Here is a 56,922-nt window from a genome sequence, read left to right as displayed (position 1 = left end):
TGGGCGAACCGTCATAGCGTCCACCGAAGGTCACGCCGGGAATGTTGAATTCGGCACGGGCGTGCTGCTCGAGGTAGGCGCCGGCAATCCGCCGCGCCTCGCCGCCTTCGTCAGTATCGTGCTCGATCTCCGGCGCGGGCGCGAACAGGCCGAGGGAGTCGGCAAAGCGCCGCGCATAGTCGGTGTTGCGGAGCGCCACCGGACGACGCTCGACCTCGTAGCTGTCGAGCAGCGTCGCCGGGCTCACGCCCTTGATGACGCTTGCGAGCTTCCAGCCGAGATTGACCGCGTCCTCGATCGCGGTGTTGTAGCCGAGCCCACCGGTCGGCGTGAACAGATGCGCCGCGTCGCCGCCAAGGAAGATCCTGCCGCGCTGCATTCCGTTGGCGACCAGCGCGTGACCCGCGGTCCAGGTCAGGAAGGACAACACCTCGCATTCGATCGGTGCGCCACAGGCGCGCTGGAACGCAGCCTTGGCCTCGTTGACAGTGATCGCACTCTCGTCTTCACCCGGCCGAAGTTGCGTGTGAAATGCAAATTCGTCGCGCCCGTTCACCGAGGCCATGAAGGCGCGGCGGTCGCCGTTGAAGCAATTGTACATCCACGCCTTGGCGTGGGGGATGCTCGCATAGAATTCCGGCGAACGGAGATACACGGCCAGCATGCGGCCGCCCATGAAATCACGCTGCGTTCCGGTTTCGCCGCCGTAGACGATCCCGAGCGATTGCCGAACTGTTGAGCGCGGCCCATCGGCCCCGACCAGGAAGCTGGCCTGCACCTGAAAGCGGCTGCCATCATCGAGACATTCGATCTCGCCGACGATGCCGTCGTCGCTCTCGACATAACCGACCAGCCGATGCCCATAGTTGAGATGAATGCCGGGGAGGGCCTCGGCATGACGGCGCAGCACCGCCTCGACATATTTCTGCGAGACCCGATGGGGCAGTTCCGCTGCGCTCCAGGAGCCCGACATGGCCTTGATCAGCTCTCCCGCGCGTGACGATGACGGCAACTGAAACCGCGCGAGCTCGTAACCGGTGTAGCGGGTGAAATACGCAACGTCGGTCGGGTAATCCGCGGGCAGGCCTTCGCGCCTGATCTCGTCGGCAAAGCCCAGCCGCCGATAGTGCTCCATCGAGCGTGCCTGCGTCGCATTGGCCTGCGGGTTGAACGCCGTGCCCGGCTTCTCATCGACCAGGATCGCGGATACGCCGCGCCGGCCCAGCTCGTTGGCCAGCATCAGCCCGCATGGTCCCCCGCCCACGATGAGCACCGAGGCCGTCAGACGTGTCTCCAAGACGCTTCTCCCTACCAGCATTATCTTGCATGGTAAGGAAGCCTGACGATTTAGTCAAGTAACCTGACTAATGCTCGTCGTCGAGCGTATCGAATTTCGCGCCGTAGACCGCAAGCCCCTTCAGGATCGTGTCCATTGCCGTCTTGCCGAGCTCGCGGCGCATTTCCTGTTCGGCGATGTCGACGGCTTCGCGGAACGCATCGAGCCATTCGAGCCCGGCGGGGGTGAACATCACGATGCGCGCGCGCTTGTCGGTGGGGTCGGCGATGCGGTCCACGAGCCCGAGCTCGGCGCATTGATCGACCAGCTCGCCCATCGCCTGCTTGCTCATCGAGGCGCGCCGAGCGAGCTCCGTCAGCCTGGTCCCCTCCACATCGAGATTGCGGGTCAGGCTGACATGCGCGATGCGCGTTTCATCATGTCCTCTGTCGCTCATCAGCTCGAGGACGCGCGCTTCGAAGCGTCGCACTGCGTTGTTGAGCAGGCGACCGATATTGGCATGCCGCCACGCCGTTCCGGCCTTCTTGCTACTCAAATGATGTGCCTTCGAATCGAGCTTTGACAGTCGCCGCAGTGTGCGTCGCCGACATCGTGGTGTCCATCCAAATGCCCGGCCGTGGCGGGACGGGCGCGGCCGTGCCAGACGGTTAAGCGGTCGACGGACCCAATATCGAGCGGGCCGCAAAAAAAAATCTCTTCTCCGCGAAACGTTGTTGCGAGAGAATACGTAATTGCGAATGCCGGCATGACGCCGGTTTCGTTTTACTTAAGGAGACTTCTCGATGAAGACCTTGCTCACTGCCGCAGCCTTTATCGCGTTCGCCTTTTCGCTGTCCCCCGCATCCGCCGCCATGATGGCGTGCTCCAAGGACAACATGATGAAGTCCGCCGCCATGATGGGCGGCACCCCGGACACGCCGGCCAAGATGGCGGCGAACAAGGAAATGGCCATGGCCAACACCGACATGAGCAATGGCAAGATGAAGGGGGCCTGCATGCACTACATGAAGTCGCAGAAGGCGATGATGATGAAATAGGCGCAACGCGCGCATCATCCGGCCGCGCTGTCAGCAGCTGGCGGCGCGGCCTTTTCTTTTGCTGTCCCGGCCTTTCTCTAACTGCGAATCCCGCTACATTGCCTTTCGCAATGTCCCACGCACCCAAACCCCTTCCGCTTCCGACGATACAGGCCCGGCATATCTGGCTGCGTGCTCAGCGGCTCGACACGCGCACGCCGTTCGGGGAGGGCGCGCAAGCCGTCGCCGAAGCAATCGCCCATCTCGGCTATGTGCAGATCGACACCATCAACGTGATCGAGCGCTGCCATCACCACATCCTCTTCAGCCGCATCCCGTCCTATCGCCGTGCCGATCTGCGTCATGCCCAAAGCGTCGACAAAAGCGTGTTCGAATACTGGACCCACGCGCTGTCCTACGTGCCCTCGGATGATTTTCGCTTCTTTCTGCCGGCGATGCGCGAGCACAAGCGCGAGGGGCATCGATGGTATGCCTCGGTGATGCCGGCCGACACACGTAAGGTGATGCGGCTGTTGCGTGCCGGCCCGCTGACGATCCGCGACATCGAGGACGATGTGCTCACCGAGAAGGAACATCTGTGGCAGAGCCGCAAGCCCTCGAAGCGGGCGCTTCAGCTTGCCTTCTATACGGGTGTCGCGACCATCAGCGCGCGCCAGGGCATGCTCAAGACCTATGACCTGATGGCGCGGCATTTCGGCTGGGACAAGCTGCCGAAGCCGGCGTCAGCCAAAGAGATTACGGCCTATCTGCTCGACCGCGCGCTGCGCTCGCAAGGCGTCGTCAGTCTCGATTCGATCTGCCATCTCGATGCGCCGAGCAAGAAGGCGGTGGCAAGTCTGATCGCTTCGCGCGTCCGCCGCGGCGAGCTCCTGCCTGTCGCAATCGATGGCGCCGGCAAGCAGGAGCACTGGGCCAGGCCTGGGGCGCTCGAGCCTGCCGAGGTGCTGCCGGATCTCGCCCACATCCTCTCGCCGTTCGATCCGCTGATCATCCAGCGCAAGCGCACCAATCTCATCTTCGGCTACAACCACCTGTTCGAGGCCTATGTGCCGAAGGCCAAGCGCAAGCTGGGTTATTTCGCGCTTCCCGTGCTCGTCGGCGACGAGATCGTCGCCGCGCTGGACCTCAAGACCGACCGGCAGGCGAAGAAGCTCTTGATGCAGAAATGGACCTGGCTCGGGCAGGGGAAGAAGACGGCAGGGCGCAAGGAGCTGAAGCAGAAGATCGAGGATGAGCTCGATCGGTTTGAGCGGTTTCAGCTGGCGGAGTGAAGGCTGTTTGCCACGGTGTCGGTCCCGTAGAGTGGGCAAAGGCGCGTAGCGCCGTGCCCACCATTTGCGTCACGGAACGTTGATGGTGGGCACGCTTCCGCCTTCGCTCTTCGAGCTAAGGCGGACAAGTCGCTTTTTTTGCCTACCCTGCGAGAGCACGCGTTGTGGCGAGCCGATCGATCCAAACGCCGAACCCAATGCCCGCCGCATACGCCACCAAATTCCACAGCGAAAAGATGCGCCCCAGCAACAATGCGCCGGCCGTGCTGAGCCGGAACGCATCGAGCCCCGGCGTGTGCACCAATCGGGAAAATTCGACCACCACCGCGATCGCCATCGCGATCATCACGAGCTGGCTCCGCGTCAGCCGCGGCAGCAAAACCCCGATCAGCAGAAACACCATCGTCGCCCACAGCAGCGAGCCGCCATACTTCACCACAAAGGCGGGGAGGCCGAGCGGAAAGCCGTACCAGCGCAAGGACAGTCCGCAGGCGATCACCACCAGCGCCAAGGCCGCGCGGATCAACATGCTCCATCGCGGCGCAATGGTGTTGACCGGTTGCGCTCCGTGCATGGCTTGCATTGACTCTTTGTCCACGATGCTGAAAACCGCTTCCCAGCCCACAAAAGCAACAACCCCGGGGGGAAGCCATGAGCCAGACCACGACCTATACCGGTTCCGCCGGCGCGAGAAGCGCCATCGAGACCTCTACCATCCGCGCCATTTCCTGGCGCCTGATCCCGTTCCTGGTGCTGGCCTACTTCTTCTCCTATCTCGACCGCGTCAATCTCGGCTTCGCCGCGCTCACCATGAACGCGGAGCTGCAATTCACGCCGCTGATCTTCTCCTGGGGCGCCGGCATCTTCTTCATCGGCTATTTCATCTTCGAGGTGCCGAGCAATCTGGCGCTGGAGAAATTCGGCGCCAGCCGCTGGATCGCCCGCATCATGGTGACCTGGGGCATCATCTCGGCGCTGATGGCGCTGGTGAATGGCGTCACCAGCTTCTACGTCCTGCGCTTCCTGCTCGGTGTCGCCGAAGCCGGCTTTTTTCCCGGCATCATCCTCTATCTCACCTATTGGTATCCGGCCGAGTACCGCGGCCGCTTCCTCGCAGCCTTCGCCATCGCCGTGCCGGTCTCGACCGTGATCGGTGCGCCGATCTCGGGCCTGTTGCTCGGGCTCGACGGTGCGATGGGCCTGAAGGGCTGGCAGTGGCTGTTCATTCTCGAGGGCATTCCGTCGGTGCTGCTCGGCATCGTCACCTGGTTCTATCTCACCGACAAGCCGGAGAAGGCGGACTGGCTCTCGGCCGAGCAGAAAGCCTGGCTCAAGTCCAGGCTCGACGCGGAAATCGCGGCCAAGCGGGCGGTGAAGCATCTGTCGCTCGGTGAAGCCCTGTCCTCGCCGAAGGTGATCGCACTCAGCCTGATCTATTTCGGCTTTGTCGGTGCCCTCTATGGCATGCAGTTCTGGCTGCCGCAGATCGTCAAGGCGTTCGGGCTCACCAATGCCCAGACCGGCTTCGTCACCGCGATCCCCTATGTGTTCGGCACGATTGCCATGATCCTCTGGGCACGGCATTCGGACGCCACGCGCGAGCGCGTGATGCATGTCGGTGCGCCCATGATCCTGATCGCGGTCGCGCTCGCCGTCTCCAGCTACCTCACCAATCCCACCATGACGATGGTGGCGCTGACCTTCGCCGCGATCGGCGTGTTCTGCGTCTTCGGCGTGTTCTGGACCTTGCCGACCTCCTGGTTGTCAGGCACGGCGGCCGCCGGCGGCATCGCGCTGATCAATTCGATCGGCAATCTCGCCGGCTTCGGCGGCCCGTATCTGATCGGCTGGGTCAAGGAAGCAACGGGACAGACCTCGACCGGCCTGCTGGTTCTCGCCGTGCTGCCGCTGCTCGCCGGCATTTTGGTCTTCATCGGTGGCCACGAGACCAAGCACGAGTTCGTGGATCAGGGGCGATAGAGCCGAGCAAACGGTCCCGTACCGGTGGGCAAGGGCGTTCTGCGCCGTGCCCACCGTTTCCCGTTATCGGCCAAAGTGGTGGGCACACTTCCGCCTTCGCTCTTCGGGCTACGGCGGATAAGTCGCTCTGCTTGCCCTACGTTAGTACCTTTTTGGTAATCGACCGCTGACCCCTAGCATCTCTTAACGATCACGCTTTCCTGATGACTGACGATTATTGACTTTTATCAGTGATTATTCGACATTCCTCTCATTGCAGACGCAGGAGTGTCCTCCGATGTTCGTTCGGACCGTTTTGTCCAGCTATTCCAGGCTCTTGGCGGGTGTGTCGCTGGCTCTGATGGCGGCCGCGCTGGCTGGGTGCAACGATACCGTGGCGCAAAAGGCCGAGCCGCCGCGGCCCGTTCTGGTCGCGACTGCGCACTATGATGCCGAAACCCCGGAGCGCAGCTTCGTTGGCATCATCAAGCCCCGGATCGAGAGCGATCTCGGCTTTCGCGTCGCCGGCAAGGTCGCCAAGCGCCTCGTGGAAGTCGGCCAGACCGTGGAAGTCGGCCAGCCGCTCGCCACCCTCGATGAGGTCGATCTGAAGCTCCAGGCCGAGCAGGCCGTCGCCGAGCAGACCGCTGCCACCGGCGTGCTGGCCCAGGCCGCCGCCGCCGAGCAGCGCGCCAAGGATTTGAAGGCCAAGGGCTGGACCACCGATGCGGCGATGGATTCGAGCCGGGCCGCTGCCGACGAGGCCCGTGCGCGCCTCGACCGCGCCGTCCGCTCGGTCGAGCTGACCAAGAATTCCCTTTCCTACGCGACGCTCAACGCCGACGCCCGTGGCGTCGTCACCGCAACGCTGATCGAGCCCGGCCAGGTGGTTGCCGCAGGCCAGGCTTCGATCCGTGTCGCCCGCTTTGCCGAAAAGGAAGCGGTCGTCGCGATCCCTGAGACGCTGGTCGGACGTGCCAAGTCGGGCGCCGCCAGCGTCACTCTTTGGTCCGAGCCGGACAAGAAATATACGGCGAAGCTGCGCGAGATCGCGCCAACCGCGGATTCCGCGACGCGCACCTATCTCGCAAAGTTCTCGCTGCCCGAGGCCGACGACAAGGTCTCGCTCGGCATGACCGCGACGCTGACGCTGTCGGACGCCGCCACCGAGCGCGTCGCGCGGCTGCCGCTGTCGGCGCTGTTCAACGAAGGCGGCAAGCCGTCCTTCTACGTCGTCGACGATAATGGTGCGGTCACGCTGAAGCCGGTGGCGGTGAAGTCCTACGACAGCAACGACGTCGTCATCACCAGCGGTGTCGACGAGGGCGCCAAGATCGTCACGCTTGGCGTGCAGAAGCTCGATCCCGGCCAGAAGGTGCGGGTCGTGTCGTCACTGTCTTTCTAGGTTTCGGTCATTCCGGGTTCGCGCTTTGCGCGCCCCGGAGTGACAAAAGAAGTTGAGTTACGTCGTGTGAGGTGAGTTTCGGCCTTTGCCCCTACGCAAAGGCTGAAGCGGCGAAGCGATCCAGAACCTGCCCAGCCCCCTGGATTGCTTCGCTGCCTCGCGACGACGGTTTGAACAGAGCGGCTGTCGTTTTTGGCAATTGGATCGATTTTTTCGGAGAGTGCGATGAAGCGCTTCAACCTCTCGGCCTGGGCCGTCAGCCATCCGACGCTGGTCCTGTTCCTGATGCTCGTGCTCGGCGTCGCCGGCTTCTTCTCGTATCAGAAGCTCGGCCGCGCCGAAGACCCGTTCTTCACGGTGAAGGTGGTCAACGTCTCCGTGCTGTGGCCGGGCGCGACCGCGCAGGAGATGCAGGCGCAGGTCGCCGATCCCATCGAGAAGAAGATCCAGGAGCTGCCGTATTTCGAGAAGGTGCAGACCTATTCGAAGCCTGGCTTCACCGCGCTTCAGGTCACCTTCCGCGACTCCACGCCGCCGAAGGACGTGCCCTATCTCTTCTATCTGCTCCGCAAGAAGCTGGTCGATGTGCAGGGCCAGCTGCCCTCGGGCATTCTGGGACCGGTCGTCAACGACGAGTTCTCCGACGTCGATTCCATCCTCTACATGATGACCGGCGACGGCGCCGATTACGCCCAGCTCAAGAAGGTCTCCGAAGGATTCCGTCAGCGCCTCCTGAAGGTGCCGGGCGTGACCAAGGTCGACGTCTACGGCAACCAGGATGAGCGCATCTTCGTCGAGTTCTCGCATGCCAAGCTCGCCACCCTCGGCATCACGCCGCAGGCGTTGTTCGATTCGCTTGCCAAGCAGAACAACGTGACGCCCGCAGGCACGGTCGAGACCTCGTCGCAGCGCGTGCCGCTGCGTGTGACCGGCGCGCTCGACGGCGCCAAGGCGGTGGCCGAGACCCCGGTCGAGAGCAACGGCCGCGTGTTCCGCCTCGGCGACATCGCCACCGTCACCCACGGCTATGTCGATCCGCCCAGCTTCGTCGTCCGCCAGGAAGGCAAGGCCGCGATCGGCATCGGCGTCGTCACCGCCAAGGGCGCCAATATTCTCGAGCTCGGCAAGGAGGTCGAGAAGGCGACCGCGGAATTCATGAAGGCCGTGCCGCAGGGCATCGACGTCAGTCTGATCGCGGACCAACCCAAGGTGGTCGAGCACGCCGTCGGCGAGTTCGTGCACTCCTTCATGGAAGCGCTCGTCATCGTGCTGTTCGTCTCGTTCCTGGCACTCGGCTGGCGTACCGGCATCGTGGTCGCGCTGTCGGTGCCGCTGGTGCTGGGCATCGTCTTCGTTGTCATGAACACGATGTCGCTCGACCTGCATCGCATCACACTCGGTGCGCTGATCATCGCGCTCGGCCTACTGGTGGATGATGCCATCATCGCGGTCGAGATGATGGTGGTGAAGATGGAGCAGGGCTGGGACCGCATGCGTGCGGCATCCTTTGCCTGGGAATCAACTGCGTTTCCGATGCTCACGGGAACGCTGGTCACGGCCGCTGGCTTCCTCCCCATCGGCTTTGCCAATTCCGCGGTCGGCGAATATGCCGGCAGCATCTTCTGGATCGTGGCGATCGCGCTGGTTGCCTCGTGGTTCGTGGCGGTGATCTTCACGCCCTATATCGGCGTCAAGCTGCTGCCCGAGATGAAGGCGCATCACAACCACGATCCGCACGCGGTCTACGAGACCCGCATGTATCGTGGCCTGCGCGCCATCGTGCAATGGTGCGTCAATCACCGTATCACCGTCGTGGTCGCGACCGTCGGCGTCTTTATCGCATCCATCGTCGGCTTCGGCCATGTCCAGCAGCAGTTCTTCCCGCTGTCGGAACGGCCCGAGCTGTTCCTCCAGCTGCGCCTGCCCGAAGGTACCGCCTTCAACGTCACCGAGAAGGCGGTGAAGAAGGCCGAGACGCTGCTCAAGGACGACAAGGACATCGAGACCTATACTTCCTATGTCGGTCAGGGCTCGCCGCGCTTCTGGCTCGGTCTCAACCCGCAGCTTCCGAACGAGGCCTTTGCCGAGATCGTCATCGTCGCCAAGGGCGTCGAGGCGCGCGAGCGGGTCAAGGCCAAGATCGAGGGCGCGGTTGCCGACGGCATGCTGACCGAGGCGCGCGTGCGCGTCGACCGCTTCAATTTCGGTCCGCCGGTCGGCTTCCCCGTGCAGTTTCGCGTGATCGGCCCCGACGCCAACAAGGTGCGCGAGATCGCCTACCAGGTTCGCGACGTCATGCGGCAGAACAAGAGCGTCAAGGACGTCCAGCTCGACTGGAACGAGCAGTCGCCCTACCTCAAGCTCGTCGTCGACCAGGATCGTGCCCGCGCCATGGGTCTCACCCCGCAGGACGTCTCCCAGGCGCTGTCCATGCTGATCTCCGGCGCGCAGGTCACGACCGTGCGTGACGGCATCGAGAAGGTCGCTGTGGTCGCCCGCGCGATCCCCTCCGAGCGCCTCGATCTCGGCGGCGTCGGTGATCTCACCATCACCTCGAAGAACGGCGTCGCCGTGCCGCTGCAGCAGATCGCCAAGATCGAATATGCCCACGAGGAGCCGATCATGTGGCGGCGCAACCGCGACATGGCGATCACCGTGCGGTCCGACGTCGTCGACGGCGTGCAGGCGCCCGACGTCACCAACCAGATCACGCCGAAGCTGCAGGCTATCAAGGATTACCTCGAGCCGGCCTACCGCATCGAGCCGGGCGGCGCGTTCGAAGAGTCTGCCAAGGGCAACGCCTCGATCTTCATCCTCTTCCCGGTGATGGTCATGGTGATGCTGACGCTGCTGATGATCCAGCTGCAGAGCTTCTCGCGCCTGATCCTGGTGTTCCTGACCGCGCCGCTCGGCATCGTCGGCGCCTCCTTCGGCCTCAACGTCGCCAATGCCCCGTTCGGCTTCGTGGCGCTGCTTGGCCTGATTGCGCTCGCCGGCATGATCATGCGCAACACGGTCATCCTGGTCGACCAGATCGAGACCGACGTCTCCCATGGCCTGACCCGGCGCGAGGCGATCGTGGAGGCGACTGTCCGCCGCGCCCGGCCGGTGGTGCTGACGGCGCTTGCTGCCATCCTCGCCATGATACCGCTGTCGCGTTCGGCCTTCTGGGGCCCGATGGCGATCACCATCATGGGCGGACTGTTCGTCGCGACCTTCCTGACGCTGCTGTACCTGCCCGGCCTCTATGCCCTGTGGTTCAGGAAGAGCCTGGACGAGGCGGGTACGCCGGAACAGCCTGCCGCGCCGCAGCATGGGAGCGATGACGAGCACGCAATTCCGCTTGCTGAAGCGGCTGAATAAATGAGAAGACTACCGACGAACGAGTCCTGACACATGACACTGGTTGCGGAACATATCGAAGGCGACACCCGGGATCGTATTCTCGAGGTGGCCGAGCGGCTGTTCCGCCAGATCGGCTATCAGAAGACCACGGTCGGGGATATCGCCAAAGAGCTGCGGATGAGTCCCGCCAACGTCTATCGCTTCTTCGAATCGAAGAAGGCGATCCATCAGGCGGTGGCGCGTTCGCTGATGGGCGAGGTTGAGCTCGAGGCGCAACGAATCGTGGCGCGGCCCGGTCCGGTGGTCCCGCGCTTCCGCGAGTTGCTCACCACGATCAACCGCATGAACACCGAGCGCTATGTCGGCGACAACAAGCTGCACGAGATGGTCGAGATCGCGATGCAGGAGGACTGGGACGTCTGCTTGAATCATATGGAGTGCATTGCCGGCTTTGTCGGGCAGATGATCGCGCAGGGTATCGCGACCGGTGAGTTCGAGGCGCCGGACCTGCAAATGGCTTCGCTCTGCTCCTGCACCGCCATGATGCGCTTCTTCCACCCCCAGATGATCGCTCAGTGCGCCACCAAGCCGGGCCCGACCATCGACCAGATGATCGATTTCGTCATCGCGGCTCTGTCCCCGCGCCACTGACGGTCCGGCGGGTTTCCCCATATAACAGACCGACCGCCCGGGCTGACCGGCTCGCGGCGGCCCAGGACGGATCAACAAATTCCGTCATTGCGAGCGTAGCGAAGCAATCCAGACTGTCTCCGCCCGGGGACTCTGGATTGCTTCGCTGCGCTCGCAACGACGAAAAGGAAGCAGCGCGTGACCGACAAAGACCTGCATTTCTACGAGCCCTCCAAGGGCCACGGCCTCAAGCATGATCCCTTCAACGCCATCATCGCGCCGCGGCCGATCGGTTGGATCTCCTCGCGTGACACCAAGGGCCACGTCAATCTGGCGCCCTACAGCTTCTTCAATGCGTTCGCCTATGTGCCGCCGATCATCGGCTTCTCCTCCACCAACTGGAAAGACACGGTCGCGAACATCCAGCAGACCGGCGAATTCGTCTGGAATCTCGCCACGATGGACCTGGCCAAGCACATGAACGCGACCGCCGCACACGTTGCGCCCGAGGTCGACGAGTTCGAGATCGCAGGCCTGACCGCCGTGCCGGGCAGGCTCGTCAACGTGCCGCGCGTCGGCGAGAGCCCGGTCGCCTTCGAGTGCAAGGTCTCCGATATCGTTCGCCTCAAGGGCGCCGATGGCAAGGCGGCCGATGCCTGGCTGACGCTCGGCGAGGTCGTTGCCGTCCACATCGACAAGGCCATGATCAAGGACGGCGTCTACCAGACCGCCGCCGCCCGCCCGATCGTGCGCGCCGGCCGCCGCGGCGACTACTTCGAGATCAAGCCGGAAAACATGTTCGAGATGGCCCGGCCGGATTAGGTCCGGCCGCACTCCCTCCACACCGTCATTCCGGGGCGCGCCGTCAGGCGCGAGCCCGGAATTCATCCATCGATCTACGTTGCCGCACGATGGATTCCGGGTTCACGCTTCGCGTGCCCCGGGGGAGACATTGCGCCCCATCACCTCCCGGAACTGCCCGCACGCCCCGGCCGTTATGCCCCGGGGCGGCCGCCCGGCCGCGTCAATTCGCATCATTTTGCCGCCGAGATGTTCACTCAGCCCGGCCACTTTCCGCTAAAATGCCAGATAACCGCGCCGTTGCATGAGGTCCGCCATGAGCTTCCGCCGCGACAAAATCACAAAGCCGATCTTCTCCTGGGCGCGTGGTGTGCTGCCGGCGATGTCCGACACCGAGCGGGAGGCGCTGGAGGCCGGTGATGTCTGGTGGGACGCCGATCTCTTCACCGGCAATCCCGATTGGTCGAAGCTGCTGAAGATCCCGCAGGCAACGTTGACGGCCGAGGAGCAGGCCTTCCTCAGCGGTCCCGTTGACGCGCTCTGCGCGATGCTCGACGAGTGGAAGATCTTTTGGGAATGGCGCGACCTGCCGCAGGAGGTCTGGGCCTTCATCAAGCGCGAAAAATTCCTCGGCATGATCATTCCCAAGGAGTTCGGCGGCCTCGGCTTCTCGCCCTATGCGCATTCCGAAGTGGTTCGAAAAATCTCGACCCGATCGATCGCGGCCGCCGTCACCGTGATGGTGCCGAACTCGCTCGGGCCCGGTGAGCTCCTGATGCGCTTCGGCACCAGGGAGCAGCAGGAGCGCTGGCTGCCACGCCTCGCCGATGGCCGCGACATTCCCTGCTTTGGTCTCACCAGTCCGGAGGCCGGCTCCGATGCCGCCTCGATGGTCGACAGCGGCATCATCTGCAAGGGCAATTTCGAGGGCAGCGAGGTCACCGGTCTCCGGCTCAACTGGCACAAGCGCTATATCACGCTCGGCCCCGTTGCGACGCTGCTGGGCCTCGCTTTCAAGGCTTACGATCCCGATCATCTGGTTGGCGATCAGGAAGAGCTCGGCATCACCGTGGCACTGATCCCGACAAATCTGCCCGGCGTCGAGATCGGCCATCGCCATCTGCCGTCAATGCAAGTGTTTCAGAACGGTCCGAACTGGGGCCGCGACGTCTTCATCCCGCTCGACTATGTCATTGGCGGCAAGGCACGGCTCGGGCAGGGCTGGAAGATGCTGATGACGGCGCTCGCCGCCGGCCGCGGCATTTCGCTGCCCTCGCTCTCCGCGGCCGGTGCCGCCTATGCGGCCCGCACCACCGGCGCCTATGCCCGGATCCGCGAGCAGTTCGGCATCTCCATCTCCAAATTCGAGGGCGTCGAGGAGCCGCTGGCGCGTATCGTCGCGACGGCCTACCAGCTCGACGCGGCGCGCCGTCTGACGTGCGCGGCGCTGAATGCCGGCGTTCATCCCGCCGTGATCTCCGGCATCATGAAGCTGCACGCGACCGAGCGGATGCGCATCGCGATCGACGACGCCATGGACATCCATGGCGGTAAGGCCGTGATCGACGGCCCGCAGAACTATATCGGCAATCTGCATCGCGCAGTGCCCGTGGGCATCACGGTCGAGGGTGCCAACATCCTGACACGTAATCTCATCGTGTTCGGGCAGGGCGCGATCCGCGCGCATCCCTATCTGCTCGACGAGATGAATGCGCTCGCCGACGCTGATCGCGAGCGTGGCCTGACCGCGTTCGACAAGGCCTTCTGGAAGCATGTCGGCCATAGTTTCCGGACGCTGGTCCGCGCCTTCGGCCGGAGCTGGACCTTTGGCGTGTTCGCGCTCGCGCCCGATGCAGGCGACGCCACGCCATTCTATCGCCAGCTCTCGCGTTACTCGGCGGCGTTTGCGCTTTGCGCCGACTTGGCGCTGCTGACGCTCGGCGGCGCGCTGAAACGCAAGGAGATGCTGTCGGCGCGCTTTGGCGACATCCTTTCCGAACTGTATCTGCTCTCGGCCGCACTAAAGCGCTGGCAGGACGAGGGGCGGCAGCAGGAGGATTTTGCCGCGCTGGAATGGTGCATGGCGACCGGCTTCAAGACGATCGAGAACCGGCTGGCCGAAATCCTCGCCAACCTGCCGAACCGCTTCGTCGCTGTGATCCTCAAGCTCGTGGTCCAGCCCTTCGGCGCGCGTGTGCTCGGCCCGTCCGACCGTATCGTGCATCAATGTGCAAGCCTGGTGCTGGAGCCGTCGGCCGCGCGCGAGCGCCTGACGCCCGATCTCGCGCATGTCGATGACGACAGCGGCTTCGCCCGGTTGGAGCGCGCGTTCAAGCTGGTCACGGCGACCGACGCCATTGTCAAGCGCGTGCGCGCCGCGCATATCCGCGACTGGAAGGACGCCGTCACCAAGGGCGTGATCACGCAGGCCGAGGGCGAACAGATTGCGACCGCTCATGAGGCAGTCGCAAAAGTCATCGAGGTCGATGATTTTGCGCCGGAGGCGCTGTCGCCGATTTACAAGAAAACCCGCGACGTGCATCAGTTCTTTCAGGAACTCGGTGAACAGAGGGCGGCGAGCTGATGGCACGACCGGTATTCATCGTCGACGGCAGCCGGACGCCGTTTCTGAAGGCGCGTTCGGGGCCGGGGCCGTTCACGCCGGTTGATCTCGCCGTGCAGTGCGGACGGCCGCTGCTGGCGCGCCAGCCGTTCTCTCCGGCTGATTTCGACCAGGTCATCCTCGGCTGCGTCAACGTCATCGCCGGCGAGATGAACCCGGCCCGCGTCGCCGCGCTCCGGCTTGGCATGGGCGAGGACATGGTCGCCTTCACCGTGCAGATCAATTGCGGCTCGGGCATGCAGTCGATCGACACCGCCTATCGCTACATCCGCGAAGGCCATGCCGACATGATTTTGGCCGGCGGCACCGAGGCGCTCAGCCACGCGCCGCTGGTCTGGCCGAATTCAGGCGTGCGCTGGTTCGCCGGCCTTGCCGCGGCCAAAGGCCTGGCCGCGAAGCTCGCCGCCGCGTTCAAGCTGCGGCCGCGCTATCTCAAGCCGATCATCGGGCTGGAGCGCGGACTGACCGATCCCATCACCGAACTCAACATGGGACAGACCGCCGAGGTCGTCGGCCATCTCTTCGGCATCACCCGCGCCCAGTCCGATGCTTATGCTGCCGAGAGCCATCGGCGACTCGCGCATGCGCAAGCGGAAGGTTTCTTGAAAGGCGAGGTCGAGACCGCGTTCTCCCGCGACGGAAAATTCTTCGATCATGACGATGGCGTGCGGCCGGACTCCACCGCCGAGACACTGGCAAAGCTCCGGCCGGTGTTCGAGCGTCCCTGGGGGCAGGTCACCGCCGGCAATTCCTCGCAGATCACCGACGGCGCGTCCTGGGTGATTTTGGCTTCCGACGCGGCGGTGGCCAAGCACAAGCTCACGCCGAAGGCCGCAATCGTCGACAGCAACTGGGCTGCGCTCGATCCCAGCGTCATGGGCCTTGGTCCGGTGATGTCGGCGACGCCGCTCCTGACCCGCAACAATCTCACGCTCCAGGACGTCGAGACCTGGGAGCTGAACGAGGCCTTCGCAACGCAAGTGCTTGGTTGCCTCGCTGCCTGGAACGACGAAAGGTTCTGCCGCGAGATACTTGGACTCGATGGCGCTGCCGGCGAGATCGATCGCGACAAGCTCAATGTCGATGGCGGCGCCATCTCGCTCGGCCATCCCGTCGGCACATCAGGCAACCGCATCGTGCTGCATCTCGTCAATGCGATGAAGCGGCTCGGCACACGACGTGGAATCGCCACCGAATGCATCGGCGGCGGACTCGGCGGTGCCATGCTGATCGAGGCGGTGTGACCATGGACTCGAAGATCATGACCGCGCTCGGCGACCGCGTCCTCACGCTGGGGCCGCAGCCCGCAACCGACAGCCCTTACAAGCACTTCAAGTTGACGCGTGATGCCGACGGCGTTGCCTGGCTGCTGTTCGACCGCGCGGACGTGAGCGCCAACACGCTGTCCTCCGACGTGATGGAGGAGTTCGACGCCGTGCTCGCGGCGATCGAGACCGAGCGCCCGGCCGGCCTCGTGATCCGCTCGGCAAAATTGTCCGGCTTCATTGCCGGCGCCGACGTCAACGAATTCCGCGGCGCCAGCGATCCCGAGATGGTGGAAACCCGCATCCGAGCCGCGCATGCGGTGGTCGATCATCTGGAAGCGCTGAAGCTGCCGACGGTCGCGGTCATCCACGGCTTCTGCCTCGGCGGCGGGCTCGAGGTTGCGCTCGCCTGCCAGTCGCGCATCGCCATCGACGGCACGCGCTTCGGCTTTCCGGAGGTGATGCTGGGTCTGCATCCCGGCCTCGGCGGCACTGCGCGCTTCACCGCGCTGGTCAATCCGACCCAGTCGATGGCGCTGATGCTGACCGGGCGCACCATCGATGCGCGCCGCGCCAAAGCGCTCGGCCTCGTCGATAGCGTGACGCAGGAGCGCCACGTCCAGGGCGCCGTCAAGGACGCGCTATTCGGCCGGCTGAAGCGAGCACGTCCAGGCTTCCTGACGCGCGCGGCCAATCTCGGCCCGGTACGCGGGTTGCTTGCCAAGCGCATGCGCTCAGAGGCGGCGAAGGCTGCGCCCCGCGAGCATTATCCCGCCCCCTACGCGCTGATCGATCTCTGGGAGGCGCATGGCGGCAGCAAGGCGGCGATGCTCAAGGCGGAGCAGGCCTCGTTCGCAAGATTGATGGTGACGCCAACCGCGCAGAATCTGATCCGCGTGTTCTTCCTGCGCGAGCAGATGAAGAAGGCGGCAGGCGCCGGCAACAACGTCAAGCAGGTGCACGTCATCGGCGCCGGCGCCATGGGCGGCGACATCGCGGCTTGGGTAGCCGGGCAGGGGCTGCGCGTCTCGCTTGCCGACATGAAGGCGGAGCCGATCGCAGGCGCGGTGAAGCGCGCGGCCGAGCTCTATGGAAAATTCATCCGCAAGCCGACCGAGGTGCGCGACGCGCTCGATCGCCTGATCCCGGACCTGGACGGCGAGGGGGTCCGCAACGCCGATCTCATCATCGAGGCGGTGCCGGAAAAGCTCGAGCTCAAGCAGAAGGTCTATGCTGGCCTCGAGCCCAGGATGAAGCCGGGCGCGATCCTTGCGACCAACACGTCGAGCATTCCGCTGCAGGATCTGCGCACCACGCTGGCGCGGCCGGAGCGGCTGGTCGGCCTGCATTTCTTCAATCCGGTATCGCGGCTTCAGCTGGTCGAGGTCGTCAGCCATGACGGCAATGATGCGCAGGTACTGAAAGAGGCCCTCGCCTTTGTCGGCGCAATCGACCGTTTGCCATTGTCCGTGAAAAGCTCGCCCGGCTTCCTCGTCAACCGCGTGCTGACGCCCTACATGCTGGAAGCGATGGTGATGCTGGACGAGAAGACCGACCAGCGTCTGATCGACGCCGCGGCCGAACAATTCGGCATGCCGATGGGGCCGATCGAGCTGGCCGACCAGGTCGGGCTCGACATCTGTCTCGATGTCGGCGACATGCTGCGCACCAAATTCGGCGATCTGCTGCCGCCGACGCCGGCCTGGCTGCGCGAGAAGGTCGCCAAGGGCGAGCTTGGCCGCAAGACCGGCAAGGGTTTCTATGGCTGGAAGGACGGCAAGGCGGAGAAGGCACAGCTTCCCGAGACCGGGCCGCGCGTCACCGACCAGATGATCGATCGCCTGGTGCTGCCGATGTCCAATGTCTGCGTCGCGTGCCTGCGCGAAGGCATCGTTGAGGATCCCGATGCGGTCGACGGCGCCATGATCTTCGGCACGGGCTATGCACCGTTCCGCGGGGGTCCGCTGAACTATGCGCGCACACGCGGCGTGGAGAATGTCGTATCCACCTTGCGGGCGCTGGCCGAGCGATTCGGCGAACGCTTCGCGCCCGACCCGGGCTGGGACAATTTCAAGTGAGAGCCACATGACCGAGAAGTCCGACTCCGCGCCGCGCGGCGATCTCTGCATCCGCACGCTGGCGATGCCCGCCGACACCAACGCAAATGGCGACATCTTTGGCGGTTGGCTGCTCAGCCAGATGGACGTCGGCGGCGGCGTGTTCGCCTCGAAGGTCGCGAAATCACGCACGGTCACGGTTGCGATCGAGGCGATGAATTTTCGCAAGGCGGTCTATGTCGGCGATCTCGTCTCCGTGTATGCCAATCTCGTTCGCGTCGGCCGCACCTCGATGACGGTGCATCTGGAAGCCTGGGCGCTGCGGCGCGGAGAGGAGCATCCGTTCCTTGTCACCGATGGCAATTTTACCTACGTCTCGATCGACGAGCACGGCCGCCCGCAGGAAGTGCGCTCGACCGAAACACCCATCGCGACGTAGTCGCGCGCGGCGCACTGTCCCATCTCACGAACAGTTGCAGCGCGCCAAACGCGGCGCGACTGAGTCAACGCGTCGCGCCTTCGCCAACAACCAGTCATAAAACGGATGAGGTCTCATCGTACTGAATACCCCGTCGATTCGGGGTGGAAACCGGTTGATTTGCCCTTGGAACCTTTGGGCAGACATGCCGTTATTTGCCCGCACTGAGGAATCCACGGGTCATGCCGGACAGCTACATTATCGAAGTGAACTCGGAGACCGCGGGCATCGTCGTTCGCGGTCATGGCGGCTACTGCTTCTTCGCCTCGTCTCACCAATTCAATCGCCTCGAAGGCCAACTCTTCCGCAACGCCCGCGAAGCCGAGCGCGCTGCGCGCAAGCTGGTGAATGGCGACGTGAGGGAGGCGGCGTAAGCGCCGCTCGCGTCATTCCGGGGTGCGCAACGCGCGGTCGGAAAATTTTGCAGCCCTTGATCCCGCTGCACTTTCTCTTCTCCCCTTGTGGGAGAAGGTGGCGCGAAGCGCCGGGTGAGGGGTATCTCTCCAACTGCAGATCGTTCGCGAGGATAGATATCCCTCACCCGTCTCGCCGCTGCGCGGCGCAGCCACCCTCTCCCACAAGGAGAGAGGGTAAGCGTCGTCATCACAACTTCGTTGCGGCCCGCGACAACAGCTTCCACTCGTCGCCCTGCTTCTGCCAGTTCATCAGGATGTGAAGGTTGGTCGGCACTTTTTTCCCATCGGCCGCCATCTCCTGTTCCGCGATCCAGTGGAAGCGTACGATCGCGGCCGGGCCGACGACCTTGATGGTCGGATCCTTGTATTCGATCGACAGGAATTTTGATTTGCCGTCGGTGGCGTTGGTGACGAAGGTCGCCTTGTCCTCGACCTTGCCGCTGGAATGACTGTAGCTCAGGTCGTCCCAGCACAGCGCGCCGAGCGCCTTGGGATCGGCCGCGATCTGGGCGAGGCGGAAGGCTTCGACCTTCTTCGCCACGGCGTCTTCCTCCGCCGAAACGGCAAGCGCCGGTGTTGCGAGCGCAAGCGCGGAAATAGCGAAGGTTGAGAGAGCCAGATCGCGTCGATTGATCGTCATCGTTTCCTCCTTTTTGATCTTGTACGGAGTGTTGCAGCCGCGCGCGGCTTTGTCGAGTGGCGCGTAGCCGTCATGTGCGTGCGTCATTGCGCGCGCGGGGCTGTATTGATACGTCTTCCGCATCGATGCATCGCGCATTTGGGAAAGTACGGACATGATCGAGACTCTCGGCAGGGCATTGCTGTTCGATATCGACGGCACGCTTGCCAATACCGACCCGTTGCATCTGAAAGCGTTCAACCAGGTGCTCGGTCCCCGCGGCCATGTCTTCGACCACGCGCGCTTCTCAAGGGAGCTGCAGGGTTTTGCCAATGTGTCGATCGGAGAGCGCTTTCTGCCCGACGAAACGCTGGAGCGGCGCGCTGCGATTCTTGGCGAGAAAGAAGAAGTGTTCCGGACGCTGGTCTCGGGGCAGATCGAGCCGCTGCCTGGCCTGATGGCACTGCTCGACCGGGCGGATGGCGCCGGCATTCCCATGGTCGCTGTCACCAACGCGCCGCGTCTCAACGCCGAGCTGCTGTTGTCCGGCCTCGGCATCACGCATCGCTTCAAGGCCCTTGTCATCGGCGACGAACTGCCGCATGGCAAGCCGCATCCGCTGCCATACCAGGAGGGCTTGCGCTTCGTCGGCGCCGGCGCGGCCGCCTCGATCGCGTTCGAGGATTCACGCTCCGGGGTGCAGTCGGCCACCGCTGCCGGTATTCCGACCATCGGCATCCGGACCAGCCTCAGCGACGCTGACCTTATTGGATCAGGCGCGGTCGCCTCCGCGAGCGCTTTCGACGATCCCGCGCTGCTCGCGCGGCTCGCGTGCGCGATGGCGTGGTGAAGGTTTGATCCATTAACCGTGATCGGCGCGCGCATTGACCGCGCGCCCGAACCGCCGCACCATGCACCATTCTGATTTGAGGCCATTGCCGTGACCGGATTGACCCATCGCCAAGCCGAAATTCTCAACATCGCCCGCGCCTCCGGCCGCGTCATGGTCGAGGAGCTGGCGCGCCGCTTCGAAGTCTCGGCGCAGACCATCCGCAAGGACCTCAACGATCTCTGCGAGCGCCGCTCGCTGACCCGCGTCCATGGCGGCGCCATCATCGCTTCCGGCGTCGAAAATCTCGCCTACGAGGCGCGCCGCTTCGTCGCCGCCGACGAGAAGAAGGCGATTGGCGCGGCCGCAGCCTCGTTGATCCCGAACGGCTGCTCGCTTTTCATCAACATCGGCACGACGACGGAGGAGGTGGCGAGCGCGCTGACTTCGCATGAGGACCTGCTCGTCATCACCAACAATCTCAACGTCGCCATGCTGCTCTACCGTCATCCCCGGATCGAGGTGGTGGTCGCCGGCGGCACGGTGCGGCGCGCCGACGGCGCCGTGGTCGGCTCGACCGCAACGCAGCTGATTGGCCAGTTCAAGGTCGACTACGCCATCATCGGCGCCTCCGCGATCGACGAGGAGGGCGCGCTGCTCGACTTCGACTATCGCGAGGTGCAGGTGGCGCAGGCCATCATCGCCAATGCCCGCAGCGTCATGCTGGTGGCCGATTCCACGAAACTTCGCCGCAGCGCGCCGGTTCGCATCGCCCATATCAGCCAGATCCAGACCTTCGTCACCGATCAGGAGCTGCCCGAGCGCCTCGCCACCATCTGCCATAGCAAGGGCATTGAGGTGATGGCGGCGATGCCGAAGGGGGCGGGGGATATCGACGAAACCCAGGCCGATGCGCAGGATGCCGCGCCAGAAGCAGCGCCGGTGGTGCGGCTGCGCTAGCGTCTCAGGTGGCGTTCCATGGGTTGAGCAGGGGAACGCCAAAGGCCGCAAAATCCTTCATGTTGCGCGTCACGAGCGTGAGATTTTGGACGAGAGCGGTCGCCGCGAAGAAGCCGTCCATCACGGACAATGCAACGCCGCTGCGGCGGCTCTGCGCCATCAGATCGCCCCAGCGCTCGGCGACCGCATGGTCGATCGGCAGGATGCGCCCTGCAAACCGAGCCGGCAAATCATGGGCGAGCCAGGCGGTCAGCGCCGCGCGCCGGCGGCTATCATCTAGTAGTGCGATGCCGCGGCGAAGTTCGGCAATTGAGGCAACGCTAATGAACGCGCGATCCTCATCGACCGTGTCAAGCCAGGCCATAATTTTTGGAGAAGGCGCTGGCCGCCGAACCTCCGACAGCACATTGGTGTCAAGGAGCAGGTTCACGGCGTCTCGTCGCGCGGTTCGTCTTGCACGCGCTCAAGCTCGAGGTCCGCACCGCGCAGCGGTGAAGCCAGCAGGAATTCGGCGAGCGTCCCTTTGCGCGTGGTCTTTCGCGCCCATTCTTCGGCGGAAATGACCACGGCGTTGGGCCTGCCGTGACGGGTGATGATCTGTGGACCGGTTTGGGCGCGGTCGACCACCTCGGACAGGCGTGCCTTGGCCTTGGCGAGTGTCCAAGTGTCGGTCGGTGGCGAATCGGGAGCACTGCTACGGTCTGTCATGCCGAATAGAACCAATATGACTATTGTGACTATATATAGTGAAGGTGACTATTCAAGTGTGCCGCTGCGCCCCGGATCATCATTTCAGACGCCCATTTCGAGGGCGAACTGCCCAACAAAAAGTTCCATTTTCACTTCTCTTCCCCTCTCTTTCGTCTTGCTTTCGTTTTTCGGTGTGATCTAATCAAAAACGAAAGTAGCCGCTCGATTGAACGAGCGGTCGCACGGGGGATGCGTCTGTTGGAGCGTATTTTCGACCTCGCCATCATTGGAGGCGGTGTTAACGGTTGCGGCATCGCGCGTGACGCGGTGGGCCGCGGCAACACTGTTTTCCTGTGCGAAATGAACGATCTGGCGAGCGGGACGTCGTCTTGGTCGACCAAGCTGGTGCACGGCGGCTTGCGCTATCTCGAATATTACGAGTTCCGGCTGGTCCGCGAAGCGCTGATCGAGCGCGAGATTCTCTGGGGCATCGCGCCCCACATCATCCGTCCCCTGCGTTTCGTCTTGCCGCATCACGCGGGCCTGCGCCCGGCCTGGCTGCTGCGCCTCGGCCTGTTCCTTTACGATCACATCGGCGGCCGTCACTTGTTGCCGGCGACGCGTTCCCTTGATCTCCGGCGCGACGAGGTCGGCCGGCCGCTGATCCCGAATCGCTACGCCCGCGCATTCGAATATTCCGACTGCTTCGTCGATGACGCCCGCCTGGTCGTGCTCAATGCGCGCGATGCCGCGGACAAGGGCGCCGAGATCCGCACCCGCACCCGCGCGACGGATATCAAGCAGTCCGACGGCGTCTGGACCGTCGGCATGGTCGACACGCTGACCGGCGCGCGCTCGCAGATCCAGGCCCGCGCGCTGGTCAATGCCGGCGGTCCCTGGGTCGAGGACGTGCTCGGGCGCGGTGCCGGCGTCAACGCGAAAGCGAAAGTGCGCCTGGTGCAAGGCTCGCACATCGTGGTCAAGAAGCTCTACGACCACGATCGCGCCTACATGTTCCAGAACGCCGACGGCCGCATCATCTTCGTCATCCCCTATCAGGACGACTTCACCCTGATCGGCACCACCGACCGCGACTATGACGGCGATCCCGCCAAGGTGAAGGCGACGGCGGAGGAGATCCAATATCTCTGCGCAGCCGCAAGCGAATATCTCGCCAAGCCGGTGACGCCGGAGGACGTGGTCTGGACCTATTCCGGCGTGCGGCCGCTCTATGACGACGGCGCCAGCGAGGCCAAGGCTGCGACCCGCGATTATGTGTTCGAGCTCGACACGCCGGGCGGCGTGCCTCTGCTCTCGATCTATGGCGGCAAGATCACGACCTATCGCCGCCTCGCCGAAGAGGCGCTGGAGCGGCTCGCGCCCTACCTTCGCAGTGCGAAAGCGCGCGAAGGCTGGACCGGCAAATGGCCGCTGCCCGGTGGCGACATGGACGTGTCGGCCGTCGACGGCCTGATCGCCGAGATCCAGCGCGGCTATCCCTTCCTGAGCCATGAGCATGCGCGACGCCTCGCGCGCGCCTATGGCACCCGCGCCATCAAATTGCTCGGCGACGCCAAGTCGGCGGCCGATCTCGGCCAGGCCTTTGGCGCAACACTGACCGAACGCGAGGTTCGCTACCTGATGACCAATGAATGGGCGGTGACCGCCGAGGATATTGTCTGGCGCCGCTCCAAGCTCGGTCTGCGGCTATCCGCCGACGAAATTGCCGCCCTGGACGACTGGATCAGGACCCACGCCGTGTCGCAAAGTCCGCTGCTGGAAGCAGGAGGACGCTCATGAGCGTGACACTCGATCATGTGACCCGGACCGTCGATGGGGTCCAGCACATCCGCGACGTCTCGCTGACGCTCGAGAGCGGCACGCTGAACGTGCTGCTGGGGCCGACGCTGTCCGGCAAGACCTCGATCATGCGGCTGCTTGCCGGCCTCGACAAGCCGACCACGGGCAAGGTGCTCGTCAACGGCAAGGACGTCACCGGCGCCGACGTGCGCCAGCGTTCGGTCGCGATGGTCTATCAGCAGTTCATCAATTACCCCTCGCTCACGGTCTACGAGAACATCGCATCGCCCCTGCGCGTGCAAGGCAAGCCGCGCGAGGAGATCGAGACGCGGGTGGCGGAAGCCGCCAAGCTGCTGCGGCTCGAGCCGTTCCTGAAGCGCACGCCGCTCCAGCTTTCCGGCGGCCAGCAGCAGCGCGCCGCGATCGCGCGCGCACTGGTCAAGGACGCCGATCTCGTGCTGCTCGACGAGCCGCTCGCCAACCTCGACTACAAGCTGCGCGAGGAACTGCGCGCCGAGCTGCCGCGCATCTTCGAGGCCTCCGGCGCGATCTTCGTCTATGCAACCACCGAGCCGACCGAGGCGCTGCTGCTTGGCGGCAACACGGTTTGCATGTGGGAAGGCCAGGCGCTGCAGATCGGCGAGACCTCCAATGTCTATCGCCGGCCGCAGACGCTGCGCGTCGCCCAGGTGTTCTCCGATCCGCCGCTCAACCTCGTCGGCATCGAGAAGAAGAACGGGCAAGTTGCTTACGCCGGCGGCACGGCGTCGCCGGCCTCGGGCCTCTATTCGTCGCTGGCCGACGGCGCCTATCGCGTCGGTTTCCGCGCCCATCAACTTGGACTTGCCAATGGCGAGGCTGATCGCCACGCCTTCCATGCCACGGTGACGGTGACCGAGATCACCGGTTCGGAGAGTTTCGTGCATTTGACCCGCGACGGATCGAACTGGGTTGCGGTGCTGCACGGCGTGCACGAGTTCGAGCCCGGCCAGACCATCGATGCCGTGCTCGATCCCAACGATGTCTTTGTCTTCGACGCGGCCGACCGCCTGGTCGCTGCGCCTGGATCGTAGGAGGGATGCGACATGGCCCGCATTGACCTCGTCGATCTCGCCCATTCCTACGGCGGCAACGATGCGCCGCAGGAGACCTTTGCGCTGAAGCCGGTCACCATGACCTGGCGGCAGGGCGGCGCCTACGCGCTGCTCGGGCCGTCCGGCTGCGGCAAGACCACGCTGCTCAACGTCATCTCCGGCATCATCACGCCGTCGCGGGGGAAAATCCTGTTCGACGAACAGGACATCACACTGCTGTCAACCCAGAAGCGCAACATCGCCCAGGTGTTCCAGTTTCCGGTGATCTACGACACCATGACGGTGGGGCAGAACCTGGCGTTTCCGCTGAAGAACCGCGGCGTACCGAAGGCCGAGATCGACAAGCGCGTCGCCGAGATCGGCCGGCTGCTTGATCTCGAGCCTTATCTGAACCGCAAGGCGACGCGGCTGACCGCCGACGCCAAGCAGAAGATATCGCTCGGCCGCGGCCTCGTCCGTTCCGATGTCGCCGCCGTGTTGTTCGACGAGCCGCTGACGGTGATCGATCCTGAGCTGAAATGGCAGCTCCGCTCCAAGCTGAAGGCGCTGCATCGCGAGCTCGACCTCACGATGATCTACGTCACCCACGACCAGACCGAGGCGCTGACCTTCGCCGACACCGTCGTCGTCATGCATGACGGCCGCGTGGTGCAGAGCGGCACGCCGGCCGAGCTGTTCGACAAGCCCGCTCACACCTTTGTCGGCTACTTCATCGGCTCGCCCGGCATGAACATCCTGCCGGCCGAGGTGAAGGGGCGCGAAGCGCGGATCGGCGGCCACGTCATCGCGCTCAACCGCGCTTACGACAATCTGCCGGCTGGCGCCAAGATCGAAATCGGCGTGCGCCCGGAATTCGTCGAGGCCGTCGCGCCCACACCCGGCCTGCTCACCGCCAGGATCGAGCGCATCGACGATCTCGGCCGCATCCGCTTTGCGCGAGCGCGTCTCGGTGACGCCAAGCTCGCGGCGCGGGCACCTGCGGGCTTCACCAGCCCGGACGGTAACGCCGGGCTGAAATTCGATCCGGCGCACATCCACGTCTACGCCGACAGCCTTCTGGTGGAAGGAGCCGCCTGATGGACAAGACCATCAACCAAAAAGCCTGGTTCCTGGTGCTGCCGGTGTTCCTGGTCGTCGCCTTCTCGGCGGTGCTGCCGCTGATGACGGTGGTGAACTATTCGATGCAGGATACCTTCGGCAACAACCAGTTCTTCTGGAACGGCGTCGGCTGGTTCAAGGAATTGCTCGACCCCTCGACCGATCTCGGCGGCCGCTTCCTGGCCTCGCTCGGCCGCAATCTGTTCTTCTCGCTGGTGATCCTCGCGATCGAGGTGCCGCTCGGCATCGTCGTCGCGCTGTCGATGCCGCGGCAGGGCTGGACGGTCGCAGCCTGCCTCGTGATCCTCGCGCTGCCGCTGTTGATTCCGTGGAACGTGGTCGGCACGATCTGGCAGATCTTCGGCCGTCCCGACATCGGCCTGCTCGGCTACGTTCTGAATGCCGTCGGCATCGACTATAACTACGTCTCCAGCGACGTCGACGCCTGGGTCACGGTCATCGTGATGGACGTCTGGCACTGGACCAGCCTGGTTGCGCTGCTTTGCTACGCCGGGCTGAAGTCGATCCCCGAGGCCTATTATCAGGCTGCCCAGATCGACGGCGCCTCGCGCTGGGCCGTGTTCAAGGCGATCCAGCTGCCGAAGATGAACCGCGTGCTCCTGATCGCCGTGCTGCTGCGCTTCATGGACAGCTTCATGATCTACACCGAGCCGTTCGTCGTCACCGGCGGCGGGCCCGGCAATTCGACCACCTTCGTGTCGATCGAGCTCGTCAAGATCGCGCTCGGCCAGTTCGATCTCGGCAAGGCCGCCGCGCTCTCGCTGGTCTACAATCTGATCATCCTGATCGTCTGCTGGATCTTCTACACCGTCATGACCAATGCCGGCAGCGATCGGAAACCCCAGGAAGGAGCCGCGTGATGCACTCGATCCCCGGCCGCCGCCTCATCATGGGGCTGTTCCTGATCTTCCTGCTGTTGCCGATCTACTGGCTCGTCAACATGAGCTTCAAGACCAACGCCGAGATCGTCTCGACGATGACCTTGTGGCCGCATGCGCCGACGCTGCAGCACTACAAGCGCATCTTCACCGACGAGAGCTGGTACTCCGGCTACATCAACTCGCTCGAATACGTCATCCTCAACACCATCATCTCGATCTCGGTGGCGTTGCCCGCGGCCTACGCGTTCTCGCGCTACCGCTTCCTCGGCGACAAGCACCTGTTCTTCTGGCTGCTGTCGAACCGCATGGCGCCGGCGGCGGTCTATGCGCTGCCGTTCTTCAACCTCTATTCGGCGATCGGCCTGTTCGATACGCCGTGGGCGGTCGCGCTCGCTCACTGCATCTTCAACGTGCCGCTGGCGGTGTGGATCCTCGAGGGCTTCGTCTCCGGCGTGCCGCGCGAGATCGACGAGACCGCCTTCCTCGATGGCTATTCCTTCCCGCGCTTCTTCGTCCGGATCCTGGTGCCGCTGATCGCGAGCGGCATCGGCGTGGCCGCCTTCTTCTGCTTCATGTTCTCCTGGGTCGAGCTGCTGCTGGCGCGGACGCTGACCTCGGTGCAGACCAAGCCGATCGCGGCGATCATGACGCGCACGGTGTCGGCGGCCGGCATGGATTGGGGCCTACTGGCAGCGGCCGGCGTGCTCACCATCATTCCGGGCGCGCTGGTGATCTGGTTCGTCCGCAACTACATCGCGCGCGGCTTCGCGCTCGGCCGGGTCTGAGGCTCGCATGATCCCGAAAAGTGGAAACCGGTGTTCGGACCAGATCATGCGAAAGGAGTAAGAGCATATGGAATCCATCGCATGGATGGCCTGGACGCTGCCGACGGCGATCTTCTTCGCCGCGCTCGCCTGCACGCTTCTCGTGATGACGTGGCTCGCGTCCGTCTATCCCGAAGCCGAACGCGTCGGTGTGCTCAGCATTCCGACTACGCGCGGCGATCGCCTGTTCATCTCGCTGATCGCGGCTGCCGTCATTCACCTGGTGTGGATCGGCTTGGTCGGCACCGACCCGATCACGTCGCTGCCAATCGGTGAGGAGGGGATCGAGATTTCGAGCCTGTGGCTCGCAAGTGGAATTTCGCTGGTGACGGCCGTGCTCATTTTTCGCACGGTCTGAAGCTCGCGAAGGGACGGCCAGATCCGGGGGCAACCCGGGCCTGTATAAAAGTTTGTCGCTGCAACGGAGGAACAACATGCGACAGTTTAGGAGAAGGAAAGGTCCATTGACCAAGATTAGCTTTCTGACCGTATCGAGCGCCGCGGCCATTCTCGCCACCGCGTTCGCTGCCTCGGCGCCGGTTCGCGCCGCCGACGATGCCGCCATCCAGAAGTGGATTGCGGAATTCCAGCCTTCGACGATTTCGAAGGACGACCAGAAGAAGGAACTGGAGTGGTTCGCGAAGGCAGCTGAGCCTTTCAAGGGCATGGAGATCAACGTCGTCTCCGAGACCATCGCGACCCACGAATACGAGTCGCAGACGCTCGCCAAGGCGTTCTCCGAGCTGACCGGCATCAAGCTCAAGCACGACATCATCCAGGAAGGTGACGTCGTCGAGAAGCTTCAGACCCAGATGCAGTCGGGCAAGAACGTCTATGACGGCTGGATCAATGACTCCGACCTGATCGGCACACACTTCCGCTACGGCCAGACCATCGCGCTGTCGGACTACATGACCGGCGAGGGCAAGGACGTCACCGATCCCATGCTCGACGTCAACGACTTCATCGGCAAGTCGTTCGGCACCGCGCCGGACGGCAAGCTCTATCAGCTGCCCGACCAGCAGTTCGCGAACCTCTATTGGTTCCGCTACGACTGGTTCACCAACCCCGACTACAAGGCCAAGTTCAAGGCCAAGTATGGCTACGATCTCGGCGTGCCCGTGAACTGGTCGGCGTATGAAGACATCGCCGAGTTCTTCACCAACGACATCAAGGAGATCAACGGCGTCAAGGTCTACGGCCATATGGACTATGGCAAGAAGGACCCGTCGCTCGGCTGGCGTTTCACCGACGCCTGGCTCTCGATGGCGGGTAACGGCGACAAGGGCATTCCGAACGGTCTGCCGGTCGACGAGTGGGGCATCCGCATGGAAGGCTGCCGCCCGGTCGGTTCGTCGATCGAGCGTGGTGGCGACACCAACGGTCCGGCTGCCGTCTACTCGATCACCAAGTACCTGGAGTGGATGAAGAAGTACGCTCCCCCGCAGGCGCAGGGCATGACGTTCTCTGAGTCGGGTCCGGTTCCGGCGCAGGGCAATATCGCCCAGCAGATGTTCTGGTACACCGCCTTCACCGCCGACATGGTGAAGCCGGGCATCGCCGTGATGAACGCGGACGGTACGCCGAAATGGCGTATGGCTCCGTCGCCGCACGGTTCGTACTGGAAGGAAGGCATGAAGCTCGGCTACCAGGACGCGGGTTCGCTCACGCTTCTGAAGTCGACCCCGGCGGATCGCCGCAAGGCAGCCTGGCTGTATCTCCAGTTCATCGTCTCCAAGACGGTGTCGCTGAAGAAGAGCCATGTCGGTCTCACCTTCATTCGTGAATCCGACATCTGGGACAAATCGTTCACCGAGCGTGCGCCGAAGCTCGGCGGCCTGATCGAGTTCTACCGCTCGCCCGCGCGCGTGCAGTGGACCCCGACCGGCAACAACGTGCCTGACTATCCGAAGCTTGCTCAGCTCTGGTGGCAGAACATCGGCGACGCGTCGTCCGGTGCGAAGACGCCGCAAGCCGCGATGGATGCTCTTGCCGCCGCGCAAGACTCCGTCATGGAGCGTATCGAGAAGTCGGGCGTGCAGGGCGCCTGCGGTCCGAAGCTGCACAAGAAGGAGTCGGCTGAATTCTGGTTCGCCAAGGCCCAGAAGGACGGCACCATCGCGCCGCAGCGCAAGCTCGCCAACGAGAAGCCGAAGGGCGAAACGATCGACTACGACACGCTGATCAAGTCGTGGCCGGCCACCCCGCCCAAGCGCGCCTCGCTGCAGTAAGCGACGCCTCATAACGGCGAAAGGCCGGGAGCAATCCCGGCCTTTTTTTCTTCGCCTCTCCCCGCTTGCGGGGAGAGAGAGAAGAAGCTTACTCCGCCGGCTCGGCCGCCAGCGTCGGGTAATCCGTGTAGCCCTTGGCGCCGCCGCCGTAGAACGTGTTCTTGTCCCAATCGTTCAGGGCCGCGCCCTTCTTCAGCCGCTCGACGAGGTCGGGGTTGGAGATGAACGGCTTGCCGAAGGCGATCAGATCGGCCGCGTTTGCATCCAGCACCTTGGTCGCGAGGTCGAAATCGTAGCCGTTGTTGGCGATGTAGGCGCCGGAGAAGCGCTTGCGCAGGCTCGCATAGTCGAACGGCGCGAAGTCGCGCGGGCCGCCGGTGGCGCCTTCGACGACGTGGAGATAGACGAGCTTCAAGGCGTTGAGGCCGTCGGTGATGTGATCGAACAGCGCCTGCGGATTGGAATCCGCGATGTCGTTGGCGGGCGTCACCGGCGAGATGCGGATGCCGGTGCGCTCGGCGCCGGCTTCGGCCACGACGGCCTTGGAGACTTCCAGCATCAGCTTTGCGCGGTTCTCGATTCCGCCGCCATAGGCATCAGTGCGCTTGTTGGCGCCGTCCTTGGCGAACTGGTCGAGCAGATAGCCGTTGGCACCGTGGATCTCGACGCCGTCGAAACCGGCTTCCAGCGCGTTCTTCGTCGCGCGCTTGAAGTCGTCGATGATCCCGGGAATTTCGGAGAGCTCGAGCGCACGCGGCTCGGAGACGTCGGCGAAGCCGCCGTTGACGAAGGTCTTGCCCTTGGCGCGGATCGCGCTTGGCGCCACTGGGGCTGCACCACCCGCCTGGAGGTCGACATGCGAGATGCGGCCGACATGCCAGAGTTGGATGAAGATCTTGCCGCCGCGCTCATGCACCTTGTCGGTGACCTTGCGCCAGCCGGCGACCTGTTCCTTCGAGTAGATGCCGGGTGTGTCCTGGTAGCCTTGGCCCTGCTGCGAGACCTGGCTCGCTTCGGTGATCAGCAGGCCGGCGGAAGCGCGCTGAGCATAATAGTCCGCGGCGAGCGGCGAGGGGACGAAGCTGCCGGGCGCGGCGCGGTTGCGCGTCAGCGGTGCCATCACGAGGCGATTGGCCAGCGTGATCGGGCCGAGCTTGTAGGTCTCAAACAATTTGGTCGGACGGCTCATGGGAAATGCTTCCAGGCGGTGAGAGATCCCGAACACTTGTGCATTGCGACATCGGGCGCAAGGGATGAGCCATACGGAAAGTGCAGCGGAGCTGCGCGGCAGGCCCCGCGCAGCATGATTCATGCGCATTTCTCGCCACGACAGCGCAATTTCGCTGTCGTGGCCGTGCGATTGCGCAAATCAGTTCGCGCCGAGGAAATCGCGCTTGCCGATCTCGACGCCGTTGTGGCGCATGATCCCGTGAGCGGTCGTGGCGTGGAAATAGAAGTTCGGCAGCGAGACGGCGCTGAAGAACTGTTGGCCCTTGAGCGTCATGGTCCGGTCCGGGCCCGCCGGGAAGGTCACGTCCTTGGTGTCGGCGCCCTCGAACTGCTCCGGCTTGTATGATTTGACGTAGTCGATCGTCCTGGCGAGCCGCTGCTTCAGCTCCTCAAACGTCTTTTCCGTGTCGGGCATCGAGGGCAACTCGCTATGGGTCAGCCTGGCGCAGCCCTTGGCGGCGAAATCGCTGGCGAGCTGGATCTGCTTCGACAGCGGCAGCATGTCCGGGAAGAGGCGGGAGCCGAGCATCACGCTCGGGTCGATCTTTTTGGCCGCGCAATGCGCCTCGGCTTTCGTGAGCAGGCCGGTCAGGCTGTTCAGCATTTGCAAGTAGGCGGGGACGACGGCGTCGTAGAAGGACATGTGATGCTCGCTTAAATGGTGGGAAATCTCAGGAGAAAACCTGAGCCACTCACATGGGAGCCTCATGGAATAATACAATCGCCAAAGTGGCTTGTGCGGCGCGAAAATTCTATTGGTGGAGGCGTTAGCGGACAGCGCTCGCTGGCTGCGCCTGCGCCGTCCCGCCACGCATGCGGGCCAGAAGCTCCGCGGTCGGCCAGGAATCCGCCGGCAGGCCGTATTTGATCTGCATCGCCTTCACGGCCGCGCGGCTCTGCTGGCCCAGCACGCCATCGACCTTGCCGACATTGAAGCCGGCCTGGACCAGAAGCTGCTGCAATTGCTTGAGCTCGTTGAACGGCAGTTGCGCGATCTGTCCGGCAGGCCTGCGCATCGGCGCTGCGCCCGCGATCCGGGAGGCGAGATAGCCCGCGGTGGTCGAATAGATCAGCGAGTTGTTCCATTCCGTGTAGGCCGCGAAATTGGCGTAGGCCATGAAGGCCGGCCCAAAACGTCCCATCGGCAGCAGCACGGATGCCGGGAGATTGTCGTTCGGCAGCGGGCGGCCATCGGGATAGGTGACGCCGAACTGCGCCCATTTCGAGCGCGGCAGCTGCACGCCGAGATCGGTCTGATCCCATGGCAGGTTCTGCGGCACCTTGATCTCTTCCAGCCACGGCTCGCCGCGCCGCCACTTCAAGCCGTTGGCGATGTAGTTCGCGGTCGAGCCGATCACGTCGTCCTCGCTGCGCAAGAGGTCGCGCCGCCCGTCGCCGTCATAGTCGACGGCGTAGTTGACGTAATGCGTCGGCAGGAATTGTGTCTGGCCGAGCTCGCCGGCCCAGGAGCCGATCATCTCATCAGGGCTGAGATCGCCGCGGTCGATCACCTTCAGCGCGGCGATGGTCTCGTTCACGAACATTTCCGAGCGGCGGCAGTCATAGGCGAGCGAGACCAGCGATTTTAGCGTCGGCAGATTGCCCATGTTGACGCCAAAGTCGCTCTCGAGTCCCCAGAACGCCGCGATGACCGCCGGCGGCACGCCGTATTCCTTCTCGGCCCGCGCAAACGCCGCGGCGTGCTGCTTGATGTGCTGCTGGCCGTTCTGCATGCGATAGGGCGCCGCCATGCGTCCCGCGAATTCGGTGAAGAGCTGGCCGAACACGCGCTGGCCGCGGTCGCGGTTGACGATGCCCTGGTCGTAGACGAGGTAGGGCGAGGCTTCCGCGATCGTGCGCTGCGAGACGCCTTCCGCAACCGCCTGCTGTTTCAGCTCCGCCAGGAAACGATCAAAGCTCGCGCCGTTGTGGCACGATGCGGCGCGCGGCGAAGGGGCGGCCACGGCTTTCGGCGCCGCCGGCCTTGCGGGCGGCGGCGCAAGCTGGGCGGCAGCGGAGGCGGTACAGGCGAGGAGCGCGACGGCCGCGATCGCGAATCGGGTCTGGAGCATAGGGGTTCCGGCGGGGAGGGCATGCGTGGATTCGGCCGAAGTTTAGGTGAAGTGACGGCCTCAGGCCATCCTTTCCATGCCGCGCTGACGCGTATGCGAGTTAGCCAAACAGCCGCATCAGCAGCGCCTTCCCCACCGGGAGCGCCCGGACGCCCCGATAGGCGCGCACATATTCGCCGGCATAGAACGCCCGGATCGCATGCACGCGCGTATCCATGCCTTCTTCGAAACGCACCGCGAATCCGTCCGTGGTGTGTCGGACCACGATCGCCGCGATCGATCGGCCGTAGATGCGGCATTCGATGGTGCTGCCGGGGAGCGGCGGATCGGGATCGATCAGCCGCGCGCCGGTAATCGAGATGTCGGCGAGCCGTGCCAGGTGCGACCTGCCGTCCTGGCGCAGCAGAACAGCCTCGTTGCGATCGAAGCGTTCCGCCTTGCGCTTGCGCGGCTGCTCGATGCAGACGAAGCAGACCACCGCGAGGATGACCGCGTTGTAGAGGCTCCAGCCGAGTGCCAGTCCCCCATAGGCGATGTTCTCGCCGCGCAGATGCAGGATGAAGGCATAGGCGATGGCCGCCAGCGTGATCGCGAGAGCGCTGCCATAGAGCCGCAGCAGCGGCCATTCGACAAATCGCCTGTCGCGGTCGCCGCCTTTCGCCGTGACCTTGAATTTGTGCCCCTTCGGCTTCAACAGGCCGGCCGCCACCGCCTTGAGCACGGCGGGCGCTGCGATGAGCTGCGAGACATCCGTCATCATGGCGAGCGACCGGCCGCGCGACAGCCAGGCCATGGTGAGCCCGTGCCAGACATAGAACGGCAGGAAGAAGCGCAAGAGCTCGCTGAGGTCGGCCTGCACGGCCTTGATGCCGAACAGCAGGAACAGCCAGGGTATCACGAGGCCAGCCACCTTCGACGTATAGACCGCGGCCCAGCTCATGAAGGCATCGACCAGCGAGAGCCGGTCGATGAAGGCGAGTTTTGAGGTTTGCGACAGCGGCCCGCTGCGGCCGCGGATGATCTGCATGAAGCCGAGGCACCAGCGGGCGCGCTGGGTGATGTATTCCTTCAGCCCCTCCGGCGCGAGGCCGATGGTCAGGCGCTCGTTGAGATAGATCGTGGTGAGGCCGATTTCCTTCAGGCGCAGCGTGACGAGATAATCTTCCGTGACCGAGTCGGTCGGAAAGCCGCCGATCTGCACCAGCCCGGCATAGCGGATGAGGGACGACGTGCCGCAGCAGAAAGCGACACCCCAGGCGTCCTTCGCCGGCATCAGGATGTCGAAGAAGAAGCGCTGCTCGTCGGGCCAGACGTCGGTCGCGGCGAGGTTGGTCTGGATCGGATCGGGATTGATGAAGTGCTGTGGCGTCTGCACCACGCCGACCGAGGCATCGTCCATCAGCGAGATTGTGCGCGCGAGAAAATCGGGCCGCGGCACGAAGTCCGCATCGAGAATGGCGACGAAATCCGGCCGCTCCGGCAACGCGCCGACATGCCTGAGTGCATGGTTGATGTTGCCGGCCTTGGCGTGACGGTTGTCGGGTCGCGTGAGATACTGACAGTTGAGCTCGCCCGACAGACGTCGCAGCCACGGCCGGCGGCCGTCGTCGAGCACCCAGACGCGGTAGTTGCCGTACTCCATGCCGGTCGCGCCGATGATGGTGCGCTCGAGGATCGATCGCTCCTCATTGTAGGTGCAGATGAAGACGTCGATCAGCGGCGCCTGCGGATCGGTGGCGCGGCCGTCGATCCTGGCCGCCTTGGAACGGTCGATCGTCCGGCTCAGGAACAGGAGCGAGAGGGTGACGGCGACCAGCGAGGCCGCCTCCAGCAGCATGAAGGGATAGCCGATCACGGCATCCGCCGTCAGGTGCGGCGGCGGCAGCGTCGCCGTGATACGCCAGTGGAGATAGCGGAGCAGCAAGGCCAGCGACACGATTGCAAGGAACGCGCGCGCTTTCGTGCTATCGAGCTGGAGCAGCGGACCGATCGCCATGAAGGCGCCGAGCGTCAGCAGGCCGGGCGTCAATGCCGCGATCACGAGGCGCTCTCACGCCGGGCGAACACGACGCGGCCGGTGCGCCCCACCGCGCAGTCGTGCGAGGCGGCGTCGCGCGGCGCCACGGTCACGCGATAGGGCTCCTTGCTCAGCGCATCCGGATTGATGGCAAGGTTGGCGGGGGCGCCGGCGGCGCCGGTCAGATTGACCACGGTGCCCGAGATCGGCGCGCCGTCATCGTTCGGCTCGAAGGTGGCGCGATCGCCGAGTTGCAGGCGGTTGTAGACGCTCTCGGTGACATTGGCGGTGATGACGGCGCCGCTGCAATCGAGCACCTTGAGCAGGGGCTGTCCGGCCTGCACGTCTTCACCGGGCGAGGTCATCATCTCCCAGACGCGGCCAGCGACGGGTGTCGTGATGTTGGCCGCGGAGAGATCGGCGAAGCGGACCTCCTCGACGATGATCTCGTTGGCGAGCCAAGCGATCTCGGTGTCGGTGCGCGCAAGGTCGGCCTCCAGGTCGCTGGCACGTTGGCGCATCTCCTCCTCGCGCTGCACGGAGCTTGGCCGGTCGTTATAGCTGTCGCCGAGGAACGAGCCGTTCTGGGCGGCGGCAAGCTCGACCTTTGCGGCGTCCAGCCGCTTGCGCGCACCGAGCTCGGTCTGCTGCGACACCGACAGCTCGCGCGTCAGCCGCGCCAGCTCGACAGTCGAGACATTGCCGGATTTCGCCAGCGATGACGCGCGGTCGACCGCGGCGCTGGCCTCATCCCGCCGCGCGGCCGCCGCCTCGATCGAGGTCTGGATCTCGGCGATGCGGGCTTCGAGCTGGAGCACGCGCCCATCGCGGAATTGCGAGGCCTGCCGCGCCAGATCCTTTTGCGCCGATTGGGCCGAGGCAAGCTTGGCAGCGAGGCTCGGCCGCTCGTTCTCCAGGCGTGATTTCTGCCGGCGCAAATCGTCGAGCCGGGTGCGATCGCCGCGCGAATTGACGACGCGCAGGAGCACGGTTCCGGCGTCCAGCCTCGCCTGGTCGGTGACGTGCTGGGCCGCCGACACGCGTCCTCCGATCGGCGTGCGCAGGGTGACGAGGCGGGAATTCAGCACCGCCTCGACGCTCGAATATTCCCAGATCGCGCGCAGCGGCAGCCAGCCGAACACGGCAATGATGCCCAGTCCGATGGCGATCTTGGCGCCGCGCCGCAGATGCGGCCAGCGGTGCGTCGATTCCGGCGAGGTCTGCGCATCGGGCGCATGGCCGGAGTCGTCATTGGCGAACAGCTGCTCATGCAGCGCCTCCTGCAAGCCTTTCGCGTCTGTCTTCGTGTCTTGAGATGAGGGAGCGGATCCGGGGTCGACGGATGCGGCGCGCGAGCGGTCTACCATGGCAGTCACCTTGCGGACGGAAGGCCAACGGAACCGGTCAATGCGCAAGGGCCGCGCAGCGTGCCCGGCTACCGCGCATTAAGCCGAAACTGCACTTTCCAGGTTGCTAAGCGCCCATGCGCGCTTTTGCGCAAATTCCAATCGAGATTTAATGACCAGCGAAAGGCTGGCGGTAAACGGTGCTTCTGCGGCCCGGCGACGCACGAGGCTTGCAGCCGCCCGCTGCCTTCATACTTTCAGGTGCGCCGGCCAGAGGTTCGCCCGCGGTCGCCCAGGAGACGGTCATGAATTATCTGCGTACCGCAATGCTTCTCGCAGGCCTCACCGCCCTGTTCATGGGCGTGGGCTATCTGATCGGCGGAGCAAGCGGCGCCATGATCGCGCTCGTCATTGCGGCCGCGACCAACCTCTTCACCTACTGGAACTCCGATCGCGCGGTGCTCTCGATGTACGGCGCCCATGAGGTCGACCGTCAAAGCGCGCCGGAGCTGGTCGGGCTCGTTGCCGAGCTTGCGGGCCGCGCGGATCTGCCGATGCCGCGCGTGTTCCTGATGGACGGGCCGCAGCCGAACGCGTTCGCGACGGGCCGCAATCCCGAGAACGCCGCCGTCGCCGTCACCACCGGTTTGATGCGTCAGCTCAGCCGCGAGGAGCTCGCCGGCGTGATCGCGCACGAACTCGCGCACATCAAGAATCACGACACGCTGCTCATGACCGTTACCGCGACCATCGCGGGCGCCATCTCCATGCTGGCGCAGTTCGGCATGTTCTTCGGCGGCAACCGCGACAATAACGGTCCCGGCATCGTCGGCTCGATCCTGATGATGATCCTGGCGCCGCTCGGCGCGATGCTGGTGCAGATGGCGATCAGCCGCACCCGCGAATACGCCGCCGACAATCTCGGCGCGCGTATTGCCGGTCAGCCGATGTGGCTCGCCTCGGCGCTGCTGAAGATCGAGAGCGCTGCGCATCAGGTGCCGAACGCCGAGGCCGAGCGAAATCCCGCGACCGCGCATATGTTCATCATCAATCCGCTGTCGGGCCACGGTGTCGACAATCTCTTCGCCACCCATCCCTCGACGCAGAACCGCATCGCGGCGCTCCACCAGCTCGCGGCCGAGCTCGGCACGCAGGCTGCGCCGTCGGTCGGCGCCAACGAGAATTATCCGCCGCAGGGCCCGTGGGGCCGCTCATCCTCGCGCGGTCCTTCCGGTCCTGCACGTGGTCCTTGGGGCTGATAAGGAGCCTATTCGATTTTGCCCGGCTTTGTGACCTGGCGCACAGAGGGGCAGCTCGGCCGGTGCTAATAGCCGACCGAGAGTATTCCTTCGAAAGGGGATGCGTGGCCGGCTCTCGCCGGTCGCCGTCGAAGATGACCAGAGCTGCCGTGCCACTGTTGATCGTCCTGGGCGTGGCCATTGGCCTGTCCACGCATACGGTCGTGAATTGCGGCGACGAGGACGAGCCCGATATCTGCTCGGCCGTGATCGGCTTCTCGCCGTTTCGCGGCTCCCTGATTGCCTTCGCCTATGAGGGGCGCGGACGGATCGCGCTGCGCCACGGTGATAACCGCCGGGCGATCGCTGATTTCAACGAAGCCATCCACCTTAATCCCAACCGCGCCTCGCTCTATCGCGATCGCGCGCAGGCGTACCGGCGGAACAGCGAGCTGGAGCTTGCGATTGCCGATTACGACGAAGCGATCGCGCTCGATCCTAAGCCTGCCATGCCCTATCACGAGCGTGGTCTTGCGCTCGCGGCCAAGGGCGATTTCGACCGCGCGATCCTGAGCTACAGCACGGCGGTCCGCCTCGATCCCACGAATGCGCAGGCCCGCCTCGATCGCGGCCTCGCTTTCCTCGCCCGCGGCCAAGCCGACGATGCCCGCGCCGATTTCGAAGCGGCGCTGGCATTGCCTCCCGGCAAGGATGCGCGGACTCGTGATGCCGCGCGCGCAAAACTCGCCGAGCTCTCCCACGCCGAGCCGACCCAGGTCTCAACACCGCGGCGGTGAGAGGTGTTCTCCCTCGCCCCGTTCTTGCGGGGAGAGGGTCGGGGTGAGGGGCTCCATCCGCGCGTGAGATCGTAGTGGGACCTGTACCCCCTCACCCGGATTGCATCTGCGATGCAATCCGACCTCTCCCCGCAAGCGGGGCGAGGTGAAGGGCGCAAGCGCTGCTACTTCGCCTTCTTGGCTTTGGCCTTCTTGGCCTTCTTCGCCGGCTTGTCCTTCACCGGCTTCTCCTTCACCGGCTTCTCAGCCTTCACCTCGATCGGTGTGCTGGCGGCGAGCCGCATGGCGCGGGCGTAGCTGTCGGCGACGTTGTCGGCGGACATCTGCAGGCGCCTTGCGGCGGCGGTGGCCTGCTCCATGGTGGCCTTGGCCATCATCTTGAAGCGGGTGCCGGTTTCCTTGCCCTTGGCCTTGGCCGCAAGGCCGTTGAAGCGATCCCGCCGCTCCTTGGCGCGGGACATCAGGCCCGTCTGCAGCTGTCTGGCCAGTTGCCGGATCACGACATCCAGGTCGGCGTCCGCCATGTCTTCTATCCTCTTCGAAACAGTCCCAATCGATGCGGCGGGACTATGCAGATCAGCCCCTGCCTTGGCAATTCCCGCCGGGCCGTCATCCGCAGCTTCCGCTTGCCAAAACAGAAAAAGCCGCGCATTTCGCGCGGCTTTTGGCGTTGGCTTGGCGCAGCAGCGCTGCGTGTGCCTTATTTCAGCGAGGCGACGGGTCCGCTCGACGCGGCTGCCGGATCGGGGTCGAAGCCGAACACGCCGACGAGATATTTGTAATAGTCCGGCATCTTTTCCTTGAGCGCTTCGCGGGTCTTGGGATCGTGGAATTCGCTCTTGCCGGACAGGAAGATGCTGGCGGTCACGGCAAAGAACTCCATGTGGTTCTTCAGGGCGTAGGCTTCCTTGGGCAGGAAGTCCTTGGACTTGGCATAAGCGTAGTAGCCGATCACGCCCTTGTTGGCGTAGCCGTCCGGCAGCAGCCGCGCGTGATAGGCGTGCAGCATCTCGTGGAGCAGCACGGCCTCTTTCTCGTAGCGCATCATGTCCGGCCGGACCATGATCACGCCAAGCCCGGAATCGACCGCGAGGTCGACGGCGTTCGGGTTGGTCCAGCGCTGCTTGTCGTGGTCCCACACCGTCAGCGTGCGGGGCGTGCTGCGCTGGATGTCCGGCGTGACCCGGCCGTAGCACGCGGTAGCGGCGCCCTCGTCGAGGCAGGCAAGCTCGCTCGCGATGATCGGCACGGTATGGAAGAAGCGCAGCACGCGCGGGGAGAATCCGGCGCCTTCGACGACGTCGATCTGCTGTTTCAGATTGTCGGTGAGCTTGTCGACGTCCTTGCGGTCGGAATTTTCCGACACGTCGAACATGTAGCCGCGGTAGCTCTGGAAGCCCGGCGGCAGCTTTGCCGCATCGGCGGACGCAGCGTCGAGCGGGCCGGCGTTGGACGGATTGGCGAACAGCGCCCCGACAATGGTCGCGGTCAGCAGCAACGCAATGCGCATGATGAACCCCCTGATGTCACTTCACGCGGCAGGATAGGCTGCCCTTGTTTGCGAAAAGTGAGTGAGGCGAGACTAAGGCGCCGATGTTGAAGCGTGCTTAATCCCTGGTTGCAGATCGCGGAGGCGGATTAGGGCAGGGTTAACCAAGCCGTAGATCGGCCGGCCGCTTCGGCGTAACATGCCACCGGGCACAAAGCCCTACATCAGGAGCCGGAAGGGAGGATGCCATGTATGCCGCCATCCGTCAGGCCAAGGCGAAGAGCGGGAGCGCTGAAGAACTGGCGCGCCGCATCAAGGACGGCGCCGTTCCGATCATCAGCGATGTCGACGGCTTCAGGGCCTATTACGTTGTCTATGCCGGCGACGATACGGTGACCGCGATCTCCATCTTCGACAAGTTCGAGCAGGCCGAGGAGGCGAACAAGCGCGCCATCGCCTGGATCGAGAAGGATCTGGGGCCGCTGCTCGCAGGCCACGCAAGCGCGGCGGCGGGGCCGGTGATCGTGCATACGCTGGCGTAGGGGGTGAGCAGGTCAGTCACGCCTCATTCTCCGCTGTCATCGCCCGCGAAGGCGGGCGATCCAATACTCCGTGACAGCGGTGATGGAGCCGACGGGCTGCGGCGTACTGCATTCCCCGCCTTCGCGGGGAATGACAGTTGTGTGCGGAGCGGGGCCTTCCGCCGATGCGCAGACGCGCGCCCGCTCACAACTCCCTCGCGTTCGAGAACGCGAACGAGCTCACCCGCCGCGTCGTCTCGTCCAGGATCAGCGTGCGCGTGATCGGCGGCTCGGCGCGCTGGGCGCAGTTTTCGCGTTCGCAGAGCCGGCAGTTGACGCCGATCGGCGTGCCTTCCGTCTTATCGAGGTCCATGCCGGCGGCGTAGGTCAGGCGCGCGGCGTGGCGGATCTCGCAGCCGAGGCCGATGGCGAAGCGCGGCTGCGGCAGCGGATGCGGCGCGACCGGGCGGCGCACCATCTGCGCGATCGAGAAGTAGCGCGTGCCGTCGGAGAGCTCGATCACCTGCTTGAGCAGGCGATCCGGCGTGTCGAAAGTCGAGTGCACGTTCCACAGCGGGCAGGTGCCGCCGAATTTCGAGAACGGGAAGGTGCCGGACGAAAACCGCTTCGAGACGTTGCCGGCATTGTCGACGCGCAAGAGGAAGAACGGAATGCCGCGGGCGTTCGGCCGTTGCAGCGTGGTGAGGCGGTGGCAGACCTGCTCGAAGCCGGAATTGAAGCGCTGCGCCAGCACGTGAATGTCGTAATTGAGCGCCTCGGCGGCGGCGAGGAAGGCCGGATAGGGCATCATCACCGCAGCGGCAAAGTAGTTGCCGAGCGTGATGCGGAACAGCCGGCGCGGCGCATCGTCAAGCGGCCCGGCGCGGCCGATGATGGTCTCCAGGGCTTGCGCGCATTCGCCAAGCCCGAGCTGGAAGGCGAGCTGAAAGGCGCGGCCCGGCGGGTCGACCAACTCGGAGATCAGCAGCTGGCGGCGGTGGCGGTCGAAGCGCCTGAGCGTCTCGCGCATCACGTCCACCGGCATGATGCGGGTCTGGACCGAATGCTTCTCGCGCAGACGCGCAGCGAGGGCGGCATAGAGGCCTTCGGCCGGCACGTTCAGCTCGTCACGCAGGGCTTCTGCGGCCTGTTCGAGCTCCGGAAAATAATTGCGATTGGCCTCGATCAGCTCGCGCACGCGCTCGACCGGATTGGTCTCGTAGCGCGTGCCGACATCGCGGTCGGCCATCTGCGCGGCCGCCAGCGTCTCGCCCTGACGGGCCTCGGTGTAGGCGGCATAGAGCCGTTGCAGCGCATGGGTGACGCCGGGACAGAGCTCGGCGAGGTCGCGCAGCTCCTGCTTGGGAACGTCGATCTGCCGGAACAGCGGATCGGAGAAGATCTCGTTCAGCTCGGCGAAGAAACGGTCCTCGTCGGCGGTTGCGAGATCGCGCAGATCGAGGTCGTAGGTCTCGGCCAGCCGCAGCAGGATCTGCGCGGTCACCGGCCGCTGGTTCCGCTCGATCAGATTGACATAGCTCGGCGAGATCCCGAGCCCCTCGGCGATCTGGGTCTGCGACAGTCCCAATTGCTGCCGGATCCGCCGGAAGCGCGGGCCGACGAACAGCTTTTTCCCGGACTCAGCGGCCATTTTCAGATCTCCATATGCATCAAGGACAGTTTGGTTGACCTATATTTTTACATTTTTTACAAAATAACATCTGTTACATGTTCTGATGTTACATGACATCACCAATAAGAAACAAGCCATCTATACGAAGTTTCTGTTTTCGCGTTTAGCTCTGACACGCATTCCGCAATGCAGTGTCAAGAATGTCGATGGCTCGCCATCGCCATCGTCAGCGAAAAGGATCAGGCAGATGAACTACCAGCCCCGCGGCATCAGCACCCTCCAGGGCCCGGCCTCGTATCAGAGCGAGATCGACGCGGCCCAGGCGCTCCTCAAGTCACAGCCGACCTGGAACGGAGTGTCGGCCGAGGCCGTCGCGCGCATGCGCCTGCAGAACCGTTTCAAGACCGGCCTCGACGTCGCCCGCTACACCGCGGCGCTGATGCGGGCCGACATGGCCGCCTATGACAAGGACCCGACCAAGTACACCCAGTCGCTGGGTTGCTGGCACGGCTTCATCGCCCAGCAGAAGCTGATCTCGGTCAAGAAGCATTTCGGCGGCAAGACCGATCGCACCTATCTCTACCTCTCGGGCTGGATGATCGCGGCGCTGCGCTCCCAGTTCGGACCGCTGCCCGACCAGTCGATGCACGAGAAGACCTCGGTGCCGGCGCTGATCGAGGAGCTCTACACCTTCCTCCGCCAGGCGGACTCCCGCGAGCTGAACGACATCTTCCGTCTCCTCGACAAGGCGCGCAAGGAAGGCGACGCGGCCCGCGAGAAGGAGTTGATCGCGAAGATCGACAACTTCCAGACCCACGTCGTGCCCGTCATCGCCGACATCGACGCCGGCTTCGGCAACGCCGAGGCGACCTATCTGCTCGCCAAGAAGATGATCGAGGCGGGCGCCTGCGCGCTGCAGATCGAGAACCAGGTCTCCGACGAGAAGCAGTGCGGTCACCAGGACGGCAAGGTCACCGTGCCGCACGAGGTGTTCATCGCGAAGATCCGCGCCTGCCGCCACGCCTTCCTCGAGCTCGGCGTTGAAGACGGCGTCATCGTCACCCGCACCGATTCGCTCGGCGCCGGCCTGACGCAGCAGATCGCCGTCAGCCACAAGCCGGGCGACATCGGCGACCAGTACAACAGCTTCCTCGATTGCGAGGAAGTCACCGCAGAGAACGCCCGCAACGGCGACGTCATCCTCAACCGCAACGGCAAGATGATGCGCCCGAAGCGGCTGCCCTCGAACCTCTACCAGTTCCGTCCGGGCACGGGCGAAGACCGCTGTGTGCTCGACAGCATCACCTCGCTGCAGAACGGCGCTGACCTCCTGTGGATCGAGACCGAGAAGCCGCATATCGAGCAGATCGCCAAGATGGTCGACCGCATTCGCGAGGTCATCCCGAACGCCAAGCTCGCCTACAACAACTCGCCCTCGTTCAACTGGACCATCAACTTCCGTTGGCAGGTCTACGACGCGATGAAGGAAGCCGGCAAGGACGTCTCGAAGTACAACCGCGCCGATCTGATGAAGCCGGAATATGACGATACGCCGCTGGCGCTTGAAGCCGACGAGCGCATCCGCACCTTCCAGGCGGATTCGGCCAAGCGTGCCGGCATCTTCCACCACCTGATCACGCTGCCGACCTACCACACGGCTGCGCTGTCCACCGACAACCTCGCCAAGGAGTATTTCGGCGAGCAGGGCATGCTCGGCTACGTCAAGAACGTGCAGCGCCAGGAGATCCGTCAGGGCATCGCCTGCGCCAAGCACCAGAACATGGCCGGATCCGACATCGGCGACGACCACAAGGAATACTTCGCGGGTGAAGCGGCCCTCAAGGCGGGCGGCGCGCACAACACGATGAACCAGTTCGGCTAACGAATCACGCACCTCGACAGGAGACTGACAATGACCAAAGGCAGCAATTTCTGGGTGATCGGCGGCGAGTTCGGCTCGATGAACTTCCACAAGCTCGTCGAAGGCTCGGCCCAGGTGCAGGGTCCGTTCAAGACCCGCAAGGAAGCCGAAGATGCCTGGCGCTCGGTTTCGGAAGAGAACCGCCACAAGGCCGGCGTCCGCTTCTCGATCGTGGAAGAGCCGTCGCGGGTCTCGGCCTGACGGCCAGCTGACAAACTTAAGAAGACGTCCAAGGACGGAGGGTCCCATCCGGCGCAAGCCGGGTGGGATCGTCTGTTTTTGGCACACATCAATGGCCTGTGGGCACCGTAAGTGTCTGGAATTATGGGGCCTTTGCGGGCGCCGTGGTTGCTGATAGGTTAATGGGGGAGAGTTGAGGACGAGGCCGACAATGTCAGAGCCCGAGACCAGCGGGACCCACCCCAGCCAGCCGCGCCCGATGCGGCTGCGCGATGCGCTGTTGCGCGCGCGGATCGAGGCCGCCGACCGGACCGGTGTGGTGGTCGATCTCAGGGATGCCGAGGTGGCACGGCTGGAGATCCTCAACGACGCTCTCGATCCATTGTTTGCCCAGGTGCCTGATCGGATCGATCTGTTCGACCGCGGCATCAGCCAGGGCGATACGCCGAGACTCTGGATCGATGTCGTCGCGCACATCCTGATGGGGCGCGACAAGCGGCAATACCGCTTCGTCCAGGACACCCGCTTCGGCCGCATCGTGCTCGCCGAATCGCACGACACTTCGGTGATCGTCGAGGCCGTGACCGACTACGTCGCCCGTCGCATGATCGAGCGCGAGCGCGCGATGGTGGTGCTGCCCGAGCCGAAGGAGGAGGTCGCGGAACAGCCGCCGCGCCGTTCGCGCGTCTGGCCGTTCGTGTTCGGCTTCGTTCTCGGTGCCGCCGCGCTGTTCGGCGTCGCCGTGCTCGCGGCGCTGCGGAGCTGGTGAATTTCCTTCTGCCGTCATTCCGGGGCATGCGAAGCATGAACCCGGAATCTCGAGATTCTCAGGTGCGCAATTGCGCACCGGAGTTCGATGCGGATGCATTGGCCCGCAATGACGGTGAATCAAACCAGCCGCGTGCGCTTGATCTCCCGGATCTGCAAGCCATGATCGAGACTGCGCACGATCTGCTCGCAGCGCCAGCCGGCATTGTCCTTCTCGATCGCGAACAGATTGTAGGCCGCTGCCGGATAGCGCCCGTGCGCGAGCGCGGAGGCCGACGGCACGCCGATCGCGGGAATGTTGCCGTTCGGGCCTTCGAACCACATCGTCGAGTGAATGTGGTCGTGCCCGTGCAGGATCAGCTCGACGCCGCGGCGCTTGAGCAGCGCCAGCAGGCTTGCCGAATCCGTCAGCCGCTTCTGGCGCGCGCCGGATTTCAGGGGATGATGCACCAGCAGCACGCGGAAGACGTCCTCAGTCGCGAGCTGGTCGAGCATCTGTTCGAGCGCGGCGATCTGATGGCGTCCGAGCGTGCCCGTCGCCATCAGGGGGGGCGTCGGCACCGCGCTGGACAGGCTGATCAGCGCGGCCGGCCCGCGGCGGCGCACGCTGGGAAAGCCGACGCTGCCATCGTCGCCCGCAAGATAGGGCGCAAACGTCTCGCCGAAGCGGTGGAAGGTCGCACGGACATAGGCGTCGTGATTGCCGGGAATCGTGGTGACGCGGTCGGGCGGGCCGACCTCGTCGAGCCAGGCACGCGCCGGCGCGAACTCCGCCTCCATCGCCAAATTGACGAGATCGCCTGTGACCGCGATGTGGTCGGGCGCCTGCGCCTGGACGTCGGCGACCAGCACATCGAGTACCTCGCGGCGCTGGTATTTGTGGCGGTTGCGCGTCCAGTTGACGTAGCCGAGCGCGCGCTTGCCGGCGAGCTCGATCAGCCGCGGCTTCGGCAGCGGCGGCAAATGCGGGTCGGACAGATGGGCGAGCGTGAAGGGTGCCATGTTGGGCGATTGCCTCGCTATTCCCCCGCTGTAATGGCAAGGTCGCGGGCAGCGCGCAAGGGACGCTTGCAAGGGCCTGAAGGGGCGCGCATCACGAGAGGCTAATGACGAAGCGCCTGGACGAGATCCGACGGAGATTCGAGCCGCTGCTGCGGCGATTCTTCCATACCTATTTCCTGCTGGTCCGCGGCATGACGCTCGGTGTCCGTGCCGTGGTGCTCGACGCCGACAACAGGGTATTCCTGGTCAAGCACAGCTACGTCTCGGGCTGGTACCTGCCCGGCGGCGGCGTCGACTTCGGCGAGACCATGGAACAGGCGATGCGCCGCGAGCTCAAGGAGGAGGGTGATATCGACCTGACCTCGGAGGCCGTGCTGCACGGCATCTTCCTCAACAGCCACGTCTCCCGCCGCGACCATGTCGCGGTGTACGTGGTCAGGCATTTCCGGCAGGACGGCCTGCCTGCGCCCAACCGCGAGATCATCGAATGCGGGTTCTTCGATCCCGCCGCGCTGCCGGAGGGGGCGACGCCCGGCACGCGGCTGCGGATCGCGGAAGTGCTTCACGGCAAGCCCCTGATTGCGACGTGGCGGTGAGGGCGGGCTATGCTAAAGGGGGATTTGGTTCAGCCGATGCGAGCCAAGGAATTCGGGGCACCTCTCCCGTAGGTGGACTGAGCCCTCGGTTCAAGCAACGCGCCCAAAAGGCTTTCGGATACTGGATGAAGATTGCCAAATTCGCCTTCGGCCTGATCTGCCTCGCGATCCTTGCCAGCAACATTTTGACAATGTCGCGCTGGAGCGAGGCGCGCGGGGTCTATGACGACATCTGCTATCTCCGGCAGGCGCATCTGTTCCAGCGTTTCGGCGCGGGTGGGCTTGATACCAACGCTGTCCGGGACGACGATCGCTACTTCGAAGGCAAGTTGAAGGAGATCGGCTTCGCCGAGCGGAAGGATCCGATCCGCTGGCCGTGTCACAATCCGATGCCGGGCGGCAAGGTCGTGCTGCAATATCCGCCGGGCACCGGCTCTCTGCTCGCCTTGTTTCCGGAAGGCCATCAGGTGGTGCCGCTCTACATTGCCGCGAGCCTGATCGTCTGCGGCCTCGCGCTATCGGGCATCGCCATGGCGCGGACAGTATCGTCGGTCGTTGGTGCAGGCGTGTTCGGCGCGCTCGCGGTCTATCTCATGATCAACCCGGCGAAAGCGAGCTATTCGGTCGCGCCGACCATGGCGCTGTGCGCCGTTGCCGGTTTCCTCACGGCGTTGTGGCTGACCAGGGATAAGCGCGGCGTCCTGCTGATTGCGCTGATCGGCCTTCTGCTCGGTGCGTCCGTCAATCTGAGATTGCCGAACGCCTTGCTCGCGGCCGGCTATTTCCTGTTCCTCGGTATTCCCTTCCTGTGGACGCGCTCGCTCGCGACCTTTGTGCAGGGCCTTGCCTTCGGTGCCGGTGTGCTCGTGGGGATAGCGCCGACGCTCGCCGCCCAGGCCGTCAACGCCGGCAGCGCGCTGGCGACGACCTATGGCAGTGCCGATTTGATTGCGCCGGCATTCGATCTTGCGATTCTCGGCCAGTATTTGCGCGACATGCAGATCGTGCTGATCGTGCTTGCGATTGGCGCGACGCTCTCGTTGTTGTGGTCCGGCGTGAGGCATGTGCGGCAGGCTGCCTTCGTCGTCGCCGGCAACCTCGTCGTCAATCTCGGTTTCTTTCTGAGCCATCCGATCTTCACACCGTACTACGTCGTGCCGATCGCGATGCTGTCGTTGTGGACGCTGTCGTTTGCCCGGCTGTTGCGGCCGGCCGAGGCGTGTGAGATTGCATCGGTCCGGCACGAGCCGGCAACTCTAGGAGCGCTGCCGCGATGATATCTGCGCAACCCCGCATCGCTGTGCTGGTGCCCTGTTACAACGAGGAGGCCGCGGTCGCGGCCGTCGTCGCCGACTTCCGCAAGGCGCTGCCTGCGGCGGAGATCTATGTCTATGACAACAACTCGCGCGACCGCACCGCTGCGGTCGCGCATGAGGCCGGTGCGATCGTGCGCAGCGAGCGGCGGCAGGGCAAGGGCCACGTCGTGCGCCGCATGTTCGCCGACATCGAGGCCGACATCTACGTGCTGGTCGACGGCGACGCCACCTACGATGCGCCGAGCGCTCCGGGCATGATCGACAAGCTGCTCGACGAACATCTCGACATGGTGGTCGGGCTCCGCATCGACCAGTCGCAGGCCGCCTACCGTCTCGGCCATCGCACCGGTAACCGCATGTTGACCGGCTTCCTGTCCTCGACCTTCGGCCATGCCTTCAAGGACATCCTGTCCGGCTACCGCGTGTTCTCGCGGCGCTTCGTCAAATCGTTCCCCGTGCTGTCCGATGGCTTCGAGATCGAGACCGAGCTCGCGGTCTATGCGCTCGAGCTGTCGCTGCCGGTTGCCGAGGTCGAGACGCCCTATTACGCGCGGCCGGAAGGCTCGTTCTCGAAGCTCAACACCTGGCGCGACGGCTTTCGCATTCTCGGCACCATGCTGAAGCTGTACCGATCGGAGCGGCCGCTGCGCTTCTTCACCGTCATCGGCATCCTGCTGGCGCTGGCCGCGATCATCCTTGCCATCCCGATCGTCGTCACATTCATCGAAACCGGCCTCGTGCCGCGGCTGCCGACCGCCGTGCTGTCGATGGGATTGACCATCGTGGCGATGCTGTCGGTCTCATCGGGCCTCGTGCTCGATACCGTGACGCGGGGGCGGCGGGAGATGAAGATGCTGGCCTATCTGTCCCAGCCGGCGCCAAAAAGGGGCTGAGGTCCGGCGTAACGCCCATGGACCTCGATAGACGCAGATGCTACTCCGATTCCTCTACTGACGCGCTTTCCGAACGCGAACCGGGATCCGCGTCGCCCGAAAACGCCTTGGTCATATGAACGATCTCTCAATCACCATCCGTCCCGAAGCGCCAGGCGACGCCCAGGCGATCGAGCGGCTGCACGAGCGCACCTTCGGCCCCGGCCGTTTCGTGCTCAGCGCCTACCGTATCCGCGAGCATGTCGACCATGTGCTCGATGTCTCCTTCACGGCCCGCATCGGCACGCTGCTGGTCGGCTCCGTCAGGCAATTGCCGGTCATGATTGGTGAGACGCCGGCACTGCTGCTCGGGCCGCTCACGGTCGAGCCGCCGTTCCGCAGCCGCGGCATCGGCCGCATGCTGATGGAGCGCGCCCTGAAGGACGCCAAGGAGAAGGGCCATCGCCTCGTGCTGCTGGTCGGCGACGAGCCCTATTACAGCCGCGTCGGGTTCAAGCTTGTCCCCAAGGGACGCGTCACCATGCCGGGCCCGGTCGATGCCGCGCGTGTCCTGGTATTCGAACTCGTCGACGGCGCGTTCGAAGGCGTCTCGGGCGCGGTGGCTCCCGACTGGAGCAAGGCGCGGGGCTAGCGCACCAGGCACCGGTCGAGGGTCACATGTTCCGCGTCACAGCCGACACATTGCAGGCCTATCTCGACTTCGATCCCGAGCGAAAGCGCGATCTGACCGAATTGCACAAGCTGGTCGTCTCGGCCGCGCCAGCCCTCAAGCGCTATTTCCATCGCGGAACGCCCGCGGGGGAGGCGGGAATGCGCATGAAGATGATCGGCTACGGCAAGTTTCGCTACGCCATCAAATCGGGAAAGAGCGCGGAGTGGCCGGTGATCGGTGTCGCGCTCCAGAAGAACTACATCAGCGTGTATGTGGCAGTGACCAGGCGAGGCGCGCCGGTCGTCTCCCATTATGCCGGACAGCTCGGTGAACTCAGGATGGGAGGCAACAACTTCAGCTTCGAGCGGTTCGACGATCTCGAGCAGGGTGCGGTGTCGACGCTGTTTGCGGAGGTTGCCCACATCTTCAAAGCTGATCCCGAGAATCCCGTTCGCTACATGCAGGGATCCTGATCTGCCGGCGCTGCACCCAAGCGCGACCCCTCGTATGCACGGCACGCGGTCCCGACCCGATGTCGTCGGGAATATTCCGAGCGATCGGAGCATCATCATCGGTGGAATTTCGTCCACTGCATGAGATGCCCCGATGCCCCTCAGCCGTCGTCAACTCCTCGCGATCGCGTCGTTGACGGTCGCATCCTCGATTGCCAGCGATTCCCTGGGAGCAGGCACCTCGATCAAGGCGATCGCGTTCGATGGCTTTCCGATTTTCGATCCGCGTCCGATCTTCGCCCTGGCGGAACAATTGTTTCCTGGACGCGGCGCTGAACTGTCAGAGGTCTGGCGGAGGAAGCAGTTCGAGTACACATGGCTCCGCACCATGACAGGCCATTATCGCGACTTTCTCGACGTCATCGATGAGGCCCTGGTGTTCGCCTGCAAGTCGCTCGAGATTGAGCTGACCGGTATCAAGAGAAGTGCGCTCGTCGAGAGCTATCTCAAGATGACGATCTGGCCCGACGTCCTGCCCGCTTTGTCGATGTTGAAGGAAAGCGGCTTCCGGCTGGCATTCCTGAGCAATTTCTCGCCGGCCATGTTCGACGGCAACATTCGCGGGACGGAGCTCGACGGCACTTTCGAATTTCGGCTGAGCACGGATGCGGTTCGTGCCTACAAGCCTGATCCGCGCGCTTACCAGATGGGCATCGATGCCTTCGGGTTGAAGCGCGAGGAGATTCTGTTTGCCGCCTTCGCCGGCTGGGACGCCTCCGGCGCAAAGCTGTTCGGCTATCCCACATTCTGGGTCAACAGGCAGAAGCAGCCGCGCGAACAACTGGACGCCACCCCGGACGGCGAGGGGCGGGGCATGGCCGATCTGGTGCATTTTCTTTCGGGCTAGCGTGCGGCCGCGAAATCGTCGTGCCGAACTGGAAGACCGTGCCAATAAGGCGATGCCACCTGCTCCACTACGCCTTGACGCCGAGCTTGCGGATCTTCCCTCCATCCTTGCCATCGACCCAGACACACAGCGTCAGTCCATACCGGCAGGCTTTCATCGCGAGATTGCCGACGTTTCTGGCGCGGCTGTGGAACACATGCCGCTCGCAGCAATCCTCGAGGACGAAGCCGGTGAACTCGCCGTGACAGTCGAACAGGACCTCGCAGACCTTGCCGCAACGTTCCCGCTCGGGTTCGTGCGGAGGCAGCGGCAGTGGCGGCACGAATGTCAGCGAAGGCGGCACGGCAGCTGAATTGCCGCCGAGCCCGTCGACACGATCGGAGAGGTATTTGATGTAGCGCACCAGCACCGGATGCCAGCGGTTGGACGGTGACATCTGCTCCAGCCGCCATTTCAAGATCGCGAGCGTGGTCTCCTCAGTGGGAAGGATCTTGTCGCCGGTGGTCACGGGGATGCGGATCTGGAATGTGCCGACGACGTAGCGCCATTGGGTGAGCCGCTCCACCTCGGTCGGCGGCGTCCTGTGTTGCTTGGAGCCGCCCTTCGCGGTCCGCACCTGTATCGCCTTCCCGTCCGGGTAGATCATGCCAGGAGCGGTCTGCAGCCTCGGTGGCGGTGGAGGCGGTGGCGGCAATGGCTTGCCGATGCGCGTGCCCAACCGCTTGACGGTCACGTCGAAGACCTGGCCGCTGCGGACGCCCAGTGGAAGATCGATGGTGATGAGGCCGGCGAAATTATCGCCGGAGCCGGGCGGAATCGGCACATAGCTGACGCCCCGCGTGATCGGAATCCGGATCGTGTGGGCGTCGCTCATGCCGAGCGGCGAGACGCCGTAGAACGTCTTGGCGAGCGCCAGCACGTCGCTTGCGTGCACCTGCGGCCAATAGAGCGAGGCAACCGAGCCGGTCGGCACACTGCCCCATTCGATCATCAACTCGTCCGGATAGATCGTGTTCGGTCCGTGCGGCGGACGGACGGTCCGGCCGGGCCTCGTGTCGAAGGTCTGCGGAATCCGATGCGCCGCCGCGGGACCCGGATTGTCGGAGCGCGTGACCTGGAGATTGCGCTGCGCGAGCTGGTCCCAGGACAGCGGCGATACGCTTTGCGGGATCGGCGCGTCGTCGAACGCGATCTGCGCGACGATGCAATGGTGCGTGCCATTCAGATAGGTCTGCACCTGCGCGCCGTTGATGACGTTTCCGGTATCGTAGAGATTGAGGAAGCAGCCGAAATAGGCCCAGAGCTGGTCCTGATGATCGGGGATCGTCAGCGTCTGGATGTTGGGGCCGCCCGCGTAGTCGGTTTGGCCGGAGAAATTGTTGGTCGCGAAGAATGGGATCGTCGTGTTGCCGGCACCCATCCGCGGCGACCCCGGCTTGCCGGCGGCATCGTTGTCGGAGAGATAGGCGCCGTTGACGTCGTAGTCGGTGTCGTTGGTCTGCGTCGTCCAAAGCCGGAAGAAGACACGTACATTGCTGGCCTGCGATGCCGCAGAGCCGCGCAGCCGCACACGTGCGACGGCGAAGCTGTAATTGTTGCTGATCGTGATGTTGGTCGGGAACGGCGAGCCGGTGAACTGCACGGTGAATGGCGTCACCGACGAGTCGCCCTGGTTGGCATCGCCTTGATCGGGAAGGATCGTCGTGAACGGATCAGGGCCGTTCGGATTGGTGAAGCCGTTGGTCGATGAGTTCCAGCGCGACAGCACATTCTGGATATAGGCGTAGGCGCCGGAAACGTTGTCGGCCAGCGCGGGTACACCGGGGATCGGCGTGGCGTTGAGCGCCGGGGTGACTGTGAACACGCGCAGATCCTGGCTGAGATAAGGCAAATTGCTGTGATCGGCGTTCAGATTGGTGAAATACGGATCGGCGCCGGCGATCAACTCGAACTGCATCGAGGCTTGCGAGCCGCTGACCTCTCCGGTCGCGGAGGCGTTCAGCGACACCGACAGGTCGAACTGGTTCTCGCCGCTTGCGGGGAAGTGCGCCATCAGGGCGTTGTCGAGGTGCAGATCGTAGGCGATCTCGATGCGTTGCGGCGTGAGGTCGTTGATGCCGCTCTCGAACTGCACACCGACGGGATTGGGCGTGATCGCCACGCCGGTCAGGCCGAAGAACGAGCCCGCGAAGCTTCCCACCGTGATGCCGAGCGACTGGAACGAGGACTTGCTGAAACCCTCGATGAAGATCGTGAAAGCGTTGGGGACGTAGCCGCCCTGCGTGTTGATGATGTCCTGCGTCTCGTCCTTGCCAAAGGTGTTCTTGCCGGCGCCGAAGGAGATGCGGGCGATCGGGAAGGGGTTGTTTCTGTTCGGACCGGAAATCGACGCCGTCACGCCGGGCGGATAGACGCTCTGGACGAGGCCGAGGAAGATCGCGAACGGGTCCGAATTGTCGGAGGTCAGCGTATGGTAGGCGCTGGCGAGGTTGGAATTGTAGCTCGAGATGATCTGGTTGATGCTGAAGCCGAGCTGGACGTTGAGATAATAGATGAAGGCCAATGCGCAGCCGTAGCTGACGGGATCGCCGTCACCGTGGACGAAGGTGCCGTCGCTGACGGTCGAGCCGGTATAGGTCGTGTTGACCCAATCGCCGCGCGCCGGGTTCGGCAGGATCGTGCCCTGATTGGGGCTGCCGTCCCCGTTCAGCCAGTTCGCGACGAATGAGCCGTAATAGTGGTCGTGCCCCTGCTGGAAGCGGGTGATGGCCGACCAATGCGACAACCCTTCGCCGCTGCTGTCGCCGGCGTTCCAGTTGCCGCGGATGCCCATCAGCACCTCGACCCACTCGGCCATGAACACCATCTCGACGCGCTGCGCCGGCAACGGCGCATCGCTCATCAGGTTTTGCGAATCGAGGCTGATCGGATTTCCGAAGCCGCTGTTGTTGGCACCGGGAAAGCTGAAGCTGCCGCCCCCATTGTCGGTGTCGGCCTCATCGAGCCGAACCTCCTGCCGGTGGCTGGTGCCGAACTGGTTGGAGGGCGTGCCGAACCAGCCGGTGGTGACGGCGAACTCGTTCTCGACGACGCTGAGCAGGGAGTTGGCGTTGTTGACGACGTTGGTCTGGTCGGGGAGCGAGTTCTCGTACCGGATCCAGAAGTTGGTGGTCTTGCCGGCACCTTGTCCAATATCAGTCAAATTGTTGCTGCTGAGAGCCATGTCGCCTCTCCTAAAACTGGATGTCTCGCGATCGGTCCTGATTTGCGCAGGCGCGGCTTCGAGAAATTCCGCAGTTCAAGGTGCTATGGCTTGCAGACGCTTGGCCTCGCCCGCGCGCAAATAAATCTGGTCAGTTGTCCGGCGCGTTGTTCGCAAGCAATGCGATCGTTGCTGGCCGATTTCGATACAGGCAGCGCTGCAATCACAACCTGCCATGGTGCTCAAAACAATTACACGCTAATAGAGCTTCACGAGGAGATACTACCACAGGTTTGGAAGGAGCGTTGATCACGCTTGCGGCAAGACTCTCGGCCAACGGCAGCAACTTTGTGAACTCGATTACATTGAAGCTAAAATCGGAAAGCTAGACACGCTATACCGTCGGCGCGGTTTGTGCCAAAACCGCAAGTGAAGCTGACGAAGGACATGTGAAGTTTGGCCGCATCCAAGAAGGGCACCTCGCCCGCGGAACGCCAGAACGGGATTGATCGGACCATCGATCTCCTGGAAGCGCTGCTGCATTTGCGCGAACCCTCCAAGCTCAGCGACCTCGCCAAGCAAATGGGCGCGCCGCGATCGACGGTTTATGCCATCGCCAACCGCCTGATCGAGGCGGATCTGCTGGAAAGCGTCGGCGAGGGTCAGGTCTATTTCGGCAAGGCGGTGCATCTCTACGGGCGCGCCTATGCGGAGGCCAATCCGCTGCATCGCCGGTGCCGCGAAGCGCTCGACCGGCTGGCGACCCAGCACAGCGCCACTGCGCAGCTCTGCGCGCTACGCGGCCGCAAATATGTGGTGGTCGATACACGGGACGGGTCGGGCCTGTTTCGGATCACGACGGATGTCGGCATCGAGGTGCCGCTGCCGTGGACGGCATCCGGCCGGTTGCTGCTGGATCATATGAGCCCGGCGGAAATCCGTGCGTTCGTTCCGAAAGAGGATTTTCGCCTTCCGGACGGCCGCGTGCTCGATGTCGACGATTTCATCAAGGACGTCGCGCGCGCGAGGCGTGAGGGCAAATGCGTGACCACGGCGCTGTCCGACCGGTTCACCTCGTGTCTTGCCGCGCCCATCCGTGACAAGAGGGGCGTCGCAGTCGCGACGCTTTGCTTCGTCGTTCCAGCGGACTCGGTGAAGGAGCGCAGGACTGCGCTGCTCGACGACCTCGTCGCCACCGCAAACGAACTCTCGGATCGCAACTGAACTCAGTCGACCGGTAGCGTGACGGCCGATGCATCCGCATCGGCCGTCACGCTGTCATCGCATGTCCGAATGCACGTTGAGGCGGGCAGGCCTTGCATGTCTGCTCTTGACATCACGCCGCCGTAATAACTAACGTGACGCTATAAGATAATATTGTCCACTATAAGAGACAATGCAATTGCAGGCGCGCTCCCGTTCCGTTCCGGGCGAGAGACGCGATCCTGCGTTCCAAGCGAGGATTCAAAATGGCGAATGCAGGCCAACAGGTACCCGGACGACGCTGGCTGATCGGTTGTCTTCTCGGCGTCGGAATTCTCATCAACTACATCGATCGCGTCGGGCTCTCCGCCGCGACGCCCGAGCTCACCAAGGAGCTCGGCCTCACCGCCACCGACATCGGTCTGCTCGGCAGCGCGTTCTTCTGGACCTATTCGCTGCTGCAAGTTCCCGGCGGCATGGTGCTCGACCGCTTCGGCGTCACCATGGTCGGCCGCGCCAGCACCTTTCTCTGGGCGGTCGCGGCGACAATCACCGCGCTCGCCAGCGGTCTCTGGGGCATCGCCAGCGCTCGCCTGCTGCTCGGTGTTGCGGAAGCACCGGCCTTTCCGGCCAGCCAGAAGGCGACCGGCCACTGGTTTCCGCTCGATGAGCGCGCGCGGTCGACCGCGATCTTCGATTCCGCCGCCAAGTTCTCCAACGTGATCGGCGTGCCGCTGGTCGCCTATGTGATCTTTCTCTACGGCTGGCGCTGGGGCTTTGGCGTCACCGCACTTTTGAGCTTCCTCTATTTCGTCGCCTACTATCTCATCTACCGCAATCCGAGCGAGGATCCGAAGCTCTCGAAGGCGGAGCATGATTACATCATCGCCGGCGGCGGCACGCCGGAAGGCCCGGCCACGGCGGGGCAGAGCCGCATGCTCGGCTACCTCCTGCGCAACCGCAAGGTCTGGGGGCTGACCATCGGCTTCTCGGCCTATGGCTACACTTTCTATCTCTTCCTCACCTGGCTGCCCGGCTATCTCGCGCAGACCATGCACATGAACCTGATGTCGGCCGCGGGCTATTCGACGATTCCCTGGATCTTCGCGACGCTGTCGGATCTCCTGATCGGCGGGTTCCTGGTGGATCATCTGATCGCGCGCGGCTACGACTCGACCCGGGTGCGCCAGTCGGTGATCATCGTCGGCATGCTGATGGGGCTCGCCGTGATCGGCGCCGCCTTCACCGTGAAGCCGGGCTGGGCGCTGCTGTGGCTGTCGATCGCGATCTCGGGATTGTCGGCCGCGGCGCCCGTGGGATCCTCGATCGTGTCGCTGATCGCGCCGAAGGGCGGCGCGGGAACGGTCGGCGGCATCCTGAATTTCACCAACAACATGATGGGCGTTCTCGCGCCGATCGTGACCGGCATCGTGGTCGACTGGACACAATCCTTTGCCGGCGCTTTCATGATCGCCGGAATCGTCCTGCTGATCGGCATCTTCTTCTATGTCGTGGTGCTCGGACGGATCGAGTCGATTCCCGATTTCGCCGAAGAGGCGCCGCACGGCGCCGTGCCGGTGCACTAAGGAGGGGAGCATGCCCCAAGCGACAGGCCAGAGTCCGAACCAGGGCGCGAGCAAGGATACGCTCATCCGCAATGCCAGGCTGATCGACGGCACCGGCGCGCCGTGGTTCGAGGCCGACCTGCGCATCAGCGGCAGCCGCATCGCGGCGATCGGTGCTTCCTTGTCTGCGCAGGACGCCGAGATCATCGATGCGCGCGGCTGCTATCTCGCGCCGGGCTTCATCGACGCGCATTGCCACGACGACCTGATTTGCCTGCGCGAGCCTGACCG

At 64.1% G+C, this 56,922-nt stretch carries 52 protein-coding genes (2 of these 52 cut by a window edge); 36 read left to right on the top strand and 16 right to left on the bottom strand.

Going from position 1 to position 56,922, the window contains the following annotated elements:
* Both ACWAT4_RS32420 and ACWAT4_RS32415 read right to left on the bottom strand, forming a co-directional pair.
* A protein-coding gene (locus tag ACWAT4_RS32420) for an FAD-dependent oxidoreductase (RefSeq protein WP_449729008.1) crosses the window boundary here: on the bottom strand, positions 1-1,318 show its 5' portion. The gene continues 392 nt to the left of window position 1, outside the view; the window shows 1,318 of its 1,710 coding nt (coding positions 1-1,318); its start codon is at positions 1,316-1,318; its stop codon lies beyond the left edge, outside the window.
* Positions 1,319-1,364: 46 nt separating this feature from the next.
* A complete protein-coding gene (locus tag ACWAT4_RS32415; protein WP_212447365.1) occupies positions 1,365-1,832 on the bottom strand; it encodes a MarR family winged helix-turn-helix transcriptional regulator in 468 nt (155 codons plus the stop codon).
* A 247-nt stretch (positions 1,833-2,079) separates the two neighbouring features.
* Here ACWAT4_RS32415 and ACWAT4_RS32410 point away from each other — a divergent pair, with 247 nt between their 5' ends.
* On the top strand, positions 2,080-2,334 hold the full coding sequence (locus ACWAT4_RS32410; RefSeq protein WP_449729007.1) for a hypothetical protein: 255 nt from the start codon (positions 2,080-2,082) through the stop codon (positions 2,332-2,334).
* Positions 2,335-2,444: 110 nt separating this feature from the next.
* Positions 2,445-3,605 (top strand): winged helix-turn-helix domain-containing protein, encoded by a 1,161-nt coding sequence (locus ACWAT4_RS32405; RefSeq protein ID WP_212297479.1) that lies wholly within the window; start codon positions 2,445-2,447, stop codon positions 3,603-3,605.
* 142 nt (positions 3,606-3,747) lie between these two features.
* Here the strand turns inward: ACWAT4_RS32405 and ACWAT4_RS32400 are convergent, their stop codons facing one another.
* Positions 3,748-4,179, bottom strand: a complete 432-nt coding sequence (locus ACWAT4_RS32400) for a ribosomal maturation YjgA family protein (protein ID WP_449731294.1) — start codon at positions 4,177-4,179, stop codon at positions 3,748-3,750.
* A 77-nt stretch (positions 4,180-4,256) separates the two neighbouring features.
* Here ACWAT4_RS32400 and ACWAT4_RS32395 point away from each other — a divergent pair, with 77 nt between their 5' ends.
* From ACWAT4_RS32395 to ACWAT4_RS32350, 10 genes are all read left to right on the top strand, one after another.
* Entirely contained in the window at positions 4,257-5,585 is a 1,329-nt protein-coding gene (locus tag ACWAT4_RS32395) for an MFS transporter (protein ID WP_449729006.1), read from the top strand.
* 277 nt (positions 5,586-5,862) lie between these two features.
* On the top strand, positions 5,863-6,969 hold the full coding sequence (locus ACWAT4_RS32390; protein WP_212297481.1) for an efflux RND transporter periplasmic adaptor subunit: 1,107 nt from the start codon (positions 5,863-5,865) through the stop codon (positions 6,967-6,969).
* A gap of 225 nt (positions 6,970-7,194) precedes the next feature.
* A complete protein-coding gene (locus tag ACWAT4_RS32385) occupies positions 7,195-10,332 on the top strand; it encodes an efflux RND transporter permease subunit (RefSeq protein WP_449729005.1) in 3,138 nt (1,045 codons plus the stop codon).
* 33 nt (positions 10,333-10,365) lie between these two features.
* Positions 10,366-10,965, top strand: a complete 600-nt coding sequence (locus tag ACWAT4_RS32380; RefSeq protein WP_212297483.1) for a TetR/AcrR family transcriptional regulator — start codon at positions 10,366-10,368, stop codon at positions 10,963-10,965.
* A gap of 177 nt (positions 10,966-11,142) precedes the next feature.
* Positions 11,143-11,766 (top strand): flavin reductase family protein, encoded by a 624-nt coding sequence (locus ACWAT4_RS32375; RefSeq protein WP_212297484.1) that lies wholly within the window; start codon positions 11,143-11,145, stop codon positions 11,764-11,766.
* Between the two features lie 295 nt (positions 11,767-12,061).
* Entirely contained in the window at positions 12,062-14,329 is a 2,268-nt protein-coding gene (locus ACWAT4_RS32370; RefSeq protein ID WP_449729004.1) for an acyl-CoA dehydrogenase, read from the top strand.
* Positions 14,329-15,612, top strand: a complete 1,284-nt coding sequence (locus ACWAT4_RS32365) for an acetyl-CoA C-acetyltransferase (RefSeq protein ID WP_449729003.1) — start codon at positions 14,329-14,331, stop codon at positions 15,610-15,612. Before ACWAT4_RS32370 ends, ACWAT4_RS32365 begins: the two co-directional genes overlap by 1 nt.
* A gap of 2 nt (positions 15,613-15,614) precedes the next feature.
* Positions 15,615-17,711 (top strand): 3-hydroxyacyl-CoA dehydrogenase NAD-binding domain-containing protein, encoded by a 2,097-nt coding sequence (locus ACWAT4_RS32360; protein ID WP_449729002.1) that lies wholly within the window; start codon positions 15,615-15,617, stop codon positions 17,709-17,711.
* 7 nt (positions 17,712-17,718) lie between these two features.
* A complete protein-coding gene (locus ACWAT4_RS32355) occupies positions 17,719-18,129 on the top strand; it encodes an acyl-CoA thioesterase (protein ID WP_212297488.1) in 411 nt (136 codons plus the stop codon).
* Positions 18,130-18,350: 221 nt separating this feature from the next.
* Complete coding sequence (locus tag ACWAT4_RS32350; RefSeq protein ID WP_212297489.1) at positions 18,351-18,542, top strand: hypothetical protein; 192 nt, start codon at positions 18,351-18,353, stop codon at positions 18,540-18,542.
* A 229-nt stretch (positions 18,543-18,771) separates the two neighbouring features.
* On the opposite strand, the gene ACWAT4_RS32345 is transcribed toward ACWAT4_RS32350, so the two are convergent.
* Complete coding sequence (locus tag ACWAT4_RS32345) at positions 18,772-19,224, bottom strand: nuclear transport factor 2 family protein (RefSeq protein ID WP_212447332.1); 453 nt, start codon at positions 19,222-19,224, stop codon at positions 18,772-18,774.
* Positions 19,225-19,378: 154 nt separating this feature from the next.
* Between ACWAT4_RS32345 and ACWAT4_RS32340 the strand changes: the two genes are divergently transcribed.
* Positions 19,379-20,053 carry an HAD family hydrolase gene (locus ACWAT4_RS32340; RefSeq protein WP_212447333.1) on the top strand — a complete coding sequence of 225 codons (675 nt, stop codon included), beginning with the start codon at positions 19,379-19,381 and terminating at the stop codon, positions 20,051-20,053.
* A gap of 90 nt (positions 20,054-20,143) precedes the next feature.
* On the top strand, positions 20,144-20,992 hold the full coding sequence (locus ACWAT4_RS32335; RefSeq protein WP_212297491.1) for a DeoR/GlpR family DNA-binding transcription regulator: 849 nt from the start codon (positions 20,144-20,146) through the stop codon (positions 20,990-20,992).
* Between the two features lie 4 nt (positions 20,993-20,996).
* Here ACWAT4_RS32335 and ACWAT4_RS32330 read toward each other — a convergent pair whose 3' ends face one another.
* Positions 20,997-21,422 carry a type II toxin-antitoxin system VapC family toxin gene (locus ACWAT4_RS32330; RefSeq protein ID WP_212428049.1) on the bottom strand — a complete coding sequence of 142 codons (426 nt, stop codon included), beginning with the start codon at positions 21,420-21,422 and terminating at the stop codon, positions 20,997-20,999.
* Positions 21,419-21,700, bottom strand: coding sequence for a type II toxin-antitoxin system Phd/YefM family antitoxin (locus ACWAT4_RS32325; protein ID WP_212297493.1), 282 nt, complete (start codon positions 21,698-21,700; stop codon positions 21,419-21,421). The genes ACWAT4_RS32330 and ACWAT4_RS32325 overlap by 4 nt, the downstream gene beginning before the upstream one ends.
* Before the next feature lie 231 nt (positions 21,701-21,931).
* On the opposite strand from ACWAT4_RS32325, the gene glpD reads away from it, so the two are divergent.
* The 7 genes from glpD (at position 21,932) to ACWAT4_RS32290 (ending at position 29,631) form a co-directional block, all read left to right on the top strand.
* Positions 21,932-23,482, top strand: coding sequence for a glycerol-3-phosphate dehydrogenase (glpD, locus tag ACWAT4_RS32320; protein ID WP_449729001.1), 1,551 nt, complete (start codon positions 21,932-21,934; stop codon positions 23,480-23,482).
* Positions 23,479-24,555 carry an ABC transporter ATP-binding protein gene (locus ACWAT4_RS32315; RefSeq protein WP_449729000.1) on the top strand — a complete coding sequence of 359 codons (1,077 nt, stop codon included), beginning with the start codon at positions 23,479-23,481 and terminating at the stop codon, positions 24,553-24,555. Before glpD ends, ACWAT4_RS32315 begins: the two co-directional genes overlap by 4 nt.
* A gap of 12 nt (positions 24,556-24,567) precedes the next feature.
* On the top strand, positions 24,568-25,653 hold the full coding sequence (locus tag ACWAT4_RS32310) for an ABC transporter ATP-binding protein (RefSeq protein WP_212428048.1): 1,086 nt from the start codon (positions 24,568-24,570) through the stop codon (positions 25,651-25,653).
* Positions 25,653-26,555 carry a carbohydrate ABC transporter permease gene (locus ACWAT4_RS32305; RefSeq protein ID WP_449728999.1) on the top strand — a complete coding sequence of 301 codons (903 nt, stop codon included), beginning with the start codon at positions 25,653-25,655 and terminating at the stop codon, positions 26,553-26,555. Before ACWAT4_RS32310 ends, ACWAT4_RS32305 begins: the two co-directional genes overlap by 1 nt.
* A complete protein-coding gene (locus ACWAT4_RS32300; RefSeq protein WP_212297498.1) occupies positions 26,555-27,361 on the top strand; it encodes a carbohydrate ABC transporter permease in 807 nt (268 codons plus the stop codon). Before ACWAT4_RS32305 ends, ACWAT4_RS32300 begins: the two co-directional genes overlap by 1 nt.
* A gap of 67 nt (positions 27,362-27,428) precedes the next feature.
* Positions 27,429-27,758: a DUF2160 domain-containing protein gene (locus ACWAT4_RS32295; RefSeq protein WP_212297499.1), complete on the top strand. Its 330-nt coding sequence runs from the start codon at positions 27,429-27,431 to the stop codon at positions 27,756-27,758.
* A gap of 76 nt (positions 27,759-27,834) precedes the next feature.
* Positions 27,835-29,631: an ABC transporter substrate-binding protein gene (locus tag ACWAT4_RS32290; protein ID WP_212297500.1), complete on the top strand. Its 1,797-nt coding sequence runs from the start codon at positions 27,835-27,837 to the stop codon at positions 29,629-29,631.
* Between the two features lie 88 nt (positions 29,632-29,719).
* On the opposite strand, the gene ACWAT4_RS32285 is transcribed toward ACWAT4_RS32290, so the two are convergent.
* From ACWAT4_RS32285 to ACWAT4_RS32265, 5 genes are all read right to left on the bottom strand, one after another.
* Entirely contained in the window at positions 29,720-30,820 is a 1,101-nt protein-coding gene (locus tag ACWAT4_RS32285) for an alkene reductase (protein ID WP_212428047.1), read from the bottom strand.
* A gap of 180 nt (positions 30,821-31,000) precedes the next feature.
* Complete coding sequence (locus tag ACWAT4_RS32280) at positions 31,001-31,504, bottom strand: DUF1993 domain-containing protein (RefSeq protein WP_212447339.1); 504 nt, start codon at positions 31,502-31,504, stop codon at positions 31,001-31,003.
* A 124-nt stretch (positions 31,505-31,628) separates the two neighbouring features.
* Positions 31,629-32,933, bottom strand: a complete 1,305-nt coding sequence (locus tag ACWAT4_RS32275) for a lytic murein transglycosylase (protein WP_449728998.1) — start codon at positions 32,931-32,933, stop codon at positions 31,629-31,631.
* Between the two features lie 100 nt (positions 32,934-33,033).
* A complete protein-coding gene (locus tag ACWAT4_RS32270) occupies positions 33,034-34,974 on the bottom strand; it encodes a glycosyltransferase (protein ID WP_449728997.1) in 1,941 nt (646 codons plus the stop codon).
* Positions 34,971-36,236 carry an HlyD family secretion protein gene (locus ACWAT4_RS32265; RefSeq protein WP_449728996.1) on the bottom strand — a complete coding sequence of 422 codons (1,266 nt, stop codon included), beginning with the start codon at positions 36,234-36,236 and terminating at the stop codon, positions 34,971-34,973. The genes ACWAT4_RS32270 and ACWAT4_RS32265 overlap by 4 nt, the downstream gene beginning before the upstream one ends.
* Positions 36,237-36,601: 365 nt before the next feature.
* Here ACWAT4_RS32265 and htpX point away from each other — a divergent pair, with 365 nt between their 5' ends.
* Entirely contained in the window at positions 36,602-37,555 is a 954-nt protein-coding gene (htpX, locus tag ACWAT4_RS32260) for a zinc metalloprotease HtpX (RefSeq protein WP_449728995.1), read from the top strand.
* Positions 37,556-37,689: 134 nt separating this feature from the next.
* Positions 37,690-38,331: a tetratricopeptide repeat protein gene (locus tag ACWAT4_RS32255; RefSeq protein WP_212297507.1), complete on the top strand. Its 642-nt coding sequence runs from the start codon at positions 37,690-37,692 to the stop codon at positions 38,329-38,331.
* A 164-nt stretch (positions 38,332-38,495) separates the two neighbouring features.
* On the opposite strand, the gene ACWAT4_RS32250 is transcribed toward ACWAT4_RS32255, so the two are convergent.
* On the bottom strand, positions 38,496-38,855 hold the full coding sequence (locus tag ACWAT4_RS32250) for a hypothetical protein (RefSeq protein WP_212297508.1): 360 nt from the start codon (positions 38,853-38,855) through the stop codon (positions 38,496-38,498).
* Between the two features lie 176 nt (positions 38,856-39,031).
* The gene (locus tag ACWAT4_RS32245) at positions 39,032-39,841 is read right to left on the bottom strand and encodes a hypothetical protein (RefSeq protein WP_212297509.1); all 810 of its coding nucleotides are present in this window, start codon (positions 39,839-39,841) and stop codon (positions 39,032-39,034) included.
* Positions 39,842-40,068: 227 nt separating this feature from the next.
* Here ACWAT4_RS32245 and ACWAT4_RS32240 point away from each other — a divergent pair, with 227 nt between their 5' ends.
* Positions 40,069-40,362 (top strand): antibiotic biosynthesis monooxygenase, encoded by a 294-nt coding sequence (locus ACWAT4_RS32240; protein WP_027575542.1) that lies wholly within the window; start codon positions 40,069-40,071, stop codon positions 40,360-40,362.
* 184 nt (positions 40,363-40,546) lie between these two features.
* Here ACWAT4_RS32240 and ACWAT4_RS32235 read toward each other — a convergent pair whose 3' ends face one another.
* Positions 40,547-41,992, bottom strand: a complete 1,446-nt coding sequence (locus tag ACWAT4_RS32235) for a helix-turn-helix domain-containing protein (protein ID WP_449728994.1) — start codon at positions 41,990-41,992, stop codon at positions 40,547-40,549.
* Between the two features lie 229 nt (positions 41,993-42,221).
* Between ACWAT4_RS32235 and ACWAT4_RS32230 the strand changes: the two genes are divergently transcribed.
* The 3 genes from ACWAT4_RS32230 to ACWAT4_RS32220 all read left to right on the top strand — a co-directional run bounded on the left by ACWAT4_RS32230 (position 42,222) and on the right by ACWAT4_RS32220 (position 44,844).
* A complete protein-coding gene (locus tag ACWAT4_RS32230) occupies positions 42,222-43,856 on the top strand; it encodes an isocitrate lyase (protein ID WP_449728993.1) in 1,635 nt (544 codons plus the stop codon).
* A gap of 30 nt (positions 43,857-43,886) precedes the next feature.
* Positions 43,887-44,096 carry a DUF4170 domain-containing protein gene (locus tag ACWAT4_RS32225; RefSeq protein ID WP_008137787.1) on the top strand — a complete coding sequence of 70 codons (210 nt, stop codon included), beginning with the start codon at positions 43,887-43,889 and terminating at the stop codon, positions 44,094-44,096.
* A gap of 190 nt (positions 44,097-44,286) precedes the next feature.
* Positions 44,287-44,844: a hypothetical protein gene (locus ACWAT4_RS32220; protein ID WP_212297512.1), complete on the top strand. Its 558-nt coding sequence runs from the start codon at positions 44,287-44,289 to the stop codon at positions 44,842-44,844.
* Between the two features lie 119 nt (positions 44,845-44,963).
* Here the strand turns inward: ACWAT4_RS32220 and ACWAT4_RS32215 are convergent, their stop codons facing one another.
* Positions 44,964-45,845 carry a metallophosphoesterase family protein gene (locus tag ACWAT4_RS32215; RefSeq protein ID WP_212297513.1) on the bottom strand — a complete coding sequence of 294 codons (882 nt, stop codon included), beginning with the start codon at positions 45,843-45,845 and terminating at the stop codon, positions 44,964-44,966.
* A 104-nt stretch (positions 45,846-45,949) separates the two neighbouring features.
* On the opposite strand from ACWAT4_RS32215, the gene ACWAT4_RS32210 reads away from it, so the two are divergent.
* The 6 genes from ACWAT4_RS32210 (at position 45,950) to ACWAT4_RS32185 (ending at position 50,661) form a co-directional block, all read left to right on the top strand.
* Entirely contained in the window at positions 45,950-46,441 is a 492-nt protein-coding gene (locus tag ACWAT4_RS32210) for an NUDIX domain-containing protein (protein ID WP_212297514.1), read from the top strand.
* Positions 46,442-46,566: 125 nt separating this feature from the next.
* Positions 46,567-47,718: a hypothetical protein gene (locus ACWAT4_RS32205; RefSeq protein ID WP_449728992.1), complete on the top strand. Its 1,152-nt coding sequence runs from the start codon at positions 46,567-46,569 to the stop codon at positions 47,716-47,718.
* A complete protein-coding gene (locus ACWAT4_RS32200) occupies positions 47,715-48,650 on the top strand; it encodes a glycosyltransferase family 2 protein (protein WP_449728991.1) in 936 nt (311 codons plus the stop codon). Before ACWAT4_RS32205 ends, ACWAT4_RS32200 begins: the two co-directional genes overlap by 4 nt.
* 115 nt (positions 48,651-48,765) lie before the next feature.
* Positions 48,766-49,281 carry a GNAT family N-acetyltransferase gene (locus ACWAT4_RS32195; protein ID WP_212297517.1) on the top strand — a complete coding sequence of 172 codons (516 nt, stop codon included), beginning with the start codon at positions 48,766-48,768 and terminating at the stop codon, positions 49,279-49,281.
* A gap of 26 nt (positions 49,282-49,307) precedes the next feature.
* Positions 49,308-49,775 carry a hypothetical protein gene (locus ACWAT4_RS32190; RefSeq protein ID WP_212428034.1) on the top strand — a complete coding sequence of 156 codons (468 nt, stop codon included), beginning with the start codon at positions 49,308-49,310 and terminating at the stop codon, positions 49,773-49,775.
* A gap of 133 nt (positions 49,776-49,908) precedes the next feature.
* On the top strand, positions 49,909-50,661 hold the full coding sequence (locus tag ACWAT4_RS32185) for a haloacid dehalogenase type II (protein ID WP_212297519.1): 753 nt from the start codon (positions 49,909-49,911) through the stop codon (positions 50,659-50,661).
* 67 nt (positions 50,662-50,728) lie between these two features.
* On the opposite strand, the gene ACWAT4_RS32180 is transcribed toward ACWAT4_RS32185, so the two are convergent.
* Positions 50,729-53,884: a hypothetical protein gene (locus tag ACWAT4_RS32180; RefSeq protein WP_449728990.1), complete on the bottom strand. Its 3,156-nt coding sequence runs from the start codon at positions 53,882-53,884 to the stop codon at positions 50,729-50,731.
* Positions 53,885-54,319: 435 nt separating this feature from the next.
* On the opposite strand from ACWAT4_RS32180, the gene ACWAT4_RS32175 reads away from it, so the two are divergent.
* The 3 genes from ACWAT4_RS32175 to ACWAT4_RS32165 form a co-directional block, all read left to right on the top strand.
* On the top strand, positions 54,320-55,087 hold the full coding sequence (locus ACWAT4_RS32175) for an IclR family transcriptional regulator (protein WP_212297521.1): 768 nt from the start codon (positions 54,320-54,322) through the stop codon (positions 55,085-55,087).
* A gap of 245 nt (positions 55,088-55,332) precedes the next feature.
* Entirely contained in the window at positions 55,333-56,652 is a 1,320-nt protein-coding gene (locus ACWAT4_RS32170; protein ID WP_212428032.1) for an MFS transporter, read from the top strand.
* A 10-nt stretch (positions 56,653-56,662) separates the two neighbouring features.
* Positions 56,663-56,922, top strand: the 5' portion of a protein-coding gene (locus tag ACWAT4_RS32165) for an N-acyl-D-amino-acid deacylase family protein (protein ID WP_449728989.1). It continues 1,378 nt past the right edge of the window; 260 of the gene's 1,638 nt are visible here — the first part of the coding sequence; its start codon is at positions 56,663-56,665; its stop codon lies off the right edge, out of view.

The organism is Bradyrhizobium sp. T-1 (genome assembly GCF_053592855.1).
Note: the sequence above shows the minus strand (reverse complement) of the source record. Positions and strands in the feature narration are given on the sequence as shown.

Coding starts and splice junctions, on each gene's coding strand:
- ACWAT4_RS32340 (WP_212447333.1), top strand. CDS start 19,379: ATGATCGAGACTCTCGGCAGGGCATTGCTGTTCGATATCGACGGCACG.
- ACWAT4_RS32360 (WP_449729002.1), top strand. CDS start 15,615: ATGGACTCGAAGATCATGACCGCGCTCGGCGACCGCGTCCTCACGCTG.
- ACWAT4_RS32310 (WP_212428048.1), top strand. CDS start 24,568: ATGGCCCGCATTGACCTCGTCGATCTCGCCCATTCCTACGGCGGCAAC.
- ACWAT4_RS32390 (WP_212297481.1), top strand. CDS start 5,863: ATGTTCGTTCGGACCGTTTTGTCCAGCTATTCCAGGCTCTTGGCGGGT.
- ACWAT4_RS32170 (WP_212428032.1), top strand. CDS start 55,333: ATGGCGAATGCAGGCCAACAGGTACCCGGACGACGCTGGCTGATCGGT.
- ACWAT4_RS32200 (WP_449728991.1), top strand. CDS start 47,715: ATGATATCTGCGCAACCCCGCATCGCTGTGCTGGTGCCCTGTTACAAC.
- ACWAT4_RS32185 (WP_212297519.1), top strand. CDS start 49,909: ATGCCCCTCAGCCGTCGTCAACTCCTCGCGATCGCGTCGTTGACGGTC.
- ACWAT4_RS32205 (WP_449728992.1), top strand. CDS start 46,567: ATGAAGATTGCCAAATTCGCCTTCGGCCTGATCTGCCTCGCGATCCTT.
- ACWAT4_RS32355 (WP_212297488.1), top strand. CDS start 17,719: ATGACCGAGAAGTCCGACTCCGCGCCGCGCGGCGATCTCTGCATCCGC.
- ACWAT4_RS32180 (WP_449728990.1), bottom strand. CDS start 53,884: ATGGCTCTCAGCAGCAACAATTTGACTGATATTGGACAAGGTGCCGGC.
- ACWAT4_RS32300 (WP_212297498.1), top strand. CDS start 26,555: ATGCACTCGATCCCCGGCCGCCGCCTCATCATGGGGCTGTTCCTGATC.
- ACWAT4_RS32400 (WP_449731294.1), bottom strand. CDS start 4,179: ATGCACGGAGCGCAACCGGTCAACACCATTGCGCCGCGATGGAGCATG.
- ACWAT4_RS32230 (WP_449728993.1), top strand. CDS start 42,222: ATGAACTACCAGCCCCGCGGCATCAGCACCCTCCAGGGCCCGGCCTCG.
- ACWAT4_RS32280 (WP_212447339.1), bottom strand. CDS start 31,504: ATGTCCTTCTACGACGCCGTCGTCCCCGCCTACTTGCAAATGCTGAAC.
- ACWAT4_RS32220 (WP_212297512.1), top strand. CDS start 44,287: ATGTCAGAGCCCGAGACCAGCGGGACCCACCCCAGCCAGCCGCGCCCG.
- ACWAT4_RS32290 (WP_212297500.1), top strand. CDS start 27,835: ATGCGACAGTTTAGGAGAAGGAAAGGTCCATTGACCAAGATTAGCTTT.
- ACWAT4_RS32325 (WP_212297493.1), bottom strand. CDS start 21,700: ATGACAGACCGTAGCAGTGCTCCCGATTCGCCACCGACCGACACTTGG.
- ACWAT4_RS32240 (WP_027575542.1), top strand. CDS start 40,069: ATGTATGCCGCCATCCGTCAGGCCAAGGCGAAGAGCGGGAGCGCTGAA.
- ACWAT4_RS32235 (WP_449728994.1), bottom strand. CDS start 41,992: ATGGCCGCTGAGTCCGGGAAAAAGCTGTTCGTCGGCCCGCGCTTCCGG.
- ACWAT4_RS32410 (WP_449729007.1), top strand. CDS start 2,080: ATGAAGACCTTGCTCACTGCCGCAGCCTTTATCGCGTTCGCCTTTTCG.
- ACWAT4_RS32370 (WP_449729004.1), top strand. CDS start 12,062: ATGAGCTTCCGCCGCGACAAAATCACAAAGCCGATCTTCTCCTGGGCG.
- ACWAT4_RS32405 (WP_212297479.1), top strand. CDS start 2,445: ATGTCCCACGCACCCAAACCCCTTCCGCTTCCGACGATACAGGCCCGG.
- ACWAT4_RS32295 (WP_212297499.1), top strand. CDS start 27,429: ATGGAATCCATCGCATGGATGGCCTGGACGCTGCCGACGGCGATCTTC.
- ACWAT4_RS32380 (WP_212297483.1), top strand. CDS start 10,366: ATGACACTGGTTGCGGAACATATCGAAGGCGACACCCGGGATCGTATT.
- ACWAT4_RS32195 (WP_212297517.1), top strand. CDS start 48,766: ATGAACGATCTCTCAATCACCATCCGTCCCGAAGCGCCAGGCGACGCC.
- htpX (WP_449728995.1), top strand. CDS start 36,602: ATGAATTATCTGCGTACCGCAATGCTTCTCGCAGGCCTCACCGCCCTG.
- ACWAT4_RS32345 (WP_212447332.1), bottom strand. CDS start 19,224: ATGACGATCAATCGACGCGATCTGGCTCTCTCAACCTTCGCTATTTCC.
- ACWAT4_RS32225 (WP_008137787.1), top strand. CDS start 43,887: ATGACCAAAGGCAGCAATTTCTGGGTGATCGGCGGCGAGTTCGGCTCG.
- ACWAT4_RS32285 (WP_212428047.1), bottom strand. CDS start 30,820: ATGAGCCGTCCGACCAAATTGTTTGAGACCTACAAGCTCGGCCCGATC.
- ACWAT4_RS32190 (WP_212428034.1), top strand. CDS start 49,308: ATGTTCCGCGTCACAGCCGACACATTGCAGGCCTATCTCGACTTCGAT.
- ACWAT4_RS32210 (WP_212297514.1), top strand. CDS start 45,950: ATGACGAAGCGCCTGGACGAGATCCGACGGAGATTCGAGCCGCTGCTG.
- glpD (WP_449729001.1), top strand. CDS start 21,932: ATGCGTCTGTTGGAGCGTATTTTCGACCTCGCCATCATTGGAGGCGGT.
- ACWAT4_RS32215 (WP_212297513.1), bottom strand. CDS start 45,845: ATGGCACCCTTCACGCTCGCCCATCTGTCCGACCCGCATTTGCCGCCG.
- ACWAT4_RS32365 (WP_449729003.1), top strand. CDS start 14,329: ATGGCACGACCGGTATTCATCGTCGACGGCAGCCGGACGCCGTTTCTG.
- ACWAT4_RS32395 (WP_449729006.1), top strand. CDS start 4,257: ATGAGCCAGACCACGACCTATACCGGTTCCGCCGGCGCGAGAAGCGCC.
- ACWAT4_RS32275 (WP_449728998.1), bottom strand. CDS start 32,933: ATGCTCCAGACCCGATTCGCGATCGCGGCCGTCGCGCTCCTCGCCTGT.
- ACWAT4_RS32350 (WP_212297489.1), top strand. CDS start 18,351: ATGCCGGACAGCTACATTATCGAAGTGAACTCGGAGACCGCGGGCATC.
- ACWAT4_RS32255 (WP_212297507.1), top strand. CDS start 37,690: ATGACCAGAGCTGCCGTGCCACTGTTGATCGTCCTGGGCGTGGCCATT.
- ACWAT4_RS32250 (WP_212297508.1), bottom strand. CDS start 38,855: ATGGCGGACGCCGACCTGGATGTCGTGATCCGGCAACTGGCCAGACAG.
- ACWAT4_RS32315 (WP_449729000.1), top strand. CDS start 23,479: ATGAGCGTGACACTCGATCATGTGACCCGGACCGTCGATGGGGTCCAG.
- ACWAT4_RS32385 (WP_449729005.1), top strand. CDS start 7,195: ATGAAGCGCTTCAACCTCTCGGCCTGGGCCGTCAGCCATCCGACGCTG.
- ACWAT4_RS32245 (WP_212297509.1), bottom strand. CDS start 39,841: ATGCGCATTGCGTTGCTGCTGACCGCGACCATTGTCGGGGCGCTGTTC.
- ACWAT4_RS32305 (WP_449728999.1), top strand. CDS start 25,653: ATGGACAAGACCATCAACCAAAAAGCCTGGTTCCTGGTGCTGCCGGTG.